The organism is Caulobacter sp. FW305-C-30-S16 (assembly GCF_058783025.1).
This window is the reverse complement of record NZ_JBYSYH010000001.1, coordinates 441,173-496,408: the sequence shown is the minus strand read 5'-3', so window position 1 is coordinate 496,408 and position 55,236 is coordinate 441,173. Positions and strand designations below refer to the sequence as shown.

Here is a 55,236-nt window from a genome sequence, read left to right as displayed (position 1 = left end):
CGCACAATCGTGTTCAGAAACGCCGCGCACGGGGGATTGTCTGTGGTGTATCGCCGTCCCGACGGAAACATCGGCTGGATCGACCCTGAACGCACACAGTCACAGAGCGGCAATGGAAAGCGGGTAGTCGCCTGACACGGCGCGACCTGCCCTTCGGCATCCGGTCTGAATCTAGCGAGTCTTGAGCGTATGAATATCGGAGATCTGCTGGAGCCCCGCGCCATCGCGCCGCGGGCCGGAGGCGGAGGCAAACGTCAGGTGCTGTCGGCTGTGGCCGATATCGCCGCCCGGAATTTCGGGCTCAAGGCCGAGGTGGTGCTCGACGCGCTGCTGGAGCGTGAGGCCGCGGGCTCGACCGGCGTGGGTCACGGCGTCGCCGTGCCGCACGCCCGCCTGCCCGGCCTGACCCGCATCCGCGGCGTGTTCATGCGCCTGGACCAGCCGACTCCGTTCGAGTCAGTGGACGACCAGCCGGTTGACCTGGTGTTCGCCCTGTTCGCACCCGCCGAGTCCGACACCGAACACCTGCGCGCTCTGGCCCGCGTGTCGCGGCTGCTGCGGCAGCGAGAGCTGCGGCTGCAACTGCGCCAGGCGCGGTCAGCGGAGTCGATCTACGCCCTGCTGGCGCGCGAACCGCAGTCGACCGCCGCCTGAGGCGATTTCTCTGTTCTCTAGTGGACGGAAACCGGCGCCAGTTGGTGCGCGAGGGCGGCTGCGACGGCTGAGTCGCGATCGCCCAGAACCGCCAGACGCTCGCCGTCGGCGCGGTGCACCGCGAACAGCGTCTGTCGGGGGCTCAGGTCATGGCCTTCGAGGGCCGAGGCCGGGATATCGGCGATGATCTCGGCGGCCGTCACCGGACGCACATAGACCAGGTCGGGCGCGCCGAGGGCCGCAAACGCTTCATTTGTAAGACGTTGGGGTGTCATTGAGACCACCTCCTTCACTAGGCAAACGCCGGGATCGGCCGCCGGTTCAGCGAACGGGCCGGCTTTGCGAAAAACTGGGTCAGTCGGCCGTCCGGATCGGGATCCGCTGGATCAGCCGTTCGGGTTCGGGGCGGGCCAGGTCCACGTGCAGCAGGCCGTGTTCGAGCAGGGCGCCGCGAACCACCATCCCGTCGGCCAGCACGAAGGTGCGGATGAACCCGCGCGCCGCGATGCCCCGGTGCAGATAGGCCTTGTCAGCCGTCTCCGCGCCGTCGCCGCGACGGCCGGCGACCGTCAGCTGGTTGCCCTCGACCTGGATCTCGAGCTGGTCGGGCGAAAAGCCGGCGACGGCCAGGGTGATCCGGACATCGCCGTCGTCGCGCGCCTCGACATTGTAGGGCGGATACCCTTCGGCAGCGGCCTTCGCCGCACGCTCGATCAGGGAGCGGGTATGGTCGAAGCCCAGCAGGAACGGGCTGTCGAACAGCAGGGGTCGTGTCGTCATCAGCAGCGAGTCCTCAACAAGGCGACTCCCGTCCCGCCGGCCCCGTCAGGCGTCCGGCGAACGGTGTGACTTACAGGTGGCGATTGTCGGGCCGGGCCGCAAGGCGGCGACAATTCGTCATGGGGGTTTGCCTAAATTTCCCGGCTGCACCGGCTAGGCGCCCCTTCCGAAACGGGCTTAGGTGCCGTTGTACAACCTGGGGCGGGGGACTCCCTTATGAAGCGTATTCTGTCGCTGGCGGCTGCCTGTTTGATGCTGGCTGCCTGCACCACGACCAATGTGAAGTCGGCCGCCGGCCTGCCGACCGCGCCGCCCCAGAACGCCCTGGTCCTGCTCGCCCAGCCCGACATCGAGCTGAAGCTGCTGACCGCGTCGGGCCTTCTCGAGCCGCGCGCCGACTGGACCGCCTCCGCCAAGGCCAACATGCAGGCCGCCGTCGAGGCCACGCTGAAAGGCAAGTCTCACAAGCTCACCGTGCTTGACCCGACCACCGCCATGGAGGGCCGCGAAGGCCAGGTGCTGCGCCTGAACGGCGCGGTCGGCAACTCGATCCTCGCCTATGGCATGTATGGCGCGGGCCTGCCGTCCAAGACCGGATTTGACTGGACGCTCGGCGAAGGCGCGCAGCTGCTGGCGGCCAGGTACGGCACCGACTACGCCCTGTTCGTCTATGGCCGTGGCTCCTATTCGAGCGGCGGCCGCGTGGCGATGATGATCGGCGCCGCGGCGCTGGGCGTCAGCATTCCGATGGGCGGACAGCAGGCGTTCGCCTCGCTCGTCGAGCTGAAGACCGGCAAGGTGATCTGGTTCAACCAGGCGATCGCCAGCCCGGCCGCCGACATGCGCTCGCCCGAAGGCGCCAAGATGCTCACCGACGCGCTGCTGACGGGCCTGCCCCTTTGAGGCGACAACCGACCCTCCGGGCGGCGGTTTCCTCGGTCCTGGCGGCGTCCATCGCCGTGACGGCCGTTTCGCCGGCGTTAGCCCAGCGTACGGACGGACAGCGCACGGTCGGACAGCGTCCGGACATCAGCACCGACGAGGGCGGCCTGTGGGCCCAGTCCGACAAGGCCGAGACGGAGGCCAAAACCAAGGCCGAGCTCAACCGGGACCCGGACCTGACGCCCTATGTTCGGGGCGTCGCCTGCAAGGTCGCAGCCGAGTACTGCGGCGACATCCGCGTCTATGTGATGGACCGGCCCTACTTCAATGCGTCCATGGCGCCGAACGGCTACATGGAGGTCTGGTCGGGCCTGATGCTGCGCGCGCGCAGCGAGTCGGAACTGGCGTTCGTGCTCGGGCACGAAGTCAGCCACTTCGCCCACGGCCATTCACTCGCGACCTGGCGGACGATGAAGTCCCGCTCCAACGTCGGCATGGTGCTGATGCTGGCCGGCGGCGGCATCGTCGGCAGCCTGCTGTATCTGGGCGTGATGTCGACGGTGTTCGCCTTTTCCCGCGAGCAGGAGATGGAGGCCGACCGGCTGGCGTTCGAGCGCACGGTCAAGGCCGGCTATGATCCCGCGGCCGCCGCGGCCCTCTGGCGATCCCTGCGCGAGGAGACCGCCGCGTCGGACTTCCCCAAGACCCGCACCTCGGACACCCGCGGCAGCATCTTCAACACCCACCCGATCACTCCGGACCGGATCGCGGCGCTCGACGGACTGGCCGCCGGACGCACCACGCCCTCCGAGGGCGAGCGGACGCGCTATCGCGCGCAGATCCGCAAGTTCCTGCCGGCCTGGCTCGCCGATGACATGCGTCGCCGCGATTACGGCCAGACCCTGCACCTGATCAACCGCCTGGCCGCCGACGGCGAGGATCTGGGCGTGCTGGAGTTCTACAAGGGCGAGGCCTATCGCCGGCGTCGCCTCGACGGCGACCAGGACAAGGCGCTGGCGGCCTATACCGCCGCGTCCGTCCATGCCGATGCGCCGGTCGCCGTCTGGCGGGAGCTCGGCGACATGCTGGCCAAGGCCGGCAAGAGCGCCGAAGCCAAGGCCGCGTGGGAAACCTATCTCGCCAAAGCCGTCGATGCCGAAGACCGCTGGCTCGTCGAAGCCAACCTGAAGAAACTCAACGAAGGTACCGAATCATGATCGCCCGCAAGCTGCGCGTCGCCGTCGCCCTGGCCGCCCTCGTCTCCCTGTCGGCCTGCGCCGGGCTCAAGGCCGTTCCGGCCGGTCCCTACGCCTCCGGCGGCAACCAGATCACCGTCGGCCGCACCTGGACCGACATGGGCCGGTTGTTCGACGCCTCGAAGGGCGTGCGGCTGCTGTCCATCGACGGGCCGCAGCTGAACCGGCTGTTCGTGATCGACGGCCTGAAGCCCGGCGAGTTCATCATGCGCCCGGCCAGCAAGGAAAAGCCGACCCCGACCTGGAAGGCCGGCCTGTCGCCCACCGAACAGGTCGAGTTCCTCTCCGACACCCTGTCGGTGATGCAGTACTTCCGGGTCGAAACCAGCGGCCTTCGTCCGGTGAAGGTCGGCGACCGCAGCGGCGTGCGGTTCGACATCACCGCCCAGACGGTCGACGGCCTGGATGTTTCAGGGATCGCCCAACTCGTCGAGGCGGGCGACCGTCTCTACATCCTGCTCTACCTCGCCCCGACCGAGCACTACTTCAGCGCCACCAAGGCCGAGGTCGAGGGCATCATGGCGTCGGCGCGGGTCGGCGCCTGACACCCGGGTTTTCCCAGGAATTCTTCATTTGGTTGAATCTGGACGCGAAGAGGGTCACCTTTCAGGCGAAATCGGCCCGCGAGCCGCCGGCTGGCGTCGATTTTGCGGCAAAAGCTGCTTTTTCTCGGAAACTGGCGCAGTCAGACGCCGGGCCGACTCTGAAGGGAAAAACGCACCATGGCCCTGGCTATGCTTCCACTCGACGACCGCTCCAGCGGTCGTGACATGCTCTCGCGCGGGTTCGCCGTCGCGGGCGCCCTGTTCAGTCTGATGGCGCTGATCACCGCCGCCGTCGCCGCCCTGGGCCTTCTCGGCCTTGCCGGCGTGGCGGTGGATCCCGCCGCTGCGGAACCGGCCCGCATGCTGGGCCTGCCCTGGAGCCTGGCGATCAGCCCGGCCATCGCCCAGACCCCGACCGTCACCCTGCTGCTGACCTGCGCGGCGATGGCGGTCAACGCGACGCTGCTGATGCTCGCGTCACGGCTGGTCCGCGCCCGGGTCCGCTGAACGCATCATCAAGACCACAGCGAAAGGCCCGCCGGTCATCCCGGCGGGCCTTTTCTGTTCGCGCTGCAGGAATCGTCGAGCGGAGGCCCTGAAACGGCGAAGGCCGCGCCCTTTAGGGGCGCGGCCTTCTTGGTGGAGCTAAGCGGAGTCGAACCGCTGACCTCTTGAATGCCATTCAAGCGCTCTACCAGCTGAGCTATAGCCCCGGGGTCTCGGGTTTCCCGCATCCGGCGGGCCGGCGGCGAGGGCGCGGTTCTAGGCCGCCATCCCTCGCCGATCAAGAGCCTCTGAGCGGAATTTCCGCTTATCGGTCCTCGGCGTCGTCTTCACCCGGCAGACCGTCGATTTCGTCCTCGGGGAAGTCGTCCTCATCCTCGTCCTCGAGGAAGGGCACGCCGTCGGCTTCTTCGTCGGCGAGTTCTTCGTCTTCGGCGAAGTCGACGCCCAGATCACCGGCCGGCGCGGGGGCCGCGACGGGGTCATCGGACTCATCATCAGTCTCGATCGGCTCGACGGCGGCTTCGTCGTCGATTTCCGGAGTCTGATCGGGTTCTTCCTCGAAGCCGTCGGCGTCGGGGTCGACCGCCTTGACGGGTTTCTCCTCGGCGTCCTCGTAGTCCGGCACCGCCGTGCGGGCGCGAACCCGACGATTACGCACGGCTTCTTCGGGGTCGAAAGTCTCCCCGCATTTGGGGCAGGCGGCCGGGCGACGGCCCAGGTCGTAGAACTTGGACTGACAGGAGGGGCAAATCTGTTTTGCGCCCAGTTCAGGATTGGCCAAGGGGCGAACCTCTAAGGTCTTGGTGCGGAAGCGGCGGCTCACTTGCCACGGGGCGGGGGCGCTGTCAAAAGCAATCCCCGCCCTTCCCCAGCCCTTTCAGGAGCTTGCGCCCGGCATGACCGCCGCCGTGCTTTCGGCCCGCCCGGGCGCGCCCCTCTCAGGGACCGTCAAGGTCCCCGGCGACAAGTCGATTTCCCATCGTTCCCTGATCCTGGGCGCCATGGCCTCGGGCCGCACCACAATCACAGGTTTGCTTGAGGGCGACGACGTCCTGGCGACGGCAAAGGCCATGCAGGCCTTCGGCGCCGGCGTCACGCGCACCGGCGAAGGGGCATGGACCGTCGAGGGCAAGGGCGGCCTTGGCGAGCCCGACGACGTCATCGACTGCGGCAACGCCGGCACCGGCGTGCGCCTGATCATGGGCGCCGCGGCCGGCTATGCGATCACCGCGACCTTCACCGGCGACGCCTCGCTGAAAAAACGCCCGATGGGCCGCGTGCTCGAGCCGCTCGGCCTGATGGGCGCGACCTGGCTGTCGCGCGAGGGCGGCCGTCTGCCGCTGACCCTGCGCGGCGGCGGGCTCGCCGGCGTCGACTATGTGCTGCCGATGGCCTCGGCCCAGGTGAAGTCGGCGGTGCTGCTGGCCGGTCTGAAGGCCTCCGGGCCCGTCACCGTGGTCGAGCCCGAGCCGACGCGCGACCATACCGAACGGATGCTCACGGCGTTCGGCGCCAGCCTGACCGTCACCGACCACAACGATCGCCGGGTGATCACCCTGCAGCCGGGCGCGCGCCTGACCGCGAGCACGGTGAGCGTGCCGGGCGACCCCTCGTCGGCCGCCTTCCCGATCGTCGCGGCCCTGATCACGCCGGGCTCGGAGGTCACGGTCACCGGCGTCATGCTCAATCCGCTGCGGACCGGCCTGTTCGACACCCTGCGCGAGATGGGCGCGGACCTGACGATCAGCAACCGCCGCGACGCCAGCGGCGAGGACGTCGGCGACATCACCGCCCGGTATTCGGCGCTGAAGGGGGTCACCGTGCCGCCCGGCCGCGCGCCCAGCATGATCGACGAGTACCCGATCCTCGCCGTCGCCGCCGCCTTCGCCGACGGCGAGACCGTGATGCGCGGCGTTGGTGAGATGCGGGTCAAGGAAAGCGACCGCATCGCCCTGATGGCCGCCGGGCTCGAGGCCTGCGGCGTCGACGTCGAGGAGGAGCCGGAGGGCTTCATCGTCCGCGGGACCGGCAAGCCGCCGCGCGGCGGGGCCCTGGTCGAGACACACGGCGATCACCGGATCGCCATGAGCCACCTGATCCTGGGCCTGGCCGCCGGGGCGGCGGTCCAGGTCGACGAGCCCGGCATGATCGCCACCAGCTTCCCCGACTTCGCCCCGATGATGCGTCGCCTCGGCGGCGTCATCGAGGAGGCCTGAGCGATGGGTTTCACGATCGCCGTCGACGGGCCGGCCGCCTCGGGCAAGGGCACGATCGCCGTACGCCTGGGCGCGCTGTACGGCTATCCGGTGCTGGACTCCGGCCTGCTCTACCGGGCGGTCGGCATGAAGGTGCTCGGCCAGGGCGGCGACCTGTCGGACGAAGCCGCCGCCACGGCCGCGGCCCGGGCGCTGGAGCCGTCCGAACTGGAGGGCCCGGTGGTCCGCACCCGCGCCGCCGGCGAGGCCGCCAGCCGGGTGGCCATTTACACGCCCGTCCGCCAGGTGCTGCGCGACTTCCAGCGGGCCTTCGCGCGGCAGGAACCCGGCGCGGTGATCGACGGCCGCGACATCGGCACCGTCATCGCCCCCGACGCCCCGGCCAAGCTCTATGTCACCGCCACCCCCGAGGCCCGCGCTGAGCGCCGCTGGAAGCAGCTGGTGAGCCAGGGCGAGCCGGTCACCTATGAAGAGATCCTCGCCGACATCCATGTGCGCGACGCCCGTGACAGCGCCCGGGCCGACTCGCCGATGGTCGCCGCGCCGGACGCGGTCTTGCTCGACACCACCGAAATGACTATAGACGCGGCCTTCGATGCGGCCCGCCGTATCGTCGAGGCGGCGCGCAGCCGGTGGGAAACCGCCAAAGGCTAATCCAACGCGCCCTGCTCGAACGGCCGCGGGCGCTCAAATCTATCCGCAAACCCATGGACCGCCCGGACTCCGCCGGCATCCCGCCGCCTGTCCGCGATCCGCAACCAAGAGACTGAAACACTATATGGCCGACGATCTCAGCCTGAATCCCAGCCGCGATGACTTCGCGGCCCTGCTCGACGCCTCCATGGGCGGCGCCGGCGGCGACTTCGCCGAAGGCACCGTCATCAATGGTATCGTTGTTGGCATCGAAAAGGACTTCGCCATCATCGACGTCGGTCTGAAGACCGAAGGTCGCATCCTGATCAAGGAATTCGGCGTCGACGACGCCGGCAAGCCCACCCTGAAGATCGGCGACACCGTCGAGGTGTTCCTCGAGCGTCTCGAGAACGCCCTGGGCGAAGCGGTCATCAGCCGTGAGAAGGCCAAGCGCGAAGAAGCCTGGACCCGCCTGGAAGGCGTGTTCGCCAAGCAGGAGCCGGTCATGGGCTCCATCGTCGGCCGCGTGAAGGGCGGCTTCACCGTCGACCTGGGCGGCGCCTCGGCGTTCCTGCCCGGTTCGCAGGTGGACATCCGTCCGGTCCGCGACGTCGGCCCGCTGATGGGCAAGGAACAGCCCTTCGCCATCCTCAAGATGGACCGTCCGCGCGGCAATATCGTCGTCTCGCGTCGCGCCATTCTGGAAGAAGCCCGCGCCGAACAGCGCACCGAGCTGGTCAGCCAGCTGCAAGAGGGCGAAATCCGCGAAGGCGTGGTCAAGAACATCACCGACTACGGCGCGTTCGTGGACCTGGGCGGCATCGACGGCCTGCTGCACGTCACCGACATGAGCTGGAAGCGCGTCTCGCACCCCTCGCAAGTGCTCGCCGTCGGCGACACGGTGAAGGTGCAGATCATCAAGATCAACCCGGACACCCAGCGCATCAGCCTCGGCATGAAGCAGCTGCAGTCCGATCCCTGGGACGGCGTCGAAGCCAAGTACCCGGTCGGCGCCAAGTACACCGGCCGCATCACCAACATCACCGACTACGGCGCGTTTGTTGAGCTGGAAGCCGGCGTTGAAGGCCTGGTGCACGTCTCGGAAATGTCCTGGACCAAGAAGAACGTCCACCCGGGCAAGATCGTCTCCACCTCGCAGGAAGTGGACGTCATCGTGCTCGACGTCGACAGCTCCAAGCGCCGCGTGTCGCTGGGCCTCAAGCAGGCCATGGCGAACCCGTGGGACGCCTTCCTGGCGACGCATCCGATCGGCTCGACCGTCGAAGGCGAAGTCAAGAACGCCACCGAGTTCGGTCTGTTCGTCGGCCTCGACGGCGACATCGACGGCATGGTCCACCTGTCCGACCTGGACTGGAACGCGTCTGGCGAAGAAGCCATGGCGAAGTTCAAGAAGGGCGACATGATCAAGGCCCGCGTGCTCGACGTCGACGTCGAGAAGGAGCGCATCAGCCTGGGCGTGAAGCAGCTGGCCGGCGATCCGATGACCGGCGACACCTTCCGCAAGGGTCAGATCGTGACTGTCACGGTGACGGAAGTCACCACCGGCGGCATCGAGGTCAAGTTCGGCGAGGATGACGCGCCGATGACGGCCTTCATCCGCAAGTCGGACCTGTCGCGCGACCGCCAGGAGCAGCGCCCCGAGCGCTACGCCGTCGGCGACCGCATCGACGCCCAGGTGACCAACATCGACAAGGCCGCCCGTCGGGTGTCCGTCTCGATCAAGTCGCTGGAAATGGCCGAAGAGAAGGAAGCCATCGAGCAGTTCGGGTCCTCGGACTCCGGCGCCTCGCTGGGCGACATCCTCGGCGCGGCCCTGCGTGAGAAGGCCTCGAAGGACTAACCTTCGACGTCAATCGCTACGAAGTCAGACGGCGGTCGGGGTTTCCCCGGCCGCCGTTTTCGTTTCCGCGGCGGGCCTGAACGAGTCCGGGGCGCCCGCCCCGTCGTCACGCCATCCGGCTCCGCGCGCCTGGATTTCGGCCCATTGCGCGCCATCTCGCCGGACTTGCACGCCGCTGTTCCGCTCTTTGGCCGACAACCCCTTGAAGACTCAAGAATGATTGGGCAAAGGTCGGGATGGCCGACGACCGGGCCGGGGGACCGCCATGATCAAATCCGAGCTGATCGCCAGGCTTGCCGCCGAGAACCCGCATCTGACCCAGCGCGACATCGAACGCGTGGTCGGCGTAATTCTCGAGAAGATGACCGTGGCGCTGGAAGGCGGCGGACGGGTTGAGCTGCGCGGCTTCGGCGCTTTTTCGGTCCGGTCACGCCCGGCGCGCGCGGGGCGCAATCCGCGCACCGGCGAGCCGGTGTCCGTCAAGGGCAAGCATGTGCCCTTCTTCAAGAGCGGCAAGGAACTGCGCGAACGGCTCAACGCCGACTGACGCGCGCTTGACCTGGATGGCCCGGCCCGAAAAGCTCGCCGTCTGAATCAGACGGGAGGCGCCCATGAGCGTGATCAAGGAATTTCGCGAGTTCATCGCGCGCGGCAATGTGGTCGATCTGGCCGTCGGGGTGATCATCGGCGGTTCGTTCGGGGCCATCGTGAAGAGCCTTGTCGACCAGGTGGTCATGCCGCCGATCGGCCTGATCACCGGCGGGATCGACTTTTCAAAGCTCGAATGGGTGCTGCGGGCCGACAACCCCGCCACCGAGGTGATCGAGAAGGTCGCCATCGGCTATGGCGGCTTCATCAACACCGTCATCCAGTTCCTGATCGTCGCGGCGGCTGTGTTCCTGCTGGTCAAGGCTATCAACAGCGCCCGTCGCCAGCCGGCCGCCGAGCCGGAAGCGCCGCCCGCGCCGACGCCGAGCGAAGCGCTGCTGACCGAGATCCGCGACCTGCTGAAGGCCGGCGGCGGCAAATGACGCGGTTCGGTCGTCGCGGCGACAGCGGTCTGGCGAGGCCATGAGCGGGTCCAAGATCTGCGGCCTGACGACGCCGGAGACCGTCCAGGCCTCCATCGACGGCGGGGCGTCATTCCTGGGGTTCAACTTCTTCCCGCCCAGCCCGCGCTACCTGACGCCGGACGCTGCCGCGCGGCTGGCTCCGCCGGCGCGGGGCAAGGCCTCCATCGTCGCCGTGACCGTCGATCCCGACGACGACCTGGTCGACCGTCTGATGACCTCGCTTCGGCCGGATCTGATCCAGCTGCACGGCAAGGAGACGCCCAACCGGGTGCGGGACGTCGCGGCGCGGTCCGGCGTGGGGGTGATCAAGGTGATCTCCGTGACCGACGCGTCCGATCTCGAGACCGCCCGGGCCTATGACGGCCTGGTCGACCATCTGATGTTCGACGCGCGGCCGCCGGCGGGGTCGGAGCTGCCGGGCGGCATGGGCGCGAAGTTCGACTGGACGATTCTGGCTGGACGCAGGTTCGCGCGGCCCTACCTCCTCGCGGGCGGCCTCGATCCGTGGAACGTCGGAGAGGCCTTGCGCCAGTCCGGCGCCCCGTTCGCGGACGTTTCCTCTGGCGTGGAGCGCGGCCCGGGGATAAAGGACCCCGGCCTGATTTCGGCCTTTCTGGAGGCGGTGCGCCGCGCCTGAGTGTCTGACGCTGTGAACGCCCCATCCAAGCCTAACGACTGGTCCGCCTTCCCGGACGCCCAGGGCCGCTTCGGCGACTACGGCGGCCGCTATGTCGCCGAGACCCTGATGCCGCTCGTGCTCGAGCTGGAGAAGGCCTATGCGGCCGCCGACGCCGACCCGGCGTTCCATGGCGAGCTGAACGGCTTCCTGAAGCACTACGTCGGCCGGCCCAACCCGCTGTATTTCGCCGAGCGCCTGACTGCGCACATCGGCGGAGCGAAAATCTACTTCAAGCGCGAGGAGCTGAATCACACCGGCGCGCACAAGATCAACAACTGCATGGGCCAGATCCTGCTGGCGCAGCGCATGGGCAAGACCCGGATCATCGCCGAGACCGGCGCCGGCCAGCACGGGGTGGCCAGCGCCACCGTCTGCGCCCGCTTCGGCCTGCCCTGCATCGTCTACATGGGCGCGGTCGACGTCGAGCGGCAGAAGCCGAACGTGTTCCGCATGAACCTGCTGGGCACGGAAGTCCGGCCGGTGACGTCCGGCGCCGGGACGCTCAAGGACGCCATGAACGAGGCGATGCGCGACTGGGTGACCAACGTCGAGGACACCTACTACATGATCGGCACCGCCGCCGGTCCGCACCCCTATCCGGCCATGGTCCGCGACTTCCAGTCGGTGATCGGCAAGGAAATCCGCACCCAGATCATGGAAGCCGAGGGCCGCCTGCCTGACGCCGTGGTCGCCTGCGTCGGCGGCGGCTCGAACGCCATCGGCACCTTCCACCCGTTCCTCGCCGACGAGGGTGTGCGCATCTACGGCGTCGAGGCCTCTGGCCACGGCCTGCTGACCGACAAGCACGCCGCCTCGCTGACGGGGGGCAAGCCGGGCGTCCTGCATGGCAACAAGACCTATCTGCTGCAGGACGACGACGGCCAGATCCTCGACGCCCACTCGATCAGCGCCGGCCTCGACTATCCGGGCATCGGTCCGGAGCACAGCTGGCTGCACGACACGGGCCGGGCGAAGTACCTGACCTGCACCGACGACGAAGCTCTGGCCGCCTTCCAGCTCTGCGCGGAGCTGGAGGGGATCATCCCGGCCCTTGAGACCGCCCATGCGATCGCCAAGTTGCCCGAAGTGGCGAAGGACGTCGGCAAGGACGGCGTGATCGTCCTGACCATGTCCGGCCGGGGCGACAAGGACGTCAACACGGTCGCCGCCGCCCTGGGAATGACGATTTGACCGCCAATCGACTGACCACGCGCTTCGCGGCCCTGGCCGCCGAGGATCGCGCCGCCTTTGTCACCTATGTGATGGCCGGCGACCCGGACATCGCCGTCTCGTCGGAGATCCTCGCGAAGCTGCCGGCGGCGGGCGCGGACATCATCGAGCTGGGCATGCCGTTCTCGGACCCGATGGCCGAGGGCCCGACGATCCAGCGCGCCGCCCAGCGTTCGCTGGCCGCAAAGACGAAGATGTCCGACGTGCTGGCCATGGTCGCGACCTTCCGCCAGCAGGACGACGTCACGCCGATCGTACTGATGGGCTACCTCAATCCCGTGCTGTTCCGCGGCTTCGAGACCTTCGCGGCGGACGCCGCCGCCGCCGGCGTCGACGGCCTGATCGTCGTCGATTGCCCGCCGGAGGAAGCCGACCCGCTGGCCGATGCGCTGGATGCGGTCGGCGTCTCGCTGATCCGCCTGGCCGCCCCGACCACCGACGACGCCCGACTCCCGGCGGTCGTGCGGCGCACCTCGGGCTTTGTCTATTACGTCTCCGTCGCCGGGGTGACCGGGGTCAAGGAAGCAGACTCGTCCTCCGTGGCCCGGCCTGTGCAGAGGCTGCGTGCGGCGTCCGGTCTGCCGGTCGCGGTGGGATTTGGCATCCGGACGCCCGAAAAGGCCGCGGAAGTCGCCAGACTCGCCGACGGCGTGGTGGTCGGATCGGCGCTGGTCGATGAAATCGAAGGCGCCCTGAACAGCGGGTCGAACGAAAACGTGACTGAAAGAGTTCTTTCCAAGACCGCGGAGCTGGCTAAGGCTGTGCGCTTGGCGCGAGTCAGGGATGCTTGAAGCGATGGCGATGGCTGACCCGAAGAACGAGAAACCGACCCGGGGCAATGCGCGCGAGCGTCAGGGCTGGCTTGCCCGGATCGCCCCCGGCGTCCGCGGTGCGTTCGTAAAGCGCGAAACACCTGAAAATCTCTGGGTCAAATGCCCCGACACCGGGGAGATGATCTATCGCCCCGACCTGGAAGCCGCCTGGTGGGTGACCCCGGCCGGCCGCCATATGCGCATCGGGCCCGAGCTGCGCTTCAAGTTCACCTTCGACAACGGCGCCTACGAGACCTTCGACACCCCGACGGTGCCTGAGGATCCTCTGCACTTCACCGATGGCCGGCCCTACACCGAGCGCCTCGCGGCCGCCCGCAAGTCGACGGGCGAGCCTGACGCCATGGCCCTGGCCGCCGGCGACATCGGCGGCACGCCGACCGTGGTGCTGGTGCAGGACTTCGCCTTCATGGGCGGGTCGCTGGGCATGGCCGCCGGGGAAGCGTTCATCGCCGCCGCGCGGCTGGCGATCGAGCGGCAGTCGCCGCTGGTTGTCTACACCGCCGCCGGCGGCGCGCGGATGCAGGAAGGGACCCTGTCCCTGATGCAGATGGCCCGCACGACCCTGGCGATCCAGGAAATGAAGCGCGCGCGCCTGCCCTATATCGTCGTGCTGACCGACCCGACCACCGGCGGCGTCACGGCCAGCTACGCCATGCTGGGCGACATCCATTTCGCCGAACCGGGGGCCCTGATCGGCTTCGCCGGCCAGCGGGTGATCGAGCAGACCATCCGCGAGACCCTGCCGCCGGGCTTCCAGCGCGCCGAATACCTCGTCGAAAAGGGCATGGTCGACCGCGTCGTGGCCCGCCATGAGCTGCCGGCGGTGCTGGGTTCGATCCTGACCACCCTGATGATGGGCCGGGACGGTTCGAAGGCCGCCTGAGTTTTCCGCTCATCCTCGCGAAGGCGGGGACCCAGACTCTTCTGAAGTCTGGTCCGAGCGGAACTGAACACAAACAAGCCTGGGTCCCGGCCTTCGCCGGGATGAGCGGATTTAAGTGTCAGACCACCTTCGCCAACATGACGCCGCCCTTGAGCGACTCCGGCTGCTGCACCCGAAGCTGATCGATCTGTCTCTGGGCCGGATGCACAGACTGTGCACGGCGCTCGGCGAGCCGCAGCGCAAGCTGCCGCCGGTGGTCCACGTCGCCGGCACCAACGGCAAGGGCTCGACCGTCGCCTTCCTGCGCGCCATCGCCGAGGCGGCGGGCCTTCGGGTGCACGTGTTTTCCTCGCCGCATCTGGTGCGGTTCGCCGAGCGCATCCGGCTGGCCGGAACCCTGATCAGTGACGCGCACCTGGCGCAGGTGCTGGAGCGGGTCGAGCGGGCCAACGCCGGCGAGGCGATCACCTTCTTCGAGATCACCACGGCCGCGGCGCTGCTGGCGTTCTCGGAGGTAGAGGCCGATCTCTGCCTGCTGGAAGTCGGGCTGGGCGGGTCGCTCGACGCGACCAATGTGCTCGAACGCCCCGCGCTCAGCGTCATCGCCCCGGTCGACCACGATCACCGGGAGTTCCTCGGCGACAGCATCGCCGGCATCGCCGGGGAGAAGGCCGGGATCATCAAGCACGGCGCGCCGGTCGTGGTCGGGCGACAGTCGGAAGAGGCGTTCGCGGTCGTCGAGGCGCGGGCCATGGCGCTCGGCGCGCCGCTGACCGCCATGGGCGTGGACTTCGACGCCTGGAGCGAGCGCGGCCGGCTGATCGTCCAGACGCCGGACCGGCTGCTCGACCTGCCCCTGCCCGCGCTTGCCGGACCGCACCAGATCGACAACGCGGGGCTGGCCGTAATGGCCGCGCTGCAGCTGCCCGAGGCGCGGATCGACGAGGCGGCGATCGGGCGCGGCGTCGCCTCAGTGATCTGGCCGGCCCGGATGCAGCGGCTGACGAAGGGGCCGTTCGGCGAGCGGGCCCTGGCGGCCGGCGCCGACCTCTGGCTCGACGGCGGGCACAATCCGCACGCGGCCCGGGCGCTGGCCCGGACCGTCGGCGATATGGCGGCGCGGGACGGGCGACCCGTGGCGCTGATCTGCGGCCTGCTGGCCAACAAGGACCTGGACGGCTTCTTCGCGGCGTTCCGCGATCTGCGGCCGCGCATCGTTTCTGTGCCGTTCGAGGCGGACGCGGCCAGTCCGCCGCAGCGGCTTGTCGAGGCTGCCAGACGGACGGGGTTGAAGGCTGACGTTCAGGGAAGCGCTCTCGAAGCGCTGGACGCGGTGCTGGCGGAGAATGGACCCCCGCCGCACATCATCATCTGCGGATCGCTGTATCTGGCGGGGGAAGTGCTCGCCGCGTCGGAGAGCACCTGGCCGACATAGACCCCAAACCGCTCATCCCGGCGAAGGCCGGGGTGAGTGGATCATTGGCTACGCCGCCGGCTGGACGCCCGCTTCATTCAGCCACTCGAGGATCTTCTGCTTGGGCATGGCGCCGACCTTCATCGAGGTCATCTGGCCGCCGCGGAACAGCATCATCGTCGGGATGCCGCGCACGCCGTAGCGCGACGGCGTCGTCGGGCTGTCCTCGATGTTGACCTTGGCGATCACGACATGGTCGGCGAGTTCCTCGGAGATCTGCTCCAGGGCCGGGGCGATCTGCTTGCAGGGGCCGCACCATTCCGCCCAGAAGTCCACGAGGACAGGCTTGTCGGACTGGAGCACATCGCGCTCGAAGGACTCGTCGGTCACCGTCACGGTGCTCATCGGTATTCTCCCGTTCGCGGCGCCAAGGGGCGCGCGTCGTCATGCCAACGATGTAAGCCCGGCCCCGTTCCCTATCAATGACCAGAGGCCAGCTGGTCGAGGGTTCGGGCGATCATGTTTTCTGGAACCGGCATCAGCCGGGGTCCATCGGTCCAGACAAGCGCCGCCTCGATCCGCCGCCCGGGGAAGACTTCAGCCAGAACGGCGGCGTAGAGCGCCATCTGGACGCGATAGGCGAAATCGGCGTCCTCGATGCGGGCGGGGGCCGGCCTGTTGGTCTTGTAGTCGACCACCAGAACCCGGTCGGGCGTCACCAGCAGCCGGTCGACCCGGCCCGAGACGCCGAGCCCCGCGGGCAGACGCGGCGAGGTCCCGGCGATCGCCGCCTCGGCGCGGCTGCCCGGTCCGAACACATCGGCGAACACCGGGTCCTCCAGCACCCCGAAGGCGGCGGTCATCATCTCGGCGCGCTGGCCGTCCGTGAGATCCGGCTCGCGGTCGAGCAGGCGCCCCGCCGCCACGCGGCGATCGGCCGGGACGACATCGGGCAGCAGCTGCAGCAGCCTGTGAATCAGGTCGCCGCGCCGGAACCGGCCGAGCCCGTGCAGGGCATCCAGCGGCGAGGGCGCGGGGCCCCGTTCGCGCTCGGCCACCTGGGACGGCGAGGCGTAACGCATCACCGCCGACTCAACCGGCGCGGCGCGGCGCACCCAGTCCGGCAGGGCGGCCAGCGGCGGCAGGGACGGCGCGACGCCGGGCCGCTGCAGCGGATCAGGGCCCAGCCGGAGGATTTCCATGCCGCCGGACGACGTCTGGCGCACGTCATCCGCGATCGCCTCCCGGCTGAAGGCGTTGCGCATCGCGGCGTACCAGCCCTTGATGTTCTCGTCCTTCGCCCTGGCGTCGATGCGGCCGCAGAGCACGAGCCGGTCGCGGGCGCGGGTCAGGGCGACATAGAGCAGGCGCCAGGCCTCATCCTCGTCGCGGTCCTTGCGCAGCTGACGCGCGGCGGCGCTGGCCGGGCAGTCGTCGCCCTTGCTGGCGCACCACAGAAAGCCCCCGTACGCCGTCTGCATCAGCGGCGAGCCCTGCCCGCCCGACTTCACAGTGGTTTCCGGCAGGAAGACGATCGGCGCCTCAAGGCCCTTGGAGCCGTGGGCGGTCATCACCCGCACCTCGTCGGCCCCTGACTCCAGCTCGCGCTTCACACTGACATCGAGATCGGCGAAGGCCGCGACCAGCCGCTCGAGGTCGAACAGGCCGCGCCGCTCGGCCGCCAGGGTGCGGGCGATGAACTCGTCGAGCACATCGCCGGCCTCCGAACCCAGCCGCGTGGTGATCCGCGCGCGCATCGAGCGACCCTCGCCGTCGGTCAGGCCCAGCACGCGGCGATAGAAGTCGAACGGCTTGTGACTGCGGGCCAGCGTCCGGAAGGTCTCCAGCCGCGCCAGGGCCTCGGTCCACGACGGCCGCTCTGCGGCGCGGCCGCACAGCACGGTCCAGAGGGTTGTCTTCCCGCGCCCCCAGGCGAGGGCGAAGATGTCGTCGTCATCCAGGCCGCAGAACGGGCTCTTCAACAGGGCCGCCAGCGTCAGGTCGTCCTGCGGGAACAGGGTGAACCGGGCCAGGGCGATCAGGTCGTCAAAGGCGATGTGAGCCGACAGCGACAGCCGGTCGGCGCCGGCCACCGGCACGCCACGCTGCTTCAGCTCGCGCAGGATTTCCTCGAACAGCACCTTGCGCCGGCGGACCAGGATCAGGACGTCGCCGTAGCGGGCGGGTCGCCACTCCTTTGCGTCCTTGTCGAACACGGCGTCGCCGCGCGCGACCAGCGCCTCGATCTCCGTGGCGATCTTCTGCGCCAGACGCTTGTTGGCGCTGGTCGCCGAGACGGCGTCGAGCGGGTCGGTCCAGGCCTCGCGCTCCTCGCGGCCCTCGTCCCGCTCCAGCGGCCACAGATCGACGCAGCCGTCGTGATCGCGGAACGGCTCGTGGACGATGATGTCCTGGTCCTGCGGCGCGGGCACGCCCCGCCGCGTCTCGGGATCGACGAACACCGCATCGACATAGCACAGGACCTGCTTCGTTGAGCGGAACGACAGGTTCAGCGGCACGACCCGCGAGTCGAGGCCCGCGGCGCGGATCAGGGTGTCATAGCGGCGCGTCTCGTCGATCAGCCGCTGGGGGTCGGCGCCCTGGAAGCTGTAGATCGACTGCTTCTCGTCGCCGACGACGAACAGGCTGCGGGCGAGCGTCTGGTTCGAGGGCGGGCCGTCGCCGGCGAAGAATTCGGTCGTCAGGCAGTTGAGGATGTCCCACTGCTCGGGCGCGGTGTCCTGGGCCTCATCGACGAGGATGTGATCGATGCCGCCGTCCAGCTTGTAGAGCACCCAGGCGGCGTCAGGCCGCGCGGCCACCAGGTCGCGGCTCCGCTCGATCAGATCGGCGAAGTCGAGCGCCCGGCGCGAGGCCTTGGCCGAGGCATAGGCGTCGGCATAGACGGCGGCCAGGGCCAGGACCATCACCGTGTCCTGCGCGACGCGGGCGGACTTCGCGCGGTTGAGGGCCTCGACGATCCGGGCCTGCTCCTCGCGCAGCCAGTCCTTGACCTGGTCGTCGACGGCCTTGGTGCCGAGGCTCTTCTGCGGGCTGCCGTCCTTGGTCAGCAGTACGGCCTTCACCGCAGCGGGCGCGCTCAGGCCCAGCGCGGCGGCTTCCGCCACCGTTGCACAGTGGAGGCCGCGCTTGTTGTCGGTGACGCTCTTGCCGGGCGCCGACAGGACGACGGCGGCGTTGCGCCAGCGGGCGGCGTCGATGGCGGGCGGGGAGAAGGCCTCGCGCTCGATGAGCTCGGGGTCTTCCAGTCCGTTCAGGCCGCAAGCTTCTGCAATGGCGCCCGGCAGACCCGCCAGGCCGCCGCAACGCCTGACGTAGTCGGCCAGCGCCGCGCGGCGCTCCTCGAACGCGCGGAACATCGCCTCGAACCGGTCGATGTCGAGCGCCACGGCGAGACGGGCGTAGGCGTCGGCGACCAGGCCCTCCTCGTCGAGCGCCCGGTTGGCGAGGTCGGCGCGGGCCTCGCGGGCGATCAGCGCGGCCTCGGCCTCGTCCATGATGGCGAAGCCGGGTGACAGCGCGGCCTCGACCGGAAACCGGCGCAGCAGCTTTTCGCAGAAGGCGTGGATGGTCTGGATCTTCAGCCCGCCCGGCGTCTCCAGCGCCTTGGCGAACAGATTGCGCGCCTCGGACAGCTGCAGGTCGTCCGCGGGGGCCTCGCCCTCGCCGGCCAGCGCCGTGAGTTCCTCGCGCAACTTGTCATTGTCCATGACCGACCAGTCGCCGAGCCGTCGGAACAGCCGGTGCTGCATCTCCGCCGCCGCCGCACGGGTGTAGGTCACGCAGAGGATCGCCTCGGGCCGCACCTTGCGCAGCAACAGCCGCGCCACCCGGTCGATCAGGGTCTTGGTCTTGCCCGTCCCGGCGTTGGCCGTGACGAAGGCGTTGATCGTCGGATCGGCAGCCAGGGTCTGGTTCTGGAGGCTCATGTGTCGCCGCCTTCGCCGTCGCCGCCGGTCGACCATTCGAAGACCCGCGCCAGGTGGTCGTAGTCGCCGGGGAACTCCTTGACCCACTGCGGCGCGACCTTTGACGGGTAGCCGCGATCGGGGTCCTCATAGAGCGTCAGCAGGGCGATCACGCCGGCCAGGGCCTTGGCGGTCGCCTCCTCGCTTTCAGCGCCGGAAGCCTTGCGGATGACTTCCTCGCCGGGCGGCTTGCGGCCCGTGACGCGCAGATAGGTCAGGTCACCGGGCTCCGCCCGGAAGCCCCCGAACCCGCCCTGCTGGAGGATGGCCGCCGTCAGGGTCAGTTGCGGCGAAAAGCCCGCGTCGATCTGCGACTCGGTCGGCGCGCCGCCGGTCTTGAAGTCGACCACATGACCCCGGCCGTCGGCGGTCACCTCGATGCGGTCGGCCCGGGCGGTGATGCTGATCGTTCGCTCGCCGATGGCCAGGGCGAGGACGCCCTTCTTCTCGACATGGATATCCCGCCCGTCCGCGCGGCGGTCGCGCTCCAGGTCGCTCGCCCAAACGCCGATCTCGCGCGCCAGCGCCCGCTCCCGCGCCAGCGAGGCGCGGGGCAGGCCCTTCTCGACCAGAGCGGTCTCGTACAGCTGCTGGAACAGGACCGGCGCGTCGTCGGGCTCACCGCCCGCCCAGGCCGCCGCGAAGTCCTCGAACGCCTTGTGGATCGCGCTGCCCCGCGCCTTGACCTCGACGGGCTCGTCAGGCCGCTCCAGCGGATACAGCTTCAGAATGTCCCGCGCCCAGATGGCGTAGGGATCGCGTGTCAGGGTCTCGACCCGTGTGACGGCGTACTCCCGGGGCCGCGAGGCCAGGGGCGGAACGGGCGCGGGCCGGGCCACCGGGGCATAGGGAGCCGGCGCGTCGAGCCCGCGCGCCCAGTCGAGCACCTCGCGCCGCCCCGGCAGGGGCATGCCCGCTCCGCGCGCCAGGGTTCGCAGCCGCCAGAGCCAGCGCGATTCCACGGCCGGCGAGCCCTCGCGGCGCTGACTGTGCACCAGCACCACGTCCGGCGCGCAGGCGGCCTGGGCGAAGTCGTGGGCGGTCAGGCCCAGGCGCCGCTCGGGCGCGGGCACGCCCAGCCGCTCGCGCATCGGCCGCGACAGGAACGGATCGACGGGCGCGCCCTGCGGCCAGACCCCGTCCTCCAGCCCCGCCAGCACCAGCCGGTCCGAGCGGATCAGCCGCGCCTCGAGCGCGCCGAGAATGCGGATGCGCGGATGGGTCTCGCCCCCGGACCGCACGCTCTCGTCTTCCAGCAGCCCGCCAGTCAGATCGGCGAAGTCCCGCGGGGTGACGGGCGGAAGGTCACGGCCGTTGACGATCAGGCCCGACAGCAGGATCGAGGCGCACTCCCCGGCGCCGCCGGACCACACCGCTTCGCCGGCCAGCGTCTCGAGCGCCTCGACCAGCGCATGGGCGGCGACGTCGACCTCGGCTGGGCCGTCGGCGAAGGGGCCCGCCGCCAGATCCAGCGCCGCCAGCAGGTCGTCGAACAGGGCGGCCGCCTCGGGCTGGTCGGCGAAGCGTTGCAGCAGAGCCTCCCGATCGCCGGCGCGGGCGCCGCGCAGCCGGCGGTTCTCGCCGCCCTTCGGCGTTTCCAGCACGGTCAGCAGGGGCGCGATCTCTTCCGTCGTTCGTCCCAGCCGGGTCAGCGGGTGCTTGAGGATCGCCAGCAGCAGCACCGGCGACAGCGGATCGACGATCCAGTCCGCCACCAGCCGCGCCAGAACCCCGACCGGGAACCCGGACAGCGGCTCGCCGGCGGAGGAGTCGGCCATCACACCAAACTGCGCCAGCCGCGCGCTGACCCGGCGGGCCAGGGCGAGATCGGGCGTCACCAGCGCTGCGGTGCGGCCCGGCGTTTCGAGCGTTTCGCGCAGCAGCAGGGCGCAGACGTCGGCGGCCTCCTCCTCGTGCCGGGCGGCGATCACCGACAGGCCCTTGAGGCCTTCCGCCAGAGGGTCGACGCCGACCGCCTCGCCCTCGCGGCGCAGGGCTTCCAGCACGTCGCGCCAGTCGGCGGTGGCCTCGGCCGGGCGCAGGGCTTCGTTGATCAGGCGGCGGCGCCAGCGGCCCGCCGAATCGGCGTCAGGGCGCCAGGTGTGGACATCCGCCCGCGTCACCCCGGCGCGGATCAGCAACCGCTTCATCGCGCCCTGGGGGTGCTGGTCATCGACCTTCGCCCAGGCGTCGTCGGCCAGACCCTCATCGAGACCGGGCAGGATCACCGCCCCTTGCGGACAGCCGGCGATAACCTTCAGCAGGTCGGCCGTCGCCGGGGCCGTGCCCGTCGAGCCGGCGGCGATCAGCGGATGCGTGGGCGGATGGTCTGTCCACTGCCGCGCGAGCGCGCGCAACAGCTGAACCCGCCGCCAGGTGACATCGACCAGGCCCATCTCCCGCAGGCGCGCGGGCCAGGCGTCGAGCGCCACGCGCAGCACGTCGGCCGACCGGCGCCAGTGGGCGGCCATGTCGAAGTCGACCAGGCTGTCGAGCTTCGCGGCGGGGTCCTCGACCTCCTCGATCTGGACACTGTCGAGAAAGCCGCCCAGCGCATCGGCCAGCTCCAGCGCGCCGGCGGCGTCGAGGTCGCGGCCGAGCGTCTTGTGACCGGCCGCCAGCCTGGCCAGCTCGAACCGCCGCCGCAGCGGGTCGATCGCGGGAGGAATGTCGAGCGACAGGTCGCCCGGCTCGAACGGCGGCTCGCCCTCGTCGAGGTCGCCGATGGCGCGGATCTGCGGCAGCAGCACCGCGCGGCCGCCCGCCGCGCCGACAAAGGCCTCGGCCAGCGAGCGCGCGCCGCGCCGGGTCGGGGTGAACACCACAGCGCCCGCCAGCGCTTCGGGGTCGGGCAGCAGGGTCAGCAGTCCGGCGGCGAGATCATCGAGAAACGGCCGCTGGGCGGGGATCGAGAACCAGCGCGGCGCCGGACGCTCGAACAGATCGCTCATCCCGCCAGCCGGGCTTGCGCCGCATCGCGCGCCTGGGGATCTCCGACGTGCATCCAGAGCCCTTTCGGCGCGACACCGTGGATCCGGCCCGTCTCCGTGAGCCGCTTCCAGATCGGCAGCAGGCCGAAGGGACCCTCCGGGCCGTCGGCGACCACCGACGGCTTGGCGATATGCACCCCGACATAGACCAGCGGGGCCATCTCGCCGGGGGTCTTGAACCGCACCTCGCCCGCGTCAGACACGAACAGGTCGCCGCTGTCGTGGAAGCCCATCGACTCGGCGGTCGAGGCCGTCAGCAGGCAGACGTCCATGCGATCCGGGTCCCAGGCCGCCGCGACGGCTTCGAGCGCCTTGTCGTCATCGTCGATCCAGACCGAGTCGATGTTGGCGACCCAGAACGGCTGGTCGGGCAGCAGGTGCAGCGCGTGCTTGATGCCGCCGCCGGTTTCCAGCGGCTCGGCGCGCTCGTCGGAAATGATGATGCGCGGCAGGACCCCGGTGGCGTCGCGCGCCTTCAGATGAGCCTCCAGCCGGTCGGCGAAGGCGTGGACGTTGACCACCGCCGTCTCGACCCCGACCTGGGCCAGGCGATCGAGCATGTGGTCGATCAGCGCGCGACCGCCGACCTCGACCAGCGCCTTGGGCCGGTCGTTGGTCAGGGGGCGCATGCGGGTGCCGAGCCCTGCGGCCAGCACCATCGCGGTTGTCGGACGGCCGCTCATGACCGGGCCTCCGCAGGCACATGGCGATCGAACCAGGCCTTCATGCCGGCCATTGTCGGGTCGGCCAGGCAGCTGTCGAGATAGCGCCAGAGCCGGGGCAGCATCGATTCGTACTTCGGCTTGCCGTCGCGCACGACCAGCCGGGCAAAGATGCCGATGATCCGCGCGACGTTCAGGCCGCCGAGCGCATGGTAGTCGGCCAGCAGGGCCTGCCGGTCGAGCTGCGGATGGGCGGCGAAGTAGCGCTCCAGCGCGGCGGCTTCACGCTCGGGCGAAACGTCCCTGCGGGCGTCATGCAGCAGCATCGACAGGTCCCACACGCGGTTGGCGCGGACTGCGTCCTGGAAGTCGATCAGCCCGACCCGCGCCGGGCCGTCGCGGTCGCCCAGCCAGATCAGGTTCTCGGCGTGATAGTCGCGGTGGCAGAAGACCTCCGCCGACGCTTCGCCCCGGGCGCGGATCGGCTTCCAGAGCGCTTCCCATTCGGCGAGGGCGGCGGCGTCCGGCGCGAAGGCCGGCCGCAGCTTCGGCAGCCATTCGGTGAACAGGTCGGCGGCGCAGACCAGCGCCAGGTCGTCATAGGTCAGCAACGGCCAGCGGACGCCATCGAAGGCCAGGACATCCGGCGGCCGGACGGCGTGCAGCACGACAAGGGCGTCGATGGCGGCGTCATAGAGTTCGCCCTCGTCGCCGCCGGCGGCGATCCGCGCGGCATAGAGGTCGTCGCCGAGGTCCTCGAGCACCGCCAGGCCGGCCGGAGCGTCAAACGCCTCGACCTCGGGCGCGGAGAGGCCGAGCGACTTCAGGTAGCGGGCGCAGGCGACGAAGGCGTCGACCCGGCCGGACGCCAGGCGGTAGGCGGCGTTGAACCCCAGGGCGACCCGCTCCTGCGGCGTCGCCTGCGGCGGACAGGGCGCGGTCTCGGCCTTGGGCGGCTGGTCCATGAAGATGCGGCTGGTTCCGTCGGCCAGGTGAAGCCGCTCGTAGACCCGCGTGGAGGCGTCGCCGCTCATCAGCTCGCGGCGGGCGTCGCCGAAGCCATTGGCCGTCAGAAAAGCGGCCTTGGCGGCCTCCCGCTCAGCACTCAAGCGTCCGTCCCTTCCATGCGCCGTGAGGGGTCAGCCGCGCCCGTCGCGTCTCCCCCCCGTTTTCGAGACTGATCTCTATATCGAGTCGGTCGGGCGGCAGCCGCCCGTCCAGCCGCTGCGGCCATTCGATCAGGGCCGCGCCCTCGTCGAGCGCCTCGTCAAGGCCGATCTCGAACGCCTCGTCAGGGCTCGACAGGCGATAGAGATCGAAGTGAGCCAGTGGGAACGCCGCCGTCTCGTAGAACTGCACCAGGGTGAAGGTCGGGCTGGGCACGTCCTCGTCCGGCCGGGTAAGCGCCCGCACCAGCGCCCGGGCCAGGGTCGACTTGCCGGCGCCCAGCGGACCGGACAGGCAGATCGCCTCGCCGGTGCGCAGGGCGAACGCCAGCGACGCGCCCAGTCGCGCGGTCGCGGCCTCGTCGGCGAGGTCGAACTGCGCCGGCAGGGTCATGCGAACGGACGGTCTGGGTGATGAGGCAGCACCTGTTCCACATAGGCCTTGATCGCGGCGCTGGCGACGGCGGCGTCGGCATCCAGCGCGTCCGGCGGAATGGGACGACCGATTGTGACGTCGAAACGCCGTCCGGTCTTGTTCAGCAGCTCGTGGAACAGGGTGATGTCGCGCAGCTCGGGCGAGAAGCGGTCGAACAGGTGGAACAGCGTCGCCCAGGGTCCGGCGACATGAACCGGGATCACGGGGGCGGCGTACTTCATCGCCACCGACAGGGCCGTCGGCATCCAGACGGGGTCCCGCAGCACCCCGTCAGGGCCGCGCCGGGCCAGCTTGCCGGCCGGGAACACCATCAGCGCCCGCTCCGCCTCCAGCACCTCGCGGGTCATGGTCAGGGTCAGGCGGGTGCGGTCGCGGGTGCGTTTGGCGGCGACCCACTCCACTGGAATCAAGGTCTCGTCGAACTTCGGGCAGACGCGGTGGGCGTCGGAATTGGCGTAGAAGATGATGTCGGGCCGCGCAGACTTGAGCGCGTCATAGACCGCCACCCCGTCGGCGATGCCGGTCGGATGATTGCCGACGATGATCAGCCGCCCCTCGCGCGGCAGATGCTCCAGACCCCGCACGCCGACATCGATGGCCAGCAGGTCGGAGACGAAGTCCAGCGCCGCCTTGCCGCCCATCGGCGCGATGGCGTCGGCCATGGCACGCGCCCGGCCGTAGCCCAGCAGCTGGTAGAGCAACGGCCGCACCACCGGCCAGGCGGCTGACCGCGACAGCTTCGGCGCCCGCTCGGCGATCAGCACATCGACGATGTGCTCGCGCGCAACGGCGGCGGTCGAAACAGGCGGGGCGGGGGCGTCATCGGCCATGACGGGAGACTATCGGCCCGGTCGCATTGCGCAATCGGGGCCGTCAGCCCGGGGACGCGCCGAGGATCAGGGCGCGGGTGACGCCGTCGAGCATGACCCGGCCGGCGGAGGTGGCGCGCAGGCAGGCGGGATCGGTGGCCAGCAGGCCCTGTTCGATCAGGTCGGCGACCGCGGGATGGGCGGGGGACAGGCCCAATGCGGCGAGTTCGCTGAAGGCGACGCCCTCGCCGGTTCGCAACCCCATCAGCAGCCGCTCCTCCGCCGTCTCGATCGGCGACAGCGCCTCCGGGGCCCGGAAGCCGAGGCCGGTCGCCTCGACATTGCCGATGTAGTCGCCGACGCGCATCGCCGCCTCGGTCGCGGTGCGCACGCCATGCAGGCGCAGTCTGCCATGGGCGCCGGGGCCGACGCCGACATAGTCCTGACCGCGCCAGTAGACGAGGTTGTGCCGCGACCGGGCGGCCGCGCCGCGCGCATGGTTGCTGACCTCGTAGGCTTCGAACCCCGCAGCCTCCAGTACGGCCTGGGTCGTCGCGTAGAGCGCCGCGCCGGCCTCGTCGTCCGCCGGCCGGAACAGGCCCCGTCCGACCGCCCGGTCAAACGCGGTGCCCGCCTCGATGGTCAGCTGGTAGGGCGAGATGTGCTCAGCGCCGAGGTCGAGGGCCCGGGCGAGCTGGTCGGTCCAGGCCGCGATCGTCTGGCCGGGCAGGGCGTAGATCATGTCGACCGACAGGCGCGGGAACGTCCGGGCCGCCAGATCGGCCGCCCGACGCGCCTCTGCGGCGTCGTGGTTTCGGCCGAGGAAGCTCAGCGCCGCGTCATCGAACGACTGCAGGCCCAGCGACAGCCGCGTGACGCCCGCGGCCGCGAAGGCCGCGAACCGGCCGGCTTCGGCGTCCGTGGGATTGGCCTCAAGGCTGACCTCAAGATCCGCGGCGGGCTCCCACAGCCGGCGGGCCGTGGCGACAATGTCGGAGGCCCATTGCGGGTCCATCAGCGAGGGGGTCCCGCCGCCGAGGAAAACCGACACCAGCCGCCGAGGTCCGGTCAGGGCGCGCTGGGCGTCCAGATCACGGACGATGGCGGCGGCCAGATCAGCCTGCTCGGCCTGCCTGCGGTCGCGCACGACGTTGAAGTCGCAGTAGGGGCAGATCTTCGCGCAGTAGGGCCAGTGAACATAGACCCCCAGCGGGGCGAGATCGGTCAAAAGAGGGCGGCCTTGAGGGTCTCGAACGCCCGGGCGCGGTGGCTGATGGCGTCCTTCGCGGCGGGATCCATCTCGCCGAAGGTCTCGCTGTAGCCGTCGGGAATGAAGATCGGATCATAGCCGAAGCCGCGGTCGCCCCGACCCGGGAACACCAGCCGGCCATCGATGCGACCCTCGACGACCACGGAGGGCCCGTCGGGCCAGGCGACGGCGAGCGCGCTGGTGAACCAGGCCGAGCGGTCGTCGGAGCCGGTCTCGATCAGCCGCTCCTCGACCTTGGCCATGGCGACGGCGAAGTCCTTGGCCGGGCCGGCCCAGCGGGCGGAGAAGATGCCCGGCGAGCCGTCCAGCGCCGCTACCGACAGGCCGGAGTCGTCGGCCAGGGCGATCTTCCCGCTAAGGGCGGCCGCGTGGCGCGCCTTGAGCAGGGCGTTGCCGGTGAAGGTGGATTCGGTCTCGTCCGGCTCGGGCAGGCCCAGGCTTCCGGCGGCGAGGATCTCGAACCGGCCGTCGAGCAGGGCGACCAGCTCCTTCGCCTTGCCGGGATTGTGGGTCGCGGCGACCAGGGTGGTTCCGGGCTGGAGGATCAGCGGCATGGGGGTGTCCTTTCGCGCCCGCCTTCCTCGCCCCGAAGCGGCCCGGGCGCAAGCGTGCCGATTTCATGCTGCAGTGCATTACGGCCGCGTAATGATGTTACGCAAGTTTAATATCGTTTATCGATAATCTTCTTGATCGAAGAACGGCAAATACCTAGTTTGGGGATGCGGACGGGACGCGAGTTCAGCCGCTGGGTGTGGAGGGGATCCACATTCATATTGCACCGCAACATCAAGGAGGGACTCATGTCCGCGCAAAAACTCACCAACATCGTCGACAAGATCGCGATGACTTTCGTCAACGCCGCTCTGCTGGCCGCCCTGCCTGTGGCGGCGGTTATGTTCGTCTCCAGCTCGCTCTGATCGGCCTCTTTAATGAGGGCCCCGATCAGGGCATCCTCGCCGGCCGCCCCGCGGCTCGCCTCCCCTGACCGATGCCGGGCGCATCTGTTCGGCGAGGCGAGCTGAGAGGGGCCGGCGGGATCCGGGCTTCCGGACCGGAAACGCATTCACGGGGGACTGCGCCATGCGCGCTTTGGGACCAGGCTCAGTCTCGAGCTTCCTGAAGACCATTCTCGACGTCGTGCACTACGCGTTGTGGGTGCTCATCGGCGGCGCGCTGGTGTTTGCGCTCGTCTCCCTGCTGTTCAGCTTCAACCCGGGCCTGCTGGCCGGCTGGGTTCCCTTCAGCGAGAAACTCGCCGGGCTGGTCGAACGCGGCCCGGCTTTCGCGACGGTGCTGGTCGCCGGCGCCGCCTACATGGGCGGGGTGCTGGCGATCGTCGACATCCTGCGGCGCATCTTCGTCACCCTGACCGCCGGCGACCCGTTTCATCCGGACAATGTCCGCCGGTTGCGCCTCGTCGGCCTGATCTTCGGCGGGCTGGAGATCGGCCGCTTCGTCCTGGCCGGCGTACTGGCGCTGATGATGCCGGGCCAGGTCAGGACGGTCGAAGGCACGCTCAATCTGACGACCTGGTTCGCCGTGCTGGTGATCTTCGTTCTGGCCGAAGTGTTTCGTGAAGGCGCCCGCCTGCGCAACGAAGCCGAACTGACGATCTAGGGATCAGGCGCGCATCATGGCCATTCGCTGCACTCTCGACCGCATGCTGCAGGAGCGACGGATGTCGCTGACCGAGCTGGCCGACCGCGTCGGCGTGACCATCGCCAATCTGTCGATCCTGAAAACCGGCAAGGCCCGCGCCCTGCGCTTCTCAACCCTCGACGCCCTGTGCCGGGAGCTGCAGTGCCAGCCCGGCGACATCGTCATCTTCGAGCCCGGCCCCGGCATGGAGCTGGAGGACGACGAGGATGCCTACGGCGGGGCTTAGCGGGGACATGTACCGCAGGTACGTGTCCCCCAATCGAGGTGCAGCGGGTTTAGGGGACACGTACCTCCGGTACATGTCCCCGGGCGACTAACCCCCGACCGCGGCCTTCTGCAGCGCGAACAGCTCGCCGATGCCCTTTTCAGCCAGGCCGAACAGCGCCTCGAACTCGGCGCGGGTGAAGCCGCGCTTTTCGCCGGTCGCCTGGATCTCGACGATGTCGCCATTGCCGGTCAGGACGAAGTTGGAGTCGGCCTCGGCCGAAGAGTCCTCCTCGTAGTCGAGATCGAGCACGGCGAGGTTCTGGTGCACACCGCAGGACACCGCCGCGACCTGGTCGAGGATCGGGTCCGTCTTGATGACCCCCTCTTCCAGCAGGTAGCGGGTCGCCAGCCGCAGCGCGACCCAGGCGCCGGTGATCGCCGCGGTGCGGGTGCCGCCGTCGGCCTGGACCACGTCGCAGTCGATCTGGATCTGCCGCTCGCCGAGCGCCTTCATGTCGACCACGGCGCGCAGGGACCGGCCGATCAGCCGCTGGATCTCCTGGGTGCGTCCCGACTGCTTGCCCTGGGCGGCCTCCCGGCGGCCGCGGGTGTGGGTGGCCCGGGGCAACATGCCGTACTCGGCCGTGACCCAGCCGGCGCCCTTGCCGCGCATCCAGCCGGGAACGCCCTCGTCGACGCTGGCGGTCACCAGCACCTTGGTGTGCCCGAAGGTCACCAGGCAGGAGCCCTCGGCATAGCGGTTGACGCCGGTCTCGAGGGTCACGGTGCGCATCTGGTCGGGCGCGCGCTCGGAAGGTCGCATGGTATTGTTCCCAGGATCGGCGCACGGGTTGCGCGCGGGCAGGCGCCGCTTATCCTATTGGCCGACAGGTCGTCCACCGGCCTGCAGCAGGACCCATGACCCCGATCTTCACCAGCGGCCCCTCCCGCACCGCCAGCCTGACCGATCTGGATGACCGCGCCCGTGACATCTTCCGGCGGATCGTGGAGAGCTATCTGGAGACCGGCGACCCGGTCGGCTCGCGCACCCTGTCGAAAGGCGGCGTCCAGTTGTCGCCGGCCTCGATCCGCAACACCATGCAGGACCTGGCGGGGCTGGGCCTGCTCGACTCGCCGCACACCAGCGCCGGGCGGATGCCGACGCACGCCGGGCTGCGGCTGTTCGTCGACGGCCTGCTGGAGGTCGGCGACGTCGGCGAGGCCGAGCGGCGCGAGATCGACGCCCGCCTGTCGGCCCACGGCCGCAACTTCGAAGACGCCCTGAACGAGGCCAGCTCGATCCTGTCGGGCCTGGCCGGCGGGGCGGGGATGGTGGTCAGCCCCTCGCGGGACGCCGGCGTCAAGCATGTCGAGTTCGTCGCGCTCGACGCCGACCGCGCCCTGGCGGTCATGGTGTTCGAGGACGGCCAGGTCGAGAACCGGCTGATGCGGCTGTCGCCCGGTCTGACGCCCTCGGCCCTGCAGGAAGCCTCCAACTTCCTCGCCTCGCGGCTCAAGGGGCGGACGCTGATCCAGGCCCAGGCCGAGATCCGCAACGAACTCGACCGCGCCCGCACCGAGCTGGACCAGACCGCCGCCCGGCTGGTCGAGGATGGTCTGGCGGCCTGGAGCGGCGGCGAGGGCGCCGACCGGGCGCTGATCGTCCGCGGCCGGGCCAACCTGCTGAACGACCCGTCGGCGGCCGGCGACCTGGCCAAGGTCCAGCGGCTGTTCGACGATCTGGAGCAGAAGGAACAGCTGATCGGCCTGCTCGACGGGGTCCGTGACGCCCAGGGCGTGCGGATTTTCATCGGCGCCGAAACGCGACTTTTCTCGCTTTCGGGTTCCGCCGTGATCGCGGCGCCCTATATGACGGGCCGACAGAAGGTGCTGGGCGCGATCGGCGTGATCGGTCCGGCCCGCCTCAACTATGCCCGGATCATCCCGCTGGTGGACTACACCGCGCGGGTCCTGGGCCGAATGCTGGACGGATAGACGAGTATGACTGACGAAACCGCCGCCAACGGCCACGATCCCGAGATCGAAACCGCCGAGGAAGCCGCCGAAGCCGACGTCGAGGCGATGAAGGTCGAGATCGCGGCCCTGAAGGACCAGATCCTCCGCTACGCCGCCGAGGCCGACAACGTCCGCCGCCGCGCCGAGCGCGAGGCCAACGACACGCGCGCCTACGCGATCCAGAAGTTCGCCCGCGACCTGTTCGCGGTCGCCGACCACCTGTCGGCCGCCACGACCCACGCGCCGCGCGACTTCAACGACCAGGTGGTCAAGAACTTCGTCGTCGGCGTCGAGATGACCGAGAAGGAACTGGCCTCGGCGTTCGAGCGCAACGGCCTGAAAAAGCTGGCCCCCGAGCGCGGCGGCAAGTTCGATCCCCACCAGCACCAGGCGATGATGGAACAGCCCGGCGAGGGCGTCGCCCCCGGCGCGATCATCAAGACCCTGCAGGCCGGCTACGAACTGCACGGCCGGATCGTGCGCCCGGCGATGGTCGTGGTCGCTTCGAAGACGGGCGCGGCGGACGCCGGCGCGGCCCCGGCCGCCAACCCCTATGCCGACGCCGACGGCGCCGATGCCGGCGGCTCGGTGGATACGAAGGCGTGACCCTGAAATCCTCTCCGCGAAGCGGGGAGGGGGACCAGCCGGAGGCTGGTGGAGGGGCTGCGCCGGGCTGACCGGAAGGACCTGATTTCGGGATGGGACCGCTTGCTTTCGCGCTGCCCCTCCACCGCTCTTCGAGCGGTCCCCCTCCCCGCTTCGCGGAGAGGATTGGTTCCCCGACCCCCTTCCTTGGCGCGCCTTTTCCGCTAATGTCGCAAGTCCCCTGACAGGCGAAGCGGCGGGGGCCTCGACGATTCGCCTGCCCATTCCGGATTCGGACGAGACATGAAGCTTACGATCGAGCGGGCGGCGCTGCTGAAGGCCCTGGGCCACGTGCAGAGCGTCGTCGAGCGGCGCAACACCATCCCGATCCTGTCGAACGTGCTGCTGACCGCCGAGCGCGAGCGGGTCGGCTTCTCCGCGACCGACCTGGACATGGAGATCATCGACGGCGGCGCGGCCCAGGTCGATGTGCCCGGCCAGATCACCGCGCCCGCCCACACCCTCTACGAGATCGTCCGCAAACTGCCGGAAGGCGCCGACGTGTCCCTGACCCTGTCGGGCGATGACCCCCGGCTGCAAGTCGCCGCCGGTCGTTCGAAGTTCAACCTGCCTGTCCTGCCGGCCGGCGACTTCCCGGTGATGAGCTCGGACGGCCTGTCGGCCCGCATCCCGGTCGACGCCGGCGACCTGATCCGGCTGATCGACAAGACCCGCTTCGCCATCTCCACCGAGGAGACGCGCTACTATCTGAACGGCCTGTACGTGCACACGGTGGTCGAGAACGGCCAGCCGATGCTGCGCTGCGTGGCCACCGACGGCCACCGCCTGGCCCTGGCCGAGATGCCCGCCCCCGAGGGCGCGGCCGGCCAGCCTGGCGTGATCATCCCGCGCAAGACCATCAACGAGGCCCGCCGCCTGCTCGACGACGCCGGCGAGACGGTCGACTTCCAGGTCAGCGCCCAGAAGGTGCGCTTCGAGTTCGGCCAGGCCGCCCTGACCTCCAAGGTCATCGACGGCTCGTTCCCGGACTACATGCGCGTCATCCCGCGCGACAACCAGAAGGTCATGCTCGTCGACAACGCCCTGTTCGCCCAGGCGGTGGACCGCGTGGCGACCATCTCGGCGGAAAAGAGCCGCTCGGTGAAGCTGGCCATCGAGTCCGGCAAGGTCACCCTGACGGTGCGCAACATGGAAGCCGGCCAGGCGGTCGAAGAGGTCGAGGTCGACTACGACGGGGAGTCGTTCGAGATCGGCTTCAACGCCCGCTACCTGCTCGACGTCACCGGCCAGATCGGCGGCGAGACGGCCGAATTCCGCTTCGCCGATCCGGCCAGCCCGACGCTGGTGCTGGATCCGACGGACGCCGGGGTGAAGTACGTGCTGATGCCGCTGCGGGTGTAGGGCTCTCTTAGCCCAGCCCCTTCACCAGCAGGACCGTCGTCAGGCCGCTGTTCCACTCCTCGTCGGGATAGCGATCCGCTTCAAGGTAGCCGCGCGCGGCGTAGAAGGCCTGGCTGCGCAGGTTGAAGGTGTCGGTCTCCAGCCGCGCCGTGGGGAAACCCGCCGACGCAATCTCCGCCTCCGCCCAGTCCATCAGCCGCCCGCCGACGCCGGTCCGCGCGTGGCTCGCCCGCACATGCAGGGCGTTGATAAAGTCGCCGTTCCAGTCGACGAACCCGACCACCTCGCCGCCGACCGCGGCGACGCGGAACAGCAAACCCCGCTCGCCGACGTAGGCCGCCGGCCGGTCCTCGCTCTGAAACGCCCGCGCAGCCTCGGCGGTGAGTTCGGGCAGCCAGGTGCTCTCGAAGGTGTCGCGGAGGATCGCCTTGCACGCCGCCGCGTCGTCCGGGCGGGCCTGTCGGATGAGGATGTCGGGCGCGGACGTCATGGCCGGGAGGCTACGCATTCGCTCCGGCCGGCGCTAGATTGCGCCCATGTCCCTGCGCCTGCCCCAGACCCTGGCGACCACAGCCTCGACCGTCGAGGTCTTCGACGCCGGGCTTCAGACCGAACTGATGGCCGAGAAGGCCGCGTCGCTGGGCCGGGCCGGAAAGCGGGTCGAGACCACGCTGGCGGCGTTGCGTGAGGCGTCCACTGAAGACCGCCCCGCCGCCCTCAAGGCCGCCGCGGACGCGGTCTGGAGCCTGTTCGTCCAGCGCGAGATCTGCGGCCAGCGCGATCAGAGGCCGGTGATCGAGATCTACGGGATTCCGACAGAGGTGCTGGTCCGGCTGGGGGCTCGCTGAGCCACCACTCGACCCCGTCATCCTGGGCCTTGTGCCCAGGACCCCTCTACCCGGCTCGCACGTGAGAGCGTGAATTTGCACCGCCCCCGCGGCGGAAAAAGGGGTCCTCGCCACAAGGGCGAGGATGACGGATGAGGGTATGCTAGGGAGCCCCATGCACTCGGCCCTGACCACCCTGACCCTGACCGACTTCCGCTCCTACGGGCGGGCGGAGCTGCGCGCGGATGGACGGACGGTGTTCCTGTTTGGGCCGAACGGGGCGGGGAAGACCAATCTGCTGGAAGCGATCAGCCTGCTGTCGCCGGGACGGGGCCTGCGCGGGTCGGGGCTGGCGGAGGTCGGACGGCGGATGCCGGGCGAGGCCGTCGGACGCGCCTGGGCGGTGTCGGCGGTGATCGACGCGGGCGAGGACGCCGTGCAGCTGGGCACGGGTGTCGACCAGCCCGGCTCGGCGCGACGGATCGTGCGGCTGGAGGGTGAGACCGTGCCGCCGGGACGCATGGCCGACCATATCCGGCCGATCTGGCTGACCCCGGCGCAGGATCGGCTGTTCCTCGAGGCCGCCGGCGACCGTCGGCGGTTCTTCGACCGGCTGGTGTTCGCCGCCGAGCCCGCGCACGCGGCCCATGCCGGGGCCTATGACAAGGCCCAGCGCGAGCGGATGCGGCTGCTGACCGACGAGGCCCAGCGGCCAGATCCCGTCTGGCTGTCGGCGCTGGAAGCGCGGATGGCGCAGGCCGGGGCGTTGATGGCGCAGGCGCGCGCGCGGACGCTGTCCGCCCTGCAGACGGAGATCGACGGCCGCGGCGAGCGCCCCTTCCCGCAGGCCCGGCTGAGCCTCACCGGCGACTGGGAGAAGCTGGCGGCCGAGGGGGTCGAAACAGGTGAAATCGAGACCCGGCTGGCGGCTGCCCTGGCCGCCGCGCGCAGCCGCGATTCGTCCGCCGGACGGGCGCTGACCGGTCCGCACAGGGGCGATCTGGCGGTGATCCACGCCGAAAAGGACCGGCCCGCCGCGGAATGTTCGACCGGAGAGCAGAAAGCCTTGATTCTGAACCTGGTTTTGGCCCAGGCGGCGCGACTTTCCGCTGCAGAATCAGCGCCGGCTCCTGTATTATTGCTGGACGAAGTCGCCGCTCATCTCGACCCGCTCCGGCGGGCCGCGCTGGCGGATGAAATCGCGGCGCTCGGCCTCCAGGCATTCCTGACAGGGACGGACGAGCAGCTGTTCGACCCCTTCAAGGGTCAGGCCCTCGGCGTCCGCGTGGAAGCCTCCGGTCTGACCGTTCTGGACTGCTGAATGACCGACGAAACCGAAGACCATGGCGCGCCCCAGGCGCACGGCGAATACGACGCCGACTCGATCAAGGTGCTCAAGGGCCTGGACGCCGTGCGCAAGCGCCCCGGGATGTACATCGGCGATACCGATGACGGCTCGGGCCTGCACCACATGGTCTACGAGGTGGTCGACAACGCCATCGACGAGGCGCTGGCCGGTCACGCCACCAAGGTCGAGGTGATCCTCAACGCCGACGGCAGCTGCACGGTCACCGACGACGGCCGCGGCATCCCGGTCGACATGCACGAGGGCGAGGGCGTCAGCGCGGCCGAGGTCATCATGACCCAGCTGCACGCGGGCGGGAAATTCGACCAGAACAGCTACAAGGTCTCCGGCGGCCTGCACGGCGTGGGCGTCTCGGTGGTCAACGCGCTGAGCGACTGGCTGGAGCTGAAGATCTTCCGCAATGGCAAGGCGCACCAGATGCGCTTCGAGCGCGGCGACGCGGTGTCCTCGCTGGTCATCACCGGCGATGCGCCGATCCGCGGCGAGGGCGACAGCCGCGAGGGCCAGCCCCTGACCGGCACCCAGGTGACCTTCTTCCCCTCGGTGACGACCTTCGCCTTCATCGAGTTCGACCGGAAGACGCTGGAGCACCGTCTGCGCGAGCTGGCCTTCCTCAACAGCGGCGTGACGATCCACTTCCGTGACCTGCGCGACGCCGAGCCGTGGGAAGAGATCCTGCACTACGAAGGCGGCATCGAGGCCTTCGTGCGTCACCTCGACAAGGCCAAGACGGCCCTGATCAGGGCCCCCATCTCGGTCCGCGGCGTGCGCGAGAAGGTCGAGATCGACCTCTCCCTGCAGTGGAACGACAGCTACCACGAGCACATGCTGTGCTTCACCAACAACATCCCCCAGAAGGACGGCGGCACCCACCTGTCGGCCTTCCGCGCGGCGCTGACGCGGGTGATCACCAACTACGCCGAGAGCTCCGGCCTGGCGAAGAAGGAGAAGGTCTCGGTCACCGGCGAGGACGCCCGTGAAGGCCTGACCTGCGTGCTGTCGGTGAAGGTGCCGGACCCGAAGTTCTCGTCCCAGACCAAGGACAAGCTGGTCTCCTCCGAGGTGCGTCCGGCCGTTGAAGGCCTGGTCCAGGAGGGCCTCGCCACCTGGTTCGAGGAAAACCCGGCCGAGGGCCGCGCGATCGTGATGAAGATCGCCGAGGCCGCCGCCGCCCGCGACGCCGCCCGCAAGGCCCGCGAACTGACCCGTCGCAAGAGCGCGCTCGACATCACCAGCCTGCCCGGCAAGCTGGCCGACTGTCAGGAACGCGACCCGGCCAAATCCGAACTGTTCATCGTCGAAGGGGACTCCGCCGGCGGCTCGGCCAAACAGGCCCGCAACCGCGAGAACCAGGCCGTGCTGCCGCTGCGCGGCAAGATCCTCAACGTCGAGCGGGCGCGGTTCGACAAGATGCTCGGGTCCGAGCAGGTCGGCACCCTGATCATGGCGCTGGGCGCCGGCATCGGCCGCGACGAATTCGACATCAACAAGATGCGCTACCACCGCATCGTCATCATGACCGACGCCGACGTCGACGGCGCCCACATCCGCACGCTGCTGCTGACCTTCTTCTACCGGCAGATGCCGGAGGTGATCGAGCGCGGCTACCTCTACATCGCCCAGCCGCCGCTCTACAAAGCCGCCAAGGGCAAGTCCTCGCGCTACCTCAAGGACGACGCGGAGATGGACATCTTCCTCATCGACGAGGGCGTCGACGGGGCGGAACTTGACCTCTCCAGCGGCGAGCGGATGACCGGGGCGGACCTGCTGGCGCTGGTGCAGACCTGCCGCGGGGCCAAGGCCAACATCGAGCGGCTGTCGGCCCGCGCGCCGTCCTTCGCCATCGAACAGACGGCGCTGGCCGGACTGATGGGCGACACGCCCGATCTGGACGAGGCGGCCCGCCGGCTGAACCTCTACGCCCAGGAAGGCGACGGCCCCTGGTCCGGCGAGCGCGGCGAGACCGGCTTCGTCTTCAGCCGGGTCAAGCGCAGCGTGTCGGAAAAGATCGTGCTGGAAGACGCCCTGCTGCAGGCCGCCGACGCCCGCCGTCTGGCCGAGCGCTCCGCCCTGCTGGCCGAGACTTTCCAGGGCCAGGCCGTGTTTCGCCGCAAGGACAAGAGCACGACCATCCGCGGCCCGCTCGACCTCGTCGCCGCGGTGATGGACGCCGGCCGCAAGGGCCTGTCGATCCAGCGCTACAAGGGCCTGGGTGAAATGAACCCCGAGCAGCTGTGGGAAACCACCCTCGATTCCGAGGCCCGGACCCTGCTGCAGGTGAAGGTCAACCACGCCGACGACGCCGACGACATGTTCGCCCGGCTGATGGGCGAGCTGGTCGAGCCGCGCCGCGAGTTCATCCAGGCCAACGCGCTGGACGCCGAGGTGGACGTCTAGTTGTCCTTGACCACCTTCAGCACGGCCGCACCGTAGCGCTGGAGCTTGGAGTCGCCGACGCCCGTGGCCAGCAGCAGCTCGGCCGGCGAGCGGGGCCTGAGCCGGACGATGTCGTGCAGGGTCTTGTCGCCGAAGATCACGTAGGGCGGCACATGCTGCTCGTGCGCCTCGTCGCGGCGCCAGGCGCGCAGGGCCTCGAACAGCACCAGATCGTCGCCAGCGAACTCCGTCATCGCCTCGCGGGCGCGCTTGCGCGGGCGTCCTGAACGGGTCGTGGCGTCGGCGCCCTCAGGCTGCTTGCGCACCGCCACCCGACGCTCGCCGCGGTAGACACCCTTGACCCCGTCGGCGTCGCCCAGGCCGATCAGCGGCCGGCCTTCGTTGGGGTCTTCCTTTAGCAGCCCGTCGAACAGCAGCTGGTCGATCAGGTCGCGCCAGGCGTTCGGGCTGAACTCCTTGCCCACGCCGTAGGTCGACAGGGCCGCCTCGCTGTCGTGGACGTCCTTGGTCTTGCCCAGCAGATGGTCGATCAGCCGGCCGCGTCCGAACCGGCCGCCCAGGCGGTGCACGGCGGCCAGAGCCTTTTGCGCCGGGACCGTCGCGTCGATCGACTCCGGCGGCGCAAGGCACAGATCACAGACCCCGCAGGCCTCGACCCCCTCCTCGCCGAAATAGCGGCGCACGGCGGCGGCGCGACAGGAGACCCCGTCGAGCATGCCGTAGAGCTGGCGCAGCTTGCGGTTCTGGACCTGACGGACCTCCTCGCTGACCTCGCGGCCGGCGGTGCGGCGCAGGGCCCAGGCCATGTCGGCCGAGCCATAGAGGGTGATCCCCTCGGCCGGCTGGCCGTCGCGGCCCGCGCGGCCGATCTCCTGCCAGTAGGCCTCGATCGAGGCGGGCGGGTCGGCGTGGATCACGAACCGGACGTCCGGCTTGTCGACGCCCATGCCGAAGGCGATGGTCGCGACCATCACCGCGGCGTCGGCCTCGAGGAACTTCTCCAGCCGTTCGGTGCGCAGGTTGCGGTCGAGGCCGGCGTGGTAGGCCAGGGCCGGGACGCCGACCGCGGCCAGCCGCTCGGCCAGCTTGTCCGTGCCGTCGCGCGAGCCGGCGTAGACCACACCCGACCGGCCCGGCCTGGCCAGCACCAGTTCCTCGACCCGCGCATGGCCCTGCCCCCGCTTGCGCTCGGCGGCCAGCGCCAGCTCGGGCCGGGCGAAGCTGTCGACGAATTCGGCGCTGTCCTGGAGCCGCAGTTCGGCGCGAATGTCGTCGCGGGTCCGGGCGTCAGCGGTGGCGGTCACCGCCAGGCGCGGGACGTCCGGGAAGATCTCGGCCAGCCGCCCGAGCATCCGGTATTCCGGCCGGAAGTCGTGGCCCCACTGGCTGACGCAGTGCGCCTCGTCGATCGCCGCCAGCGCCAGCGGCAGCCGGCGCAGCCGATCCAGCGTCGCGCCCTGCATCAGGCCTTCGGGCGACAGGTAGAGCAGGTCCAGTTCGCCCTGCTCGGCGCGGCGCCAGACGTCGGCGCGCTCGTCGAGCGAGTGGTTGGAGTCGAGCCGCTCGGCGGCCACACCCGACTGTTTCAGGCCCTCGACCTGGTCGGCCATCAGGGCGATCAGCGGCGAGACGACCAGCCCGACGCCCGGGCGCAGCATGGCCGGGATCTGGTAGCACAGGCTCTTGCCGCCGCCGGTCGGCAGCACGGCCATGGCGCTGCGGCCGGCGAGGATCTCGGTGATCACCGCGGCCTGCAGCCCGCGGAACTCGGCATGGCCGAAGACGCGGCGCAGGATGTCGCGGGCGGGAGCGAGAGAATCGGTCACGGCCCGCTTATGGCCTCCGGGCGCGGCCTTGCTAACCCCCTGCGCCGTTTCTGCATGGACACGCCGCGAAAAGGGCGTGTTCATTGCCCATCAACCATGATCAAGGCATCAGGATTGCGACGCTTCGACGGAAGTGTCGGCGGCAATTTTCCGGAACAGCGACAGCGACATGGCGAACCAGCAGGGCGTCAAACGGACACCCCTACAGGCCTTCCTCTACTGGGGGGCTGTGGTCGGCGTGTGGGGACTGATCTTCCTCGTCGCCTTCTTCGCGGTGTTCGCCACCGACCTGCCCGACGTGTCCAAGCTGAACACCGTGACGCGGCAGCCGTCGATCTCCTATCTGGACCGGTCCGGAGCCCTGATCGCGGTGCGCGGCAGCCAGTACGCGCCGCCCGTCGATCTGGAGAAGCTGCCTGACTATGTCCCGAAGGCCTTCATGGCCATCGAGGACCGGCGCTTCTACTACCACCCCGGCTTCGACCCGATCGGGATCGGCCGCGCGGTGGTCAAGAACATCGGCTGCTGGTGCTTCGCCGCCGGCGGGTCGACCATCACCCAGCAGCTGGCGCGCAACCTGTTCCTGACGCTCGACCAGACGCCGCGCCGCAAGGCGCAGGAACTGATTTTGGCCCTCTGGCTGGAGATGAAGTTCACCAAGAAGGAGATCCTGGCCCTCTATCTGAACAGGGTCTATTTCGGCGCCGGCGCCTACGGCATCGAGGCCGCGGCCCAGCGCTACTTCAACAAGCCGGCCTCGCGGCTGACGCTCGGCGAAGCGGCGCTGCTGGCCGGGATGATGAAGGGCCCCTCGCGCTACAGCCCGGTGTCGGCCACCGAACGGGCCGCACGACGGGCGACCATCGTGCTCGACGAGATGGTCCACACCCGGGCGATCACCAGCCAGGAGCGGGCCGAAGCCTTCCGTACGCCGGTTCGCGTGTCGGCCGTGCTGGCCAACCAGCGGGCGCAGTATTTCACCGACTGGGTCGACGCCCAGGTTCGCGCCCTGGTGGGCGAGCCGACAGAGGATCTGATCGTCGAGACGACGCTCGACCTGCCGATCCAGGCCGCCGCTGAAGCCGCCGTCCGCAGCGGGGTCAAGGGCGCCGCGGGACAGGGCGTTCAGCAGGCCGCCCTTGTGGCGATCGACGGCGAGGGCCGCATCCGCGCCTATGTCGGCGGGGCGGACTACAACGAAAGCCAGTTCGACCGGGCGACCAGCGCCCGTCGCCAGGCGGGGTCGGCCTTCAAGCCGTTCGTCTATCTCGCCGCGATGGAAGCCGGCCGGACGCCCGCTGTGATCGTCGCCGACGAGCCCGTGCGCATCGGCGGCTGGGAGCCGCGCAACTACACCGGCAAGTATCTGGGCGCGATCACCCTGCAGACCGCCCTGGCCCAGTCGGTCAACACCGTCGCGGCCCGGCTGGCCAATGAGGTCGGGGCCGGCAATGTCGCCGCCGCCGCCCGGCGGCTGGGGATCACCAGCAAGATCCAGCTCGCGCCCTCGATGGCGCTGGGCGCGGTCGAGGTGAACCCGCTCGAGATGGCGCAGTCCTACGCCGCCTTCTCCAACGGCGGCTTCCTGGCCAAGGGCTACGGCATCCAGCGTATCCGCACCGCGACCGGCCGGGTGCTCTACGACCGCAACCTGGAAAAGCGGCCCCGTCGATCGGTGATCGGCTCGCCGGCGCTGCAGTACATGAACCAGATGATGCGCGAGGTCGTTACGACCGGAACGGGCAAGCGCGCCCGGGTGGCCGGCTACGACATCGCCGGCAAGACCGGCACGACGAGCGATTATCGCGACGCCTGGTTCGTCGGCTACACCGGCGGCTTCGTCGCCGCCGTCTGGACCGGCAAGGACGACAACACCTCGATGAAGGGCGTCACCGGCGGCGGCGCTCCGGCCACCATCTGGCGCAGCTTCATGGCCCAGGCCCTGCCGAGGCTGAAGTCCCAGGCGATCCCGGGCGGCGTGATCGAGGTCGAGGCGCCGCGCGACGCGATCGGCGACATTCTCTCGACGCTGGGCATGGGCAGCGGCGAGCAGGATCGACCCGCGCCCCAGCCGGAACCAAAAGCGGCTACGCGGCCGCCGGAAGAGATCCCTTACTAGGGAAAGGCGCCTAGCCCCTGCCCACGGCCTGAAGCCGGGCGCCCTCGCGCTTGAGCCAGCCGCGGTGCGGGGCCGGGTCGCCGTTGATCTGACGGACCAGCGCCCAGAAGCGCGGACCGTGGTTGGCCTCGATCAGATGAGCGCACTCGTGGGCGACCACGTAGTCGGCGACTTCCGCCGGGGCCATGGCCAGCCGCCAGCTGTAGCGGATCGCGGCCGGCCCGCGGGCGCTGGTCGGACGGCAGGAGCCCCAACGGCCCCGGGTGTCGGTGATGGCGATCTTCGGCAACGGCTGGTCGAGCGCCGCAACGTGCACGACGGTGCGTTCCGTCAGCCAGCGCCGCGCCTCGACCTTGACCAGGCGCAGGACCCGATCGCCAAAGGCCGCGTCGTCCGGCGCGGTTATGGTGAAGCCGTCCGCGTCTTCCGACAGCTTCGCGCGGCCGGTTCCCGCGACAAGGCGAACGGGACGACCGAACAGGCTGAGCGCGCCGCCGGGACGCAACGGCGTGGTTTGCGGCAGGTCGGCGAGTTGGCCGGCGATCCAGTCCGCGCGTTCGCGGGCGAAGGCGACCGCCTCGCCGAGGCGCCGGGCGCTGGGCGCGGTGGCGATGGCCTCGCGCTTGACCCGGTCGACCCGCAGGCTGATGCGCCGGGCGCGGGCGTTGACCGACAGCCGCACGGGCAGGCCCGCCGCCTCGATGCGGTCGCCGTGGCTGAAGGCGGATCGGCCGAACAGGTTCATCATCCCGTGATTAAGCCGGGCGGCGCGTGCCGCAAAGCCCGATTCAGAAGTCGGGATCGCACTGGCGGATGAAGGCCTGCACGCGGGGGAAGATCTCTTCCCGGAAGCGTTTGCCGTTGAACACGCCATAGTGGCCGACGCCCTGCTGGACATGGTCCAGCTTCATGTCGGCGGGGATGTTCGGACACAGGTCGTGGGCAGCCTGGGTCTGGCCGATGCCGGAGATATCGTCCAGCTCACCCTCAACCGTCATCAGGCCGATGTCGGTGATGGCGGCCGGATTGACCAGCCGGTCGCGGTGCATGAGCTCGCCCTTGGGCAGGGCGTAGGACTGGAACACCTTGTGGATCGTATCGAGGTAGAACTCCTCGGTCAGATCCATCACCGCCAGATACTCGTCGTAGAAGGCGATGTGCTTGTCCGCGCTGTCGCCGTCGCCGGCGACGAGGTTGTCGAAGTAGCGCCGGTGGGCGTCCTTGTGCCGCTCCAGGTTCATCGACATGAAGCTGGCCAGCTGCACGAAGCCCGGATAGACGCGCCGGCCCACGCCCGGATAGGGCGCCGGCACGGTGTAGATCATGCTCGACTGGAACCAGGTGAAGGGCCGCTCCTCGGCCAGCTTGTTGGTCACGGTCGGCGACAGCCGTGCATCGATCGGCGAGCCCATGAAGGTCATGGTGCGCGGCCGGTAGCGGTTGTTCTCCTCGGCCATCAGAGCCGCGGCGGCCAGCACCGGGGGCCCGGGCTGGCAGACGGCGACCACGTGCGCCCGGTGGCCAAGGGCCTCGAGCATCAGCTTGATGTGGTCGATGTAGTCGTCGAAGTCGAAGCGGCCTTCCATCATCGGAACGTCGCGGGCATTGGACCAGTCGGTGATGAACACTGCATGGTCCGGCGCGAAGGCCTCGACCGTGCCGCGCAGCAGGGTGGCGTAGTGGCCGGACATCGGGGCCACGATCAGCACCGCCGGATCGAGCTGGAGCTTTCCGGCGCGGCGCATGTCGGCCATGTCGCGGTCGAACTGGATCAGCCGGCACCAGGGGCTTTCCCAGACCACGGTCGGACGAACCCGGACCTTGTGGTCGTTCACCGTGATCTCGTCGATGTGCCAGTCCGGCTTGCCATAGCGGCGCGTGACGTTGGCGTAGAGGTCTGCGCCGGCGGAGATCTTGCGGCCGATCTGCGAATTGCGGGCGGGATTGAGCGGCGACGTCCACCAGTCGCGCGTCGCGCGCGCGGCGGCGCGCATCGGTGATGCGGCGTAGTAGGTCGCTTCGTGCAGGGCGTAGAGCAATCGAACCTCGTTCGTTGTGCAGCGCAGCATAACACAACGCAGCTTAACGAAGTCCAGTCCGAATTGAGGTGCTAGCGTCCCGATTCCGAAGTTCGCAATGGCATATGGCCTCCTCCGACGAACTTCGGAATCGAAGAGGACGCTAGCAAGACCAGGTTCCTAGTGTGCTTTTGGAATTTGAAGTTCGCTCAATGCGTGATCCAGCCATGAGGCGAACTTCAAATTCAGCACACTAGTCGCCCCGCATGCCCTTGCGGATCTGGTCGGCCATCTGCTCGGGCGTCAGACCGTAGGCCAGCACGCGATCAAACCGTCCGCCGGGGTTCATCAGGTAGGCGGCCGTCGAGTGATTGACCTGGTAGTCAGGGCCGTCGCCCTCGCGCTGGTAGACCACGCGATAGGCCTTCGCCGCCGCCGCTACCTGTTCGGGGGTCCCGGTCAGGCCCAGCGTCGAGGCGGGCAGGTCCTGGGCGTCCAGCCAGTCCTTCAGGACGCGCGGTTTGTCGCGGCCCGGATCCACCGACACGAACACGATCTGGACGTCCTTGCCGTCCGCGCCGAGCAGGTCGACCGCGCCGCGAACCGCCTGCATCGTCGCCGGGCAGATGTCGGGGCAGTAGGTGAAGCCGAAGAAGACCACGCTCCACTTGCCCTTGAGCACCGACTGGTCAACCGGCCTGCCGTCCTGGTTCACCAGCTGGAAAGGTCCACCCACCAGCGCCTGCCCCTGGGTCTGGCTGGGACGGCCTGCGTTGAAGCTCAGCGCGATGAGCACGGCGAGCACCAGGCCGAGGGCGACGGTGACGATCAGCAACAGGCGTTGACGCGACAAGAGTCTCTCCATCAGGGCTCGCCATCGGCGCGCGTTCGGCCCACTCTGGCGGGCATGGCGCTGACCCCATCACCGACCGCGCTGGCCGACCCGGAGCCGCGACTCGATAGGCCGGACAGACCCGCCGCGCAAGGCTGGGACGCGCTCTGGCCGGCCGGCGTGCCCCGGCGCGGGCGGCTGCGGGTGCGGGCCCTGACCAATCTGCGCTGGGTCGCGATCGCCGGCCAGACGATCACGGTCGTGGTCGTGGCCTACGGCCTGAGATTGCCCACGCCGGTCGCCGCCTGCTTCGCCCTGATCGCGCTCTCGGCCTGGCTCAATGTGCTGGTCAGCCTGGCGACGTCGGGCCAGCGGCTGGCGAACGACAACGAGGCGGCCGGACATATCGCGTTCGACATCCTGCAATTGTCCGCCCTGCTCTATCTGACGGGCGGGATCGTCAACCCGTTCTCGTTGCTGCTGATCGGTCCGGCGACCCTGGCGGCCGCGACGCTGCCGCTGCGCCAGACGATCCTGCTGGCCCTGCTGGCCATCGTGGCCTGCATTTTCCTCGCGGTGACGGCGTTGCCGCTGCCGTCGCCGAACGCCGAGCCGTTCGATCCGCCGCTGCTGAACCGCATCGGCGCCGTGATGGCCAGGGTGCTCGGCATTTCGTTCACCGCCGCCTACGCCTGGTACGCCGCACAGGAAGCGGCGCGGATGGAGCTGGCGCTCGACACCGCCCACACCGTGCTGGCGCGCGAGCAGCGGCTGTCAGCCCTGGGCGCCCTGGCCGCCGCCGCCGCCCATGAACTGGGCACCCCGCTGGCGACCATCTCGATCGTCGCCAAGGAGTTGGGCCGCAACACGCCCGAAGGCCCCCTGCGCGAGGACGCCGACCTGCTGATCGCCCAGGCCCAGCGTTGCCGCGACATTCTGCAGAGACTGACCCGCACGCCGGAAGCCGGCGACGCGGTGCATGAACGGATGAGCCTTTTGCAGGTGGTGCAGGAGTCGATCGCGCCGCATGCCCGTCGGCCCGACGTCAGGGTCGAGGCGGTGGTGTCCGGCTCGCACGGGGAGGCGGCGCCGGAAATCTGGCGTCTGCCCGAAGTGCTCCACGCCCTGACGGCGTTCGTCGAGAACGCGGTCGACTTCGCCCGTTCGGAGATCCTCGTCTCGGCGCGGTTCGATGCGCGCCATATCGCCATCGAGGTGCGCGACGACGGGCCGGGCTTCGCGCCGGAGGTGCTGGTCAAACTGGGCGAGCCCTACGTGACGAGTCGGCCGGGCGCAGAGGCCATGCGCAGCGGGCATGTGGGCATGGGCCTTGGCTTCTTCATCGCCAAGACCCTGCTGGAGCGGACCGGCGCGAATGTCGATTTCCGGAACGGTCGGCACGGCGGCGCCGTTATCACTGCGCGCTGGCGGCGGGAGGCGATCGAGGCTCCGGCCCTGCCAGACCCGTTCGGTGACGCGTCGGGGTTTGATGCCCCCCGAAAGGATGCGACAGTGTGACGCGAGTTTTTCAACTACGGCGCGAATTGCGTCCGGGGCTTTGGCGATGACCGATCTGTCCAATCTCATAGCCGTCCTGCCAGACCGGAGCCTGCTCGTGCTCGACGACGACCTGGCGCTGCGCACTCGGCTCGGCCGGGCGCTGGAGCAACGCGGCTTCGTCGTGACCATGGCGGCCGGCGTCGCCGAGGCGCTGGACGCGGTCAGAGCCGCCCCGCCGGCCTTCGCCGTGCTGGATATGCGCCTGGAGGACGGCACGGGTCTGAAGGTGGTCGAGGCGATCCGCGACGCGCGCCCGGACGCCCGGGTGATCATGCTGACCGGCTACGGCAACATCGCCACCGCCGTGGCGGCGGTGAAGGCGGGCGCAATCGACTATCTCGCCAAGCCCGCCGACGCGGACGACGTCGCCCGCGCCCTGCTGGCCGCCGGCGACATGCTGGCTGCGCCGCCGGAAAACCCGATGAGCGCCGACCGGGTGCGCTGGGAGCATATCCAGCGGGTCTATGAACTGTGCGGCCACAATGTCTCGGAGACCGCCCGCCGCCTGTCGATGCACCGTCGGACCCTCCAGCGCATCCTGGCCAAGCGCGCGCCGCGGTAAGACGCGCCGTCCCGGCCTTTGTGGGGAAGAGCGGATCCGGGTGCTAGCCCCGAAACGCCGCCAGCCGCGCGAACGCCAGGGTCAGCGCCTTGCGTCGCGCGGCGACCAGCGGGGTCCAGCCGGGCTCGCGCACGACCGCGCCGCCGAAGCCGTCGGCGACGATCAGGCCCGGCTCGGGTGGGATCAGGTCCACCGGAAAGCCCGGCGAGACCGCGAAGAAGAAGGCGTCGCAGTAGGGGGCGTACTCGGCCCATTTGCGATCGGTCAGATAGTCCTCGGGGCTCGACTTGACCTCGACGATGACGATCTCGCCCTTGCGGCCCAACGCCATCAGGTCCGCCCGCCGCCCGTTGGGCAGTCCGACCTCGGCCAGCGGCGCATAGCCCATCTCGACCAGCAGCCGCGCCGCCCCCCGCGTTACCGCGACGGTGGTTTCCGGTCGGGTGACCGTGACAAGGGTGAGGGCGACGACTTCCACGCCCGCATTGATGTTCCGGTTTCGTTCGTTGTCAACCGGCCTGCGCCGGGAACTCCAGGGTCTGGCGGTAACCCAGCGCCCTGATCCTGGCGATGGCGGCGGCCTTCGCGCCGGCCGGCATCACGGCGTGGCGGGACAGGAGCCAGATGTAGTTGCCGCCTGGCGTCGCCATCAGGGTCCAGCCACCGTCGGGGGCTGTGTCGAGGACCCAGTACTCCTGCTTCCGGATGCCGCCGAAGAAGCTCATCTCGAACTTCGCGTTGTTGGTGGCCGGCAGGATGCGGCCCTTGGTGACGAAGGTCTTCGCCGGGCCGGTGGGCGAGCCCTTGCGGCAGACCTGGTTGACCTGGAACTGCGCGCCGGTGCTGGCGAACTGGGTGTAGGCCGCCTGGCAGTCGCGCTGGCCAGCGTTGGGGATGCGGGCGATCTCGTACCAGCGGCCCGAATAGAAGCCGGCCGACACGGGTCTGGTCGGCTGCGGCGCGGCGGCCAGGGCGGCGCCGGCGGCCAGCAGGCCGGCGAACAGCGCGATGAGAAGCGTACGGTTCATGGGACCCACTCTAGCGCGCCCGGTCGGAAAGTGGATTCCGGTCTGCGGCGCGAGGGTCTGAAACGCAGAACGCCCCGCCGGGTTGCGGCGGGGCGTTCGCGGGTCCGTCGGAACGGAGGCCTTATTCGGCGGCGATGCTGACGGGCTTGTGCTCGCGATCCTTGAAGTTGATCGCCTGCAGATAGCGGATGCCGTCCTCGGCGATGTCGTCGCCGACCATCCGGTCGCCTTCCATCTTCAGCTCTTCCAGGTCGACATACATGCCGTAGAAGGCCTTGGTGCGGTCGGTGATGATGCCGGCGTTGAGCAGCGTCTTGACCAGCACGCGGAAGATGTTGGTCTGCTCCTTCATGCTCTCGCGACGGATGTCGTCGGTCATGATCTGGGCGAACTCGGCGATGACCTTGTCGGGGTCGAGACCGAACTTCTCGTACAGGTCACGCTGCTGGTTCGGACCGACCAGGTTGAACAGCACGGCCTGGAAGCAGTGGGCCGCCCAGTCCTCGATGACGGCGTGCTCTTCGGGGCTCAGCTTGGGGATCGTGCGGTCGGCCCAGATCTTCCCGAACTTGTGGTGGAAGGCCTCGTCGGTCATGACCAGCTGCATCAGCTTCTTGCCGACCGGGTCGTTGAGCTTGTTGTAGAAGGTCGCGAAGGCGCCCATGGCGAGGCCCTCGACCAGCATCTGCATGCCGATGATCTTCTTGTAGACCTCCGGCGCGCCGATGATCTCGACCAGCAGGGCCTTCAGGGTCGGGCCGCACTCGACCGGACGGCCCCAGCGCGCCTTGACGTACTTGGCGAAGGCCGTGACGTGGCGGGCCTCTTCGCGGGTCTGGTTGGCGGCGTATTCCTGCGCGCCCTGGTCCTTCAGCACGTGGCAGAGGCTGGCCGACAGGTTCAGCGCGCCCTGCTCGCCGTGCAGGATCGAGGAGAAGCTGCGCAGCGTGGACTCGTTGATGAAGGCGATGCGGGTCTTGGGGTCCGACAGGTGGTTGGACACGTAGTCGGTGGACAGGGCCACGACCATGTCCTCGGGGACAATGGCCTGGTTCTCCATGTCGAAGGGCTCGTCGAAGTCGATGTAGTCCTTGTCCAGCGGATCCCAGAAGTGATCGTGGGTCGCGGAGATGATCTTGTCGAAGGCCGTCGAGCGGTTGCCGTAGCGGTCGAGTTCGAGCATCGACTCGAAGTCGTCCGGCGCGACCGCGTCGTACATGGCGTCCTTGGTGATGTTCTTGTCGGTCATCGCGACGATCCTCCGGCCAGTCATGGGATTACGGGCCCGTTGCAGCCGGACCTCGCTCAGGGTGAACACTGTCCCCTTGATGCAAGTGCGGGTCAATTGAAAAGTGACGGGGGCGTCAACTTCTGAACGGGAATTAACCCCGCGATCAGGCCGGGTCGCCCTCGAGCTCGCGCAGCAGGGCCGGGTCGCGGCGGCCGCGGTCGACGGCCAGGGCGGCGTCGTCACGGCCCTCCATCTCGAGCATGTCGGTCAGGCGGGTCAGGCGACCGGCGGCGGCCTCCAGCGTCGCGTCATCGGCGTCGAGCACCGTGAACACCGTCGCCACCACATGCTTGCAGCGCAGACCGCTGTCCTGGAAATCGGGGCAGGTGCAGCGGGCGTCCGATCCGTCCGGCGCGGCCACCTCGACGACATAGGCGATGCCCCGCTCACCCGTCACATGGGCCAGCACGCCGGTCGGGAAGACCTCCACCAGATCGACCCAGCCCTTGGCGGCATAGGCCTCGCCGCGCATCACGCGCGCTTCCGGCATGTCCCGGCGAACGGCGTCATAGTCGAAGTCGGGCGCGAGCATGACGGGTGTCCTATCCGATTCGTTCACGGTTTGTCTTGAGCAGCTTCGCCCGGTCAGTCGTCGCGCGGCAGCTCGCGGATCTCGACCGTCCCGCCGGCCTCGTACACCGGATTGCCCGCGAGCAACCGCGCCGCATGATCGGCGTCCTCGGCCTCGACGCGGATATAGCCCGAAATGTGCGACGACAGGGCGCCGGGCGCGCCCGACCTGCGCAGGGCGACGCCGCCGGCCATCCCGCTGCCGCCCTGGAACACCCCCGCAGCCCGCAGGCCGCCCAGCCAGGAGCCCCAGGCGTCCTCGTCCTCCGGCGCGGTCACGTCGTTGTGCATCAGGAACATGAAGTCGGGCATGGCGGCCTCAGTCGCGGGCTTCGATGGCGTCGATGTCGTCGTCGGACAGGCCGAAATGATGGCCGATCTCGTGAACCAGCACATGGGTTATCAGCTCGCCGAGCGTGACGTTTCCCCGTTCGGCCCACTCGTCGAGGATCGGCCGGCGATAGAGGAACACCATCGAGGGCTGCGGCAGGGGATCGAGCACCGATCGCCGCGACAGGTCGACGCCCTGGTAGAGGCCGGTCAGCTCGAACGCTTCCTCGATGCCCAGTTCGGCCAGCACATCATCCTCGGCGAAGTCGGCCACCCGGATGACCGCCTCGCCCGCCAACTGCCGGAACGGATCGGGCAGGGCGTCGAACGCGGTGCGGGCGATCCGCGCGAAATCATCGAGAGAGGGCGCCAGGGCGTCGGCCGGAAAGGTCATGCGACGAAGATGGCGCCCCGCAGGACGCTTCGCCAGTCGCCCGGCGGCCCGGCCTCGCTTATCGTGTGCCAGCCATGATTCGGGCGGGTCTTGCATGACGCAAATGGAACTGATCGTCGCCGCCACGGCGGGCGCCGTCTGTCTGGCGATCTGCGCAGTGCTGTGGGCGCTGGTGCAGCGCCGGGCGATGGACCGTCGACTGCGGGTGATGCAGGACCGGCTGGAGGCCGTTGAGGGCCGCGCCGCAGCCGCCCAGGCCTCGGCTGAAGCCTTCGACTCCACCCTGCTGGTGATCGACGACGGCCGCGCCCTGCTGGCCTCGGGCGAGGAGAACCTCGAGGCCTGCGCCGCCGCCTTCAACCTGCCCGCTGCCGAGGCCCAGGCGATGGTCAACGCCATCATGCGCGCCGAGCCGGACCACGCCGCGCGGCTGCGGGCGCTGTTCGAACGGGGTGAGCCCTGCGCCTTCGAGGCCCGCGGGCCGAAGGGCGTGGTGTCGGTCGAGGGCCGCGCCGCCGGGGCCCTGGCCTGGTTGCGCCTGACCGCCGCGCCGGGGGACGAGACCGCCCTGCCCAGCGCCGCGCGCCTGGCCGCCTTCCTCGACGCCCGGGCCGAGCCCGCCTGGATCGCCGGCGCCGACGGCGCGGTGCAATGGGCCAACAAGGCCTGGCTGGCCGCGGTCAGCGCGCGCGACGCCGGCGACGCCGCCAATCTGGGGCTGTCGCTCGACAAGGGCGCCGACGCCATCGCCAGCGAGGCGGCCAATCTGGGCGAGCGCCGCGAGACCACCCGCTGGATCTCGCTGGGCGGGCAGCGCAAGGCGCTGAAGGTCACCGCCGAGCCGCTCGAAGGCGGCGGCGTGGCGGTCTGGACCACCGACGTGACCCAGGCCGAGGAGATCCAGGACGCCCTCAAGCGCCACGTGGCAGCCCACGACGAAACCCTCAACCACATCGCCGAGGCGGTCGCCATCTTCGGGCCGACCCGCCGGCTGTCGTTCCACAACACCGCCTTCGCCGACCTGTGGGGGCTGGAGACGGCCTGGCTGGCCGAGCGTCCGACGCATGGCGAGATTCTCGACCGGCTGCGTCAGCGTCAGCGGCTGCCCGAGACGCCGGACTACGCCCGCTGGAAGGCCGCAGAGCTGGCCCGGTACGAGACCCTCGGGCCGCAGCCGGACGACCGCTGGACCCTGCCCGACGGCCGCACCCTGCGGCTGATCCGCCAGCCGCACCCGATGGGCGGCCTGCTGCTGCTCTATTCGGACATCACCGGCGAGGTGCGGCTGCGCGCGCAGTACAACGCCCTGATCCAGGTGCAGCAGGCGACCCTCGACAAGCTCAACGACGCGGTGGTGGTGTTCGGCTCCAACGGCCGGCTGCGGCTGCACAACGAGGCCTTCGCCCGGTTCTGGCATGTCGCCGAGGAGGACCTCGACGAGGGGGTCAACTTCGAGCGGGTGGTCGAACTCTGCACCCCGCGCCTGCATGACGTGGCCTTCTGGCAGGAGCTCAAGGGCCGGGTCGGCGATCCCGATCCCGAGGCCCGCGCCCCGACCGCCGGCGAGATCCGCAACGCCGTGGGCCGCATCGTGGCCTGGCAGACCCGGCCGCTGCCCGACGGCGCGACCCTGATCGCCTTCGCCGACATCACCGACGCCCGCCAGCTGGAGGGCGCCCTGGCCGACAAGGAGGCCGCGCTGGACAGCGCCGAGCGGCTGAAGCGCGAGTTCGTCGGCAACGTCTCCTACGAGCTGCGCACGCCGCTCACCACGATCATCGGCTATTCGGAACTGCTCGACCGGATGGGCGAGGCGATCCCCGAGCGCGGCCGCTCACACCTGGGCGCTGTGCGCCAGGCCGCCGTCCAGCTGGGCCGGTCGATCGACGACGTGCTCGACATCGCCGCCATCGACGCCGAGGAGATGGCGCTGGAGCTGGGCGACGTGCGGGTCGGCGCGCTGCTGACCGAGGTCGCCGGGCGCTGGAAGGTGATGGCGGAGGCCGCGAAGGTCACCCTGGCGCTGGAAGGCGACCCCGACGACATCGGCCTGATCCGCGGCGACAACCGCCGGCTGGTCCAGACCCTCGACCATCTGGTCGAGAACGCCCTGCGCCAGACCCCGCCGGGCGGGGTGGTGACCCTGTCGGCGATGCGGGCGGCGGGCGAGGTGCGGCTGGCGGTGCGTGACACAGGCCGGGGCGTGCCGTTCCACGTCCAGGCGCACATCTTCGACCGCTTCGTCGGCCGCGACCGCGGCGGACCGGGCCTTGGCCTCGCCCTGGTCAAGGCGCTGGTCGAACTGCACGGCGGCTGGGTGGCGCTGGAAAGCGAACCCGGAAACGGCTCGACCTTCACCTGCCACCTGCCAGAGGCCGCGCATGCGGAGTCAGGCCAGAAGGAACTCGGGTTCTAGGCAGCAGGGGGCATGTACCGAAGGTACGTGTCCCCCTAAACTCGCTGCAGCTTGATCGGGGGACACGTACCTTCGGTACATGTCCCCGGCGCCCGCTAGTGCTGGCTTTCCGGCATGCGGATGGTCAGGCCGTCGAGGTCGTCGGTGACCTTGATCTGGCAGGACAGGCGGCTGGACGGTTCGACGTTCTCGGCGAAGTCGAGCATCGACTCCTCCATGGCCGACTTCTCGCCGGTCTTCGACGCCCAGGCTTCATCGACATAGACGTGGCAGGTCGCGCAGGCGCAGGCGCCGCCGCAGTCGGCGTCGATGCCGGGGATGTTGTTCTTGATCGCCCCTTCCATGACGGACAGGCCGGTCTTCACGTCAACCGTATGCTCGGTGCCGTCGTGCTCGATGTAGGTGATCTTGGCCATACGCTCCCTGACGCCTCTTGTTCGTTGTCCCGCCTTGTCAGGCGGCGACCTCTTTCATGGAAATGGACGAATCCGCAAGTCTCTCGCGTGAGACGGGCTTGCGGTTGAGGATGAGCATCTTGCCCATCATGAATTCCGGCGCGGCGTTGACCGCCTCGACCGCCTGCACCTGGTCGCCCTTCAGATGGAAGATGGCGAACTTCGCCGCGGACCGGTCGCCGCGGATGACGCGGCTGTCGGCGTCGAACGGGATGCCGGCGATCTGCAGCTTGAGATCATACTGGTCGGACCAGAACCACGGCGCTTCGGGATTGGGCGGGGCGTGGCCGGTGATGGCGCTGGCGACCTGCTTGGCCTGTTCCAGGGCGTTGGGCACGCTCTCCAGCCGGAACTGGCGCTCATAGAGCGGCAGCGGCCGGTGGGTCACATCGCCGATGGCGAAGACGGAGGGGTCCGCGGTGCGGGCCTGCAGGTCGACGACAATGCCGTTGGCGCAGTCGAGGCCGGAGTCGCGGGCGATCTCCTCGTTGGGCAGGGCGCCGACGCCGACCAGCACGGCGTCGCAGTCGACCAGCTGTCCGTCCGACAGGCGCACGCGGCGGACCTTGCCGTTCTCGCCCTCGAGCGCATCGACGCCGGCGGACAGTTCGAACTCGACCCCTTTGGCCTGGTGATAGTCCTGGAAGAAGGTCGACAGTTCCTCGCAGGCGACGCGGGCGAGGATGCGCGGCTCGCGTTCGATGATCAGGGCCGAGGCGCCGAGCGCGCGGGCCGAGGCCGCCGCTTCCAGGCCGATATAGCCGCCGCCGATGATCGCCAGGCGCTTGCCCGGACCGAGGGCGGCCTTCAGCAGTTCGGCGTCGGCGGCCGTGCGCAGCTCCAGCACGCCGTCCAGGTCCGCCCCGGGGATCGGCAGCTTTCTCGCCCGGGCGCCGGTGGCGATGATCAGATAGTCGTAGGCGACCGCCCCGCCGGCCGACAGCCGGACCGTCTTTGAGGCCCGGTCGATCGAAACGGCGGTAACGCCCAGCCGCAGGTCGCAGTCGTTCTCGGCGTACCAGGCGTTATCCTTGAGCGCGAGGCTGGACGCGTCGGCCTCGCCCTTGAGCCAGGCCTTGGAGAGCGGGGGACGCTGGTAGGGGGGGATGGGCTCGTCGCCGATCAGCACGATCGGGCCTTCGTGGCCGTACTGGCGCAGGAAGGCGGCCGCTGAACCACCCGCGTGGCCCGCGCCCAGAATCACCACCTTCGCCTTCGGATCGGCCAAGCCGCCCTCCTCCAGGATCGCGCGGGAAAATGACGCCCGCGTCAACTTTTTGCAAGAGCCTTAGCCCGGATGGGTGGCCCAGAACCACACATAGAAGAGCACCCACCATGCCGTGAAGCCCGACATGAGCCAGCGGGCGTCAATTCGTTCCGCGACCAGCCGCCGGATCGCCGCGAAGGCGAGGGCCGAGAGCAGGAACCGGGGCAGCCGGACCGGCAGGGCGCCGAGCGCGAAGGCGGGCAGGCTCGCGCCCTTCGACGGGGCGAGCAGGGCGTAGACCTTGTAGGGTGTGCTGCTGACCGGACCCCTGAGCGCCGCGGCGAACCAGCCCTGACGGTCCATCTGCACGCTGGCGTGGACGATCATCGGGGTCGACACCGCCGGCACGGCGGCGACGGCGCCGAGGGCGGCCTGCGGATCGCGGGCGCTCCAGCCGTACATCGCCGCTCCGCCGATCCCCGCCCCGACGGCGGCCAGCAGGCAGGCGATGACGCCGGCCCTCAGGCCGTGCTTCAGCGCGACGTAGCTGATCAGCACGTCGGGAATGATGAAGAACAGGAATCCCTCGGCCGCGCCCCAGACCAGGGCGGCGGCGGCGAGGGCGCGGCCCTGCTTCAGGCCACCCGCTCCACCATCAGCTTCTTGATCTCGGCGATGGCCTTGGCCGGGTTCAGACCCTTGGGGCAGACCTGGGCGCAGTTCATGATGGTGTGGCAGCGATAGAGCTTGAAGGGGTCCTCAAGCGCGTCGAGCCGGGCGCCGGTGGCCTCGTCGCGGCTGTCGATCAGCCAGCGGTAGGCGTGCAGCAGCGTGGCCGGGCCGAGGTACTTCTCGCCGTTCCACCAGTAGCTGGGGCAGGAGGTCGAGCAGCAGGCGCAGAGGATGCACTCGTAGAGACCGTCCAGCTTGGACCGGTCCTCGACCGACTGCTTCCATTCGGTGCGCGGCTCGGGGGTCTCGGTGTGCAGCCAGGGCTCGATCGAGGCGTACTGGGCGTAGAACAGGGTCAGGTCGGGGACCAGGTCCTTGACCACCGGCTGGCTGGGCAGCGGCGAGATCTGGATCTCGTTGCCCGGCGTGTCTTCCCAGCCGTGGGTGCAGGCGAGCGTGTTGCGGCCGCCGATGTTCATCGCGCAGGAGCCGCAGACGCCTTCGCGGCAGGACCGGCGGAAGGTCAGGGTCGGGTCGACCGTGCTCTTGATGTGGATGAGCACGTCCAGCAGCATCGGACCGCAGGCGTCGACGTCGACGTCGTAGGTGTCCCAGCGCGGGTTCTCCGACCCTTCCGGATCGTAGCGATAGATGCGGAACGTCTTGACCCGCTTCGCCCCCTTGGGCGCGGGATAATGACGGCCCTTGC

Annotated in this window: 56 protein-coding genes and 1 tRNA gene (2 of these 57 only partly in view); 28 read left to right on the top strand and 29 right to left on the bottom strand. The window is 69.5% G+C overall.

Features of this window, described 5'->3' with window-relative positions; all coding sequences use genetic code 11:
• A protein-coding gene (gene hpf / locus AC3WJT_RS02355) for a ribosome hibernation-promoting factor, HPF/YfiA family (protein WP_492342358.1) crosses the window boundary here: on the top strand, positions 1 to 135 show its final stretch. Its footprint begins 486 nt before the window's first position; the window shows 135 of its 621 coding nt (coding positions 487–621); its start codon lies beyond the left edge, outside the window; the stop codon is at positions 133 to 135.
• 54 nt (positions 136 to 189) lie between these two features.
• Positions 190 to 654: a PTS IIA-like nitrogen regulatory protein PtsN gene (gene ptsN / locus AC3WJT_RS02350; RefSeq protein WP_492341458.1), complete on the top strand. Its 465-nt coding sequence runs from the start codon at positions 190 to 192 to the stop codon at positions 652 to 654.
• 17 nt (positions 655 to 671) lie between these two features.
• Here the strand turns inward: ptsN and AC3WJT_RS02345 are convergent, their stop codons facing one another.
• Entirely contained in the window at positions 672 to 929 is a 258-nt protein-coding gene (locus AC3WJT_RS02345; protein WP_492341457.1) for a DUF1150 family protein, read from the bottom strand.
• Between the two features lie 79 nt (positions 930 to 1,008).
• A complete protein-coding gene (locus AC3WJT_RS02340) occupies positions 1,009 to 1,434 on the bottom strand; it encodes an Hsp20 family protein (RefSeq protein ID WP_492341456.1) in 426 nt (141 codons plus the stop codon).
• 216 nt (positions 1,435 to 1,650) lie between these two features.
• On the opposite strand from AC3WJT_RS02340, the gene AC3WJT_RS02335 reads away from it, so the two are divergent.
• From AC3WJT_RS02335 to AC3WJT_RS02320, 4 genes are all read left to right on the top strand, one after another.
• Positions 1,651 to 2,337 (top strand): hypothetical protein, encoded by a 687-nt coding sequence (locus tag AC3WJT_RS02335; RefSeq protein WP_492341455.1) that lies wholly within the window; start codon positions 1,651 to 1,653, stop codon positions 2,335 to 2,337.
• Positions 2,338 to 2,393: 56 nt separating this feature from the next.
• The gene (locus tag AC3WJT_RS02330; RefSeq protein ID WP_492341454.1) at positions 2,394 to 3,533 is read left to right on the top strand and encodes a M48 family metalloprotease; all 1,140 of its coding nucleotides are present in this window, start codon (positions 2,394 to 2,396) and stop codon (positions 3,531 to 3,533) included.
• On the top strand, positions 3,530 to 4,117 hold the full coding sequence (locus AC3WJT_RS02325) for a hypothetical protein (RefSeq protein WP_492341453.1): 588 nt from the start codon (positions 3,530 to 3,532) through the stop codon (positions 4,115 to 4,117). The genes AC3WJT_RS02330 and AC3WJT_RS02325 overlap by 4 nt, the downstream gene beginning before the upstream one ends.
• A gap of 177 nt (positions 4,118 to 4,294) precedes the next feature.
• Positions 4,295 to 4,624 (top strand): hypothetical protein, encoded by a 330-nt coding sequence (locus AC3WJT_RS02320; protein ID WP_492341452.1) that lies wholly within the window; start codon positions 4,295 to 4,297, stop codon positions 4,622 to 4,624.
• Positions 4,625 to 4,754: 130 nt separating this feature from the next.
• On the opposite strand, the gene AC3WJT_RS02315 is transcribed toward AC3WJT_RS02320, so the two are convergent.
• Positions 4,755 to 4,830 (bottom strand) — tRNA-Ala (locus tag AC3WJT_RS02315).
• Between the two features lie 98 nt (positions 4,831 to 4,928).
• Complete coding sequence (locus tag AC3WJT_RS02310) at positions 4,929 to 5,405, bottom strand: TIGR02300 family protein (RefSeq protein WP_492342357.1); 477 nt, start codon at positions 5,403 to 5,405, stop codon at positions 4,929 to 4,931.
• A 115-nt stretch (positions 5,406 to 5,520) separates the two neighbouring features.
• Between AC3WJT_RS02310 and aroA the strand changes: the two genes are divergently transcribed.
• The 10 genes from aroA (at position 5,521) to AC3WJT_RS02260 (ending at position 15,467) form a co-directional block, all read left to right on the top strand.
• Positions 5,521 to 6,840, top strand: coding sequence for a 3-phosphoshikimate 1-carboxyvinyltransferase (aroA, locus tag AC3WJT_RS02305; protein ID WP_492341451.1), 1,320 nt, complete (start codon positions 5,521 to 5,523; stop codon positions 6,838 to 6,840).
• 3 nt (positions 6,841 to 6,843) lie between these two features.
• The gene (gene cmk / locus AC3WJT_RS02300) at positions 6,844 to 7,494 is read left to right on the top strand and encodes a (d)CMP kinase (protein ID WP_492341450.1); all 651 of its coding nucleotides are present in this window, start codon (positions 6,844 to 6,846) and stop codon (positions 7,492 to 7,494) included.
• Positions 7,495 to 7,618: 124 nt separating this feature from the next.
• Complete coding sequence (gene rpsA / locus AC3WJT_RS02295; protein ID WP_492341449.1) at positions 7,619 to 9,334, top strand: 30S ribosomal protein S1; 1,716 nt, start codon at positions 7,619 to 7,621, stop codon at positions 9,332 to 9,334.
• A gap of 265 nt (positions 9,335 to 9,599) precedes the next feature.
• On the top strand, positions 9,600 to 9,881 hold the full coding sequence (locus AC3WJT_RS02290; RefSeq protein ID WP_492341448.1) for an integration host factor subunit beta: 282 nt from the start codon (positions 9,600 to 9,602) through the stop codon (positions 9,879 to 9,881).
• Positions 9,882 to 9,945: 64 nt separating this feature from the next.
• Positions 9,946 to 10,365 (top strand): large-conductance mechanosensitive channel protein MscL, encoded by a 420-nt coding sequence (gene mscL / locus AC3WJT_RS02285; protein WP_492341447.1) that lies wholly within the window; start codon positions 9,946 to 9,948, stop codon positions 10,363 to 10,365.
• A gap of 40 nt (positions 10,366 to 10,405) precedes the next feature.
• Complete coding sequence (locus tag AC3WJT_RS02280) at positions 10,406 to 11,044, top strand: phosphoribosylanthranilate isomerase (RefSeq protein ID WP_492341446.1); 639 nt, start codon at positions 10,406 to 10,408, stop codon at positions 11,042 to 11,044.
• A gap of 12 nt (positions 11,045 to 11,056) precedes the next feature.
• Positions 11,057 to 12,277, top strand: a complete 1,221-nt coding sequence (trpB, locus tag AC3WJT_RS02275) for a tryptophan synthase subunit beta (protein WP_492342356.1) — start codon at positions 11,057 to 11,059, stop codon at positions 12,275 to 12,277.
• Positions 12,274 to 13,107 (top strand): tryptophan synthase subunit alpha, encoded by an 834-nt coding sequence (gene trpA / locus AC3WJT_RS02270; RefSeq protein ID WP_492341445.1) that lies wholly within the window; start codon positions 12,274 to 12,276, stop codon positions 13,105 to 13,107. Before trpB ends, trpA begins: the two co-directional genes overlap by 4 nt.
• A 4-nt stretch (positions 13,108 to 13,111) precedes the next feature.
• Entirely contained in the window at positions 13,112 to 14,032 is a 921-nt protein-coding gene (locus AC3WJT_RS02265; RefSeq protein ID WP_492342355.1) for an acetyl-CoA carboxylase carboxyltransferase subunit beta, read from the top strand.
• Between the two features lie 115 nt (positions 14,033 to 14,147).
• A complete protein-coding gene (locus AC3WJT_RS02260; RefSeq protein ID WP_492341444.1) occupies positions 14,148 to 15,467 on the top strand; it encodes a bifunctional folylpolyglutamate synthase/dihydrofolate synthase in 1,320 nt (439 codons plus the stop codon).
• A 48-nt stretch (positions 15,468 to 15,515) separates the two neighbouring features.
• Here the strand turns inward: AC3WJT_RS02260 and trxA are convergent, their stop codons facing one another.
• From trxA to rdgB, 9 genes are all read right to left on the bottom strand, one after another.
• Positions 15,516 to 15,851: a thioredoxin gene (trxA, locus tag AC3WJT_RS02255; protein WP_492341443.1), complete on the bottom strand. Its 336-nt coding sequence runs from the start codon at positions 15,849 to 15,851 to the stop codon at positions 15,516 to 15,518.
• A gap of 74 nt (positions 15,852 to 15,925) precedes the next feature.
• Positions 15,926 to 19,396 carry a double-strand break repair helicase AddA gene (gene addA, locus AC3WJT_RS02250; RefSeq protein ID WP_492341442.1) on the bottom strand — a complete coding sequence of 1,157 codons (3,471 nt, stop codon included), beginning with the start codon at positions 19,394 to 19,396 and terminating at the stop codon, positions 15,926 to 15,928.
• Positions 19,393 to 22,386: a double-strand break repair protein AddB gene (gene addB / locus AC3WJT_RS02245; RefSeq protein ID WP_492341441.1), complete on the bottom strand. Its 2,994-nt coding sequence runs from the start codon at positions 22,384 to 22,386 to the stop codon at positions 19,393 to 19,395. Before addB ends, addA begins: the two co-directional genes overlap by 4 nt.
• Positions 22,383 to 23,108 carry an N-acetylmuramate alpha-1-phosphate uridylyltransferase MurU gene (gene murU / locus AC3WJT_RS02240; RefSeq protein WP_492341440.1) on the bottom strand — a complete coding sequence of 242 codons (726 nt, stop codon included), beginning with the start codon at positions 23,106 to 23,108 and terminating at the stop codon, positions 22,383 to 22,385. The genes addB and murU overlap by 4 nt, the downstream gene beginning before the upstream one ends.
• Complete coding sequence (gene amgK, locus AC3WJT_RS02235; protein WP_492341439.1) at positions 23,105 to 24,196, bottom strand: N-acetylmuramate/N-acetylglucosamine kinase AmgK; 1,092 nt, start codon at positions 24,194 to 24,196, stop codon at positions 23,105 to 23,107. Before amgK ends, murU begins: the two co-directional genes overlap by 4 nt.
• Positions 24,186 to 24,647 (bottom strand): tRNA (adenosine(37)-N6)-threonylcarbamoyltransferase complex ATPase subunit type 1 TsaE, encoded by a 462-nt coding sequence (gene tsaE, locus AC3WJT_RS02230; protein WP_492341438.1) that lies wholly within the window; start codon positions 24,645 to 24,647, stop codon positions 24,186 to 24,188. Before tsaE ends, amgK begins: the two co-directional genes overlap by 11 nt.
• Positions 24,644 to 25,519, bottom strand: coding sequence for a 1-acyl-sn-glycerol-3-phosphate acyltransferase (locus AC3WJT_RS02225; protein WP_492341437.1), 876 nt, complete (start codon positions 25,517 to 25,519; stop codon positions 24,644 to 24,646). Before AC3WJT_RS02225 ends, tsaE begins: the two co-directional genes overlap by 4 nt.
• Positions 25,520 to 25,562: 43 nt before the next feature.
• Positions 25,563 to 26,726, bottom strand: coding sequence for a radical SAM family heme chaperone HemW (gene hemW / locus AC3WJT_RS02220; RefSeq protein WP_492341436.1), 1,164 nt, complete (start codon positions 26,724 to 26,726; stop codon positions 25,563 to 25,565).
• Positions 26,723 to 27,322 (bottom strand): RdgB/HAM1 family non-canonical purine NTP pyrophosphatase, encoded by a 600-nt coding sequence (gene rdgB / locus AC3WJT_RS02215; RefSeq protein WP_492341435.1) that lies wholly within the window; start codon positions 27,320 to 27,322, stop codon positions 26,723 to 26,725. Before rdgB ends, hemW begins: the two co-directional genes overlap by 4 nt.
• Before the next feature lie 526 nt (positions 27,323 to 27,848).
• Between rdgB and AC3WJT_RS02210 the strand changes: the two genes are divergently transcribed.
• On the top strand, positions 27,849 to 28,385 hold the full coding sequence (locus AC3WJT_RS02210; RefSeq protein WP_492341434.1) for a DUF2975 domain-containing protein: 537 nt from the start codon (positions 27,849 to 27,851) through the stop codon (positions 28,383 to 28,385).
• Positions 28,386 to 28,401: 16 nt separating this feature from the next.
• Positions 28,402 to 28,653: a helix-turn-helix domain-containing protein gene (locus tag AC3WJT_RS02205; protein WP_492341433.1), complete on the top strand. Its 252-nt coding sequence runs from the start codon at positions 28,402 to 28,404 to the stop codon at positions 28,651 to 28,653.
• An 87-nt stretch (positions 28,654 to 28,740) separates the two neighbouring features.
• Here the strand turns inward: AC3WJT_RS02205 and rph are convergent, their stop codons facing one another.
• Entirely contained in the window at positions 28,741 to 29,457 is a 717-nt protein-coding gene (rph, locus tag AC3WJT_RS02200; protein WP_492341432.1) for a ribonuclease PH, read from the bottom strand.
• A gap of 95 nt (positions 29,458 to 29,552) precedes the next feature.
• Here rph and hrcA point away from each other — a divergent pair, with 95 nt between their 5' ends.
• From hrcA to dnaN, 3 genes are all read left to right on the top strand, one after another.
• Entirely contained in the window at positions 29,553 to 30,629 is a 1,077-nt protein-coding gene (gene hrcA, locus AC3WJT_RS02195) for a heat-inducible transcriptional repressor HrcA (protein WP_492341431.1), read from the top strand.
• Between the two features lie 6 nt (positions 30,630 to 30,635).
• Positions 30,636 to 31,256 (top strand): nucleotide exchange factor GrpE, encoded by a 621-nt coding sequence (gene grpE, locus AC3WJT_RS02190; protein WP_492341430.1) that lies wholly within the window; start codon positions 30,636 to 30,638, stop codon positions 31,254 to 31,256.
• A gap of 282 nt (positions 31,257 to 31,538) precedes the next feature.
• Positions 31,539 to 32,657 carry a DNA polymerase III subunit beta gene (gene dnaN, locus AC3WJT_RS02185; RefSeq protein ID WP_492341429.1) on the top strand — a complete coding sequence of 373 codons (1,119 nt, stop codon included), beginning with the start codon at positions 31,539 to 31,541 and terminating at the stop codon, positions 32,655 to 32,657.
• A gap of 7 nt (positions 32,658 to 32,664) precedes the next feature.
• On the opposite strand, the gene AC3WJT_RS02180 is transcribed toward dnaN, so the two are convergent.
• Positions 32,665 to 33,147: a GNAT family N-acetyltransferase gene (locus tag AC3WJT_RS02180; RefSeq protein WP_492341428.1), complete on the bottom strand. Its 483-nt coding sequence runs from the start codon at positions 33,145 to 33,147 to the stop codon at positions 32,665 to 32,667.
• A 46-nt stretch (positions 33,148 to 33,193) separates the two neighbouring features.
• Here AC3WJT_RS02180 and AC3WJT_RS02175 point away from each other — a divergent pair, with 46 nt between their 5' ends.
• The 3 genes from AC3WJT_RS02175 to gyrB all read left to right on the top strand — a co-directional run bounded on the left by AC3WJT_RS02175 (position 33,194) and on the right by gyrB (position 37,247).
• Entirely contained in the window at positions 33,194 to 33,505 is a 312-nt protein-coding gene (locus AC3WJT_RS02175) for a DUF6665 family protein (protein ID WP_492341427.1), read from the top strand.
• A 154-nt stretch (positions 33,506 to 33,659) separates the two neighbouring features.
• Positions 33,660 to 34,805 (top strand): DNA replication/repair protein RecF, encoded by a 1,146-nt coding sequence (gene recF, locus AC3WJT_RS02170; RefSeq protein ID WP_492341426.1) that lies wholly within the window; start codon positions 33,660 to 33,662, stop codon positions 34,803 to 34,805.
• Positions 34,806 to 37,247: a DNA topoisomerase (ATP-hydrolyzing) subunit B gene (gene gyrB / locus AC3WJT_RS02165; RefSeq protein ID WP_492341425.1), complete on the top strand. Its 2,442-nt coding sequence runs from the start codon at positions 34,806 to 34,808 to the stop codon at positions 37,245 to 37,247.
• On the opposite strand, the gene recQ is transcribed toward gyrB, so the two are convergent.
• The gene (recQ, locus tag AC3WJT_RS02160; RefSeq protein WP_492341424.1) at positions 37,244 to 39,073 is read right to left on the bottom strand and encodes a DNA helicase RecQ; all 1,830 of its coding nucleotides are present in this window, start codon (positions 39,071 to 39,073) and stop codon (positions 37,244 to 37,246) included. The genes gyrB and recQ overlap by 4 nt on opposite strands.
• A gap of 169 nt (positions 39,074 to 39,242) precedes the next feature.
• Between recQ and AC3WJT_RS02155 the strand changes: the two genes are divergently transcribed.
• Positions 39,243 to 41,192 (top strand): transglycosylase domain-containing protein, encoded by a 1,950-nt coding sequence (locus AC3WJT_RS02155; protein WP_492341423.1) that lies wholly within the window; start codon positions 39,243 to 39,245, stop codon positions 41,190 to 41,192.
• 10 nt (positions 41,193 to 41,202) lie between these two features.
• Here the strand turns inward: AC3WJT_RS02155 and AC3WJT_RS02150 are convergent, their stop codons facing one another.
• The 3 genes from AC3WJT_RS02150 to AC3WJT_RS02140 form a co-directional block, all read right to left on the bottom strand.
• Positions 41,203 to 41,937: a M48 family metallopeptidase gene (locus tag AC3WJT_RS02150; RefSeq protein ID WP_492342354.1), complete on the bottom strand. Its 735-nt coding sequence runs from the start codon at positions 41,935 to 41,937 to the stop codon at positions 41,203 to 41,205.
• A gap of 43 nt (positions 41,938 to 41,980) precedes the next feature.
• Positions 41,981 to 43,231: a polyhydroxyalkanoate depolymerase gene (locus AC3WJT_RS02145; protein WP_492341422.1), complete on the bottom strand. Its 1,251-nt coding sequence runs from the start codon at positions 43,229 to 43,231 to the stop codon at positions 41,981 to 41,983.
• Positions 43,232 to 43,463: 232 nt separating this feature from the next.
• Positions 43,464 to 44,063 carry an SCO family protein gene (locus AC3WJT_RS02140; RefSeq protein ID WP_492341421.1) on the bottom strand — a complete coding sequence of 200 codons (600 nt, stop codon included), beginning with the start codon at positions 44,061 to 44,063 and terminating at the stop codon, positions 43,464 to 43,466.
• Between the two features lie 54 nt (positions 44,064 to 44,117).
• Here AC3WJT_RS02140 and AC3WJT_RS02135 point away from each other — a divergent pair, with 54 nt between their 5' ends.
• On the top strand, positions 44,118 to 45,560 hold the full coding sequence (locus AC3WJT_RS02135) for an ActS/PrrB/RegB family redox-sensitive histidine kinase (protein WP_492341420.1): 1,443 nt from the start codon (positions 44,118 to 44,120) through the stop codon (positions 45,558 to 45,560).
• Positions 45,561 to 45,606: 46 nt separating this feature from the next.
• Entirely contained in the window at positions 45,607 to 46,164 is a 558-nt protein-coding gene (locus AC3WJT_RS02130; RefSeq protein ID WP_492341419.1) for an ActR/PrrA/RegA family redox response regulator transcription factor, read from the top strand.
• A 43-nt stretch (positions 46,165 to 46,207) separates the two neighbouring features.
• Here AC3WJT_RS02130 and mmcB read toward each other — a convergent pair whose 3' ends face one another.
• The 6 genes from mmcB to AC3WJT_RS02100 all read right to left on the bottom strand — a co-directional run bounded on the left by mmcB (position 46,208) and on the right by AC3WJT_RS02100 (position 49,777).
• Positions 46,208 to 46,642, bottom strand: a complete 435-nt coding sequence (mmcB, locus tag AC3WJT_RS02125) for a DNA repair putative endonuclease MmcB (RefSeq protein WP_492341418.1) — start codon at positions 46,640 to 46,642, stop codon at positions 46,208 to 46,210.
• A gap of 31 nt (positions 46,643 to 46,673) precedes the next feature.
• The gene (locus AC3WJT_RS02120) at positions 46,674 to 47,192 is read right to left on the bottom strand and encodes a lipocalin family protein (protein ID WP_492341417.1); all 519 of its coding nucleotides are present in this window, start codon (positions 47,190 to 47,192) and stop codon (positions 46,674 to 46,676) included.
• A 121-nt stretch (positions 47,193 to 47,313) separates the two neighbouring features.
• Positions 47,314 to 48,441 (bottom strand): ferritin-like domain-containing protein, encoded by a 1,128-nt coding sequence (locus AC3WJT_RS02115; RefSeq protein WP_492341416.1) that lies wholly within the window; start codon positions 48,439 to 48,441, stop codon positions 47,314 to 47,316.
• Positions 48,442 to 48,586: 145 nt separating this feature from the next.
• On the bottom strand, positions 48,587 to 49,015 hold the full coding sequence (locus tag AC3WJT_RS02110; RefSeq protein WP_492341415.1) for an SWIM zinc finger family protein: 429 nt from the start codon (positions 49,013 to 49,015) through the stop codon (positions 48,587 to 48,589).
• Between the two features lie 53 nt (positions 49,016 to 49,068).
• Entirely contained in the window at positions 49,069 to 49,365 is a 297-nt protein-coding gene (locus AC3WJT_RS02105) for a YciI family protein (protein ID WP_492341414.1), read from the bottom strand.
• Positions 49,366 to 49,372: 7 nt separating this feature from the next.
• Positions 49,373 to 49,777, bottom strand: coding sequence for a metallopeptidase family protein (locus AC3WJT_RS02100; RefSeq protein WP_492341413.1), 405 nt, complete (start codon positions 49,775 to 49,777; stop codon positions 49,373 to 49,375).
• A gap of 94 nt (positions 49,778 to 49,871) precedes the next feature.
• Between AC3WJT_RS02100 and AC3WJT_RS02095 the strand changes: the two genes are divergently transcribed.
• The gene (locus tag AC3WJT_RS02095; protein WP_492341412.1) at positions 49,872 to 52,193 is read left to right on the top strand and encodes a sensor histidine kinase; all 2,322 of its coding nucleotides are present in this window, start codon (positions 49,872 to 49,874) and stop codon (positions 52,191 to 52,193) included.
• 95 nt (positions 52,194 to 52,288) lie between these two features.
• Here the strand turns inward: AC3WJT_RS02095 and AC3WJT_RS02090 are convergent, their stop codons facing one another.
• The 4 genes from AC3WJT_RS02090 to AC3WJT_RS02075 form a co-directional block, all read right to left on the bottom strand.
• Entirely contained in the window at positions 52,289 to 52,609 is a 321-nt protein-coding gene (locus AC3WJT_RS02090) for a 2Fe-2S iron-sulfur cluster-binding protein (protein ID WP_492341411.1), read from the bottom strand.
• A 37-nt stretch (positions 52,610 to 52,646) separates the two neighbouring features.
• Positions 52,647 to 53,876, bottom strand: a complete 1,230-nt coding sequence (locus AC3WJT_RS02085; RefSeq protein WP_492341410.1) for an NAD(P)/FAD-dependent oxidoreductase — start codon at positions 53,874 to 53,876, stop codon at positions 52,647 to 52,649.
• A gap of 60 nt (positions 53,877 to 53,936) precedes the next feature.
• Positions 53,937 to 54,413 (bottom strand): hypothetical protein, encoded by a 477-nt coding sequence (locus tag AC3WJT_RS02080; protein ID WP_492341409.1) that lies wholly within the window; start codon positions 54,411 to 54,413, stop codon positions 53,937 to 53,939.
• Between the two features lie 77 nt (positions 54,414 to 54,490).
• On the bottom strand, positions 54,491 to 55,236 hold the 3' portion of the coding sequence (locus AC3WJT_RS02075; protein WP_492341408.1) for a succinate dehydrogenase iron-sulfur subunit. 37 nt of this gene lie beyond the right edge of the window; the window shows 746 of its 783 coding nt (coding positions 38–783); its start codon lies beyond the right edge, outside the window; the stop codon is at positions 54,491 to 54,493.

Bases quoted from the DNA above. Each gene is read 5' to 3' on its own strand.
- ptsN (WP_492341458.1), top strand. From the start codon at position 190: ATGAATATCGGAGATCTGCTGGAGCCCCGCGCCATCGCGCCGCGGGCC.
- AC3WJT_RS02345 (WP_492341457.1), bottom strand. From the start codon at position 929: ATGACACCCCAACGTCTTACAAATGAAGCGTTTGCGGCCCTCGGCGCG.
- AC3WJT_RS02340 (WP_492341456.1), bottom strand. From the start codon at position 1,434: ATGACGACACGACCCCTGCTGTTCGACAGCCCGTTCCTGCTGGGCTTC.
- AC3WJT_RS02335 (WP_492341455.1), top strand. From the start codon at position 1,651: ATGAAGCGTATTCTGTCGCTGGCGGCTGCCTGTTTGATGCTGGCTGCC.
- AC3WJT_RS02325 (WP_492341453.1), top strand. From the start codon at position 3,530: ATGATCGCCCGCAAGCTGCGCGTCGCCGTCGCCCTGGCCGCCCTCGTC.
- AC3WJT_RS02320 (WP_492341452.1), top strand. From the start codon at position 4,295: ATGGCCCTGGCTATGCTTCCACTCGACGACCGCTCCAGCGGTCGTGAC.
- aroA (WP_492341451.1), top strand. From the start codon at position 5,521: ATGACCGCCGCCGTGCTTTCGGCCCGCCCGGGCGCGCCCCTCTCAGGG.
- cmk (WP_492341450.1), top strand. From the start codon at position 6,844: ATGGGTTTCACGATCGCCGTCGACGGGCCGGCCGCCTCGGGCAAGGGC.
- rpsA (WP_492341449.1), top strand. From the start codon at position 7,619: ATGGCCGACGATCTCAGCCTGAATCCCAGCCGCGATGACTTCGCGGCC.
- AC3WJT_RS02290 (WP_492341448.1), top strand. From the start codon at position 9,600: ATGATCAAATCCGAGCTGATCGCCAGGCTTGCCGCCGAGAACCCGCAT.
- mscL (WP_492341447.1), top strand. From the start codon at position 9,946: ATGAGCGTGATCAAGGAATTTCGCGAGTTCATCGCGCGCGGCAATGTG.
- AC3WJT_RS02280 (WP_492341446.1), top strand. From the start codon at position 10,406: ATGAGCGGGTCCAAGATCTGCGGCCTGACGACGCCGGAGACCGTCCAG.
- AC3WJT_RS02265 (WP_492342355.1), top strand. From the start codon at position 13,112: ATGGCGATGGCTGACCCGAAGAACGAGAAACCGACCCGGGGCAATGCG.
- trxA (WP_492341443.1), bottom strand. From the start codon at position 15,851: ATGAGCACCGTGACGGTGACCGACGAGTCCTTCGAGCGCGATGTGCTC.
- addA (WP_492341442.1), bottom strand. From the start codon at position 19,396: ATGAGCCTCCAGAACCAGACCCTGGCTGCCGATCCGACGATCAACGCC.
- addB (WP_492341441.1), bottom strand. From the start codon at position 22,386: ATGAGCGATCTGTTCGAGCGTCCGGCGCCGCGCTGGTTCTCGATCCCC.
- murU (WP_492341440.1), bottom strand. From the start codon at position 23,108: ATGAGCGGCCGTCCGACAACCGCGATGGTGCTGGCCGCAGGGCTCGGC.
- tsaE (WP_492341438.1), bottom strand. From the start codon at position 24,647: ATGACCCTGCCGGCGCAGTTCGACCTCGCCGACGAGGCCGCGACCGCG.
- AC3WJT_RS02225 (WP_492341437.1), bottom strand. From the start codon at position 25,519: ATGGCCGATGACGCCCCCGCCCCGCCTGTTTCGACCGCCGCCGTTGCG.
- rdgB (WP_492341435.1), bottom strand. From the start codon at position 27,322: ATGCCGCTGATCCTCCAGCCCGGAACCACCCTGGTCGCCGCGACCCAC.
- AC3WJT_RS02210 (WP_492341434.1), top strand. From the start codon at position 27,849: ATGCGCGCTTTGGGACCAGGCTCAGTCTCGAGCTTCCTGAAGACCATT.
- AC3WJT_RS02205 (WP_492341433.1), top strand. From the start codon at position 28,402: ATGGCCATTCGCTGCACTCTCGACCGCATGCTGCAGGAGCGACGGATG.
- rph (WP_492341432.1), bottom strand. From the start codon at position 29,457: ATGCGACCTTCCGAGCGCGCGCCCGACCAGATGCGCACCGTGACCCTC.
- hrcA (WP_492341431.1), top strand. From the start codon at position 29,553: ATGACCCCGATCTTCACCAGCGGCCCCTCCCGCACCGCCAGCCTGACC.
- grpE (WP_492341430.1), top strand. From the start codon at position 30,636: ATGACTGACGAAACCGCCGCCAACGGCCACGATCCCGAGATCGAAACC.
- dnaN (WP_492341429.1), top strand. From the start codon at position 31,539: ATGAAGCTTACGATCGAGCGGGCGGCGCTGCTGAAGGCCCTGGGCCAC.
- AC3WJT_RS02180 (WP_492341428.1), bottom strand. From the start codon at position 33,147: ATGACGTCCGCGCCCGACATCCTCATCCGACAGGCCCGCCCGGACGAC.
- AC3WJT_RS02175 (WP_492341427.1), top strand. From the start codon at position 33,194: ATGTCCCTGCGCCTGCCCCAGACCCTGGCGACCACAGCCTCGACCGTC.
- recF (WP_492341426.1), top strand. From the start codon at position 33,660: ATGCACTCGGCCCTGACCACCCTGACCCTGACCGACTTCCGCTCCTAC.
- gyrB (WP_492341425.1), top strand. From the start codon at position 34,806: ATGACCGACGAAACCGAAGACCATGGCGCGCCCCAGGCGCACGGCGAA.
- AC3WJT_RS02155 (WP_492341423.1), top strand. From the start codon at position 39,243: ATGGCGAACCAGCAGGGCGTCAAACGGACACCCCTACAGGCCTTCCTC.
- AC3WJT_RS02150 (WP_492342354.1), bottom strand. From the start codon at position 41,937: ATGAACCTGTTCGGCCGATCCGCCTTCAGCCACGGCGACCGCATCGAG.
- AC3WJT_RS02135 (WP_492341420.1), top strand. From the start codon at position 44,118: ATGGCGCTGACCCCATCACCGACCGCGCTGGCCGACCCGGAGCCGCGA.
- AC3WJT_RS02130 (WP_492341419.1), top strand. From the start codon at position 45,607: ATGACCGATCTGTCCAATCTCATAGCCGTCCTGCCAGACCGGAGCCTG.
- AC3WJT_RS02120 (WP_492341417.1), bottom strand. From the start codon at position 47,192: ATGAACCGTACGCTTCTCATCGCGCTGTTCGCCGGCCTGCTGGCCGCC.
- AC3WJT_RS02115 (WP_492341416.1), bottom strand. From the start codon at position 48,441: ATGACCGACAAGAACATCACCAAGGACGCCATGTACGACGCGGTCGCG.
- AC3WJT_RS02110 (WP_492341415.1), bottom strand. From the start codon at position 49,015: ATGCTCGCGCCCGACTTCGACTATGACGCCGTTCGCCGGGACATGCCG.
- AC3WJT_RS02105 (WP_492341414.1), bottom strand. From the start codon at position 49,365: ATGCCCGACTTCATGTTCCTGATGCACAACGACGTGACCGCGCCGGAG.
- AC3WJT_RS02100 (WP_492341413.1), bottom strand. From the start codon at position 49,777: ATGACCTTTCCGGCCGACGCCCTGGCGCCCTCTCTCGATGATTTCGCG.
- AC3WJT_RS02095 (WP_492341412.1), top strand. From the start codon at position 49,872: ATGACGCAAATGGAACTGATCGTCGCCGCCACGGCGGGCGCCGTCTGT.
- AC3WJT_RS02090 (WP_492341411.1), bottom strand. From the start codon at position 52,609: ATGGCCAAGATCACCTACATCGAGCACGACGGCACCGAGCATACGGTT.